The sequence below is a fragment of the Nocardia sp. NPDC041819 genome (assembly GCF_055590505.1).
Window position 1 is genome coordinate 224,204 of the sequence record NZ_JBVJAP010000001.1, and the last position, 56,600, is coordinate 280,803.

A 56,600-nucleotide genomic window follows, 5' to 3' on the forward strand; every position below is an offset into this window, starting at 1 on the left:
ACGCCGTTCGGCGGTTTCAAGCAGTCCGGGCTCGGGCGCGAACTCGGCCCGGACGCGGCGCTGGCCTTCACCGAGACCAAGAACGTGTTCCTCGCCACGCAGTGACACCCGCCCATCCGACAGGAGATACGTTGCAGCGCTTACAGGATCGAGTCGCCGTCGTCACCGGCGGCGGGAGCGGTATCGGTCTGGCCACGGTCCGTCGTTTCGCGGCGGAGGGCGCGAAGGTCGTGGTCGCGGATATCGACGCCGGGAGCGGCGAAGCGGCCGCCGAGGAGGTCGGCGGGCGGTACGTCCAGGTGGACGTCACCGAGGAAGCGCAGGTCGAGGCGCTGTTCCAGACCGCGGTCGACACCTACGGCGGGTTGGACATCGCGTTCAACAACGCGGGCATCTCCCCGCCGGAGGACGATTCGATCCTGACCACCGGCATCGACGCGTGGCGGCGCGTCCAGGAGGTCAACCTGACCTCCGTGTATCTGTGCAGCAAGTACGCCATCGGGCACATGCTCGAGCGCGGCAGGGGCTCGGTGATCAACACCGCCTCCTTCGTCGCGGTGATGGGCGCGGCGACCTCACAGATCTCCTACACCGCCTCCAAGGGCGGCGTGCTGGCGATGAGCCGGGAACTGGGAGTGCAGTTCGCCCGCAACGGCATCCGGGTGAACGCGCTGTGCCCGGGACCGGTGAACACCCCTCTTCTCCAGGAGTTGTTCGCCAAGGACCCCGAGCGCGCCGCACGGCGTCTGGTACACGTTCCGCTCGGCCGGTTCGCCGAACCGGAGGAGATCGCCGCCGCCGTCGCCTTCCTGGCCAGCGACGATTCCTCCTTCATCACCGCGTCGCAGTTCCTGGTCGACGGCGGCATCGCGGGCGCGTACGTGACGCCGCTGTAGGACCGGGGCCTATTTCGGCGCTCCCAAGCGCGCGCCGCCGTCGACGCGCAGCACGATTCCGGTGGTGAACGAATTCCCCACCAGGAATTCGATCGCCTGTGCCACGTCGTCGGCGGTGCCGACGCGCCCGACCGGTGTGGCCGCGGCGATCGAGTCGAAGACCTCGGCGCGCGCCCCGTCGGGCAGGAAGCTCCACCATTCGGTGTCGACCACGCCGGGGGAGACCGCGTTCACACGCAGGGGCGCCAGTTCGACGGCCAGCACCGGAACCATCGCTTCCACCGCCGAATTCACCGCGGCCAGCGCCGCTGTGGTCGGCATCGAGCCGCCCGCCGATGCCGCCGACACCAGCGTGACAGAACCGCGCTGCGCCAGATGGGGCAGCGCCGCCTGCACCACGGCGGTGTGCGCGAGGAGTTTGCCCTCGACGTGCCCGCGCAGATGGTCGAGTGCGAGTTCGCGGAACGGCGTCGTGCCCGACGGTCCGGTCACGGTGACCACCACATGGTCGATCGGCCCGAGTTCGGTGAAGAACCGGGCCAGTTCGGCCTCGTCACGCGCGTCGACGGTCCGGCCGGTGACGTTCTCGCCGAGTTCGGCGAGCGCGGCCTCGAGCCTGCCCGCCTCGCGACCCGCGATGACCACGTCGTGCCCTCCGGCCGCGAGCCTGCGCGCCGCGGCCAGGCCGATGCCCGACGTTCCGCCGACGATGACGACTCGGTTGCGCACAACATCCTCCTGAATTTCGAAGCTCTGTGTCTCGAAATATAATCGAGGCACGGTGTCTTGTAAAGTGTCGGCATGACCGGAACCCGCGGGCGTCCGCGCAGTGAGGACGCCAGGCGCGCGATCCTGCGTGCCGCCCTGGAACTGTGCGCACGCGACGGCTATCAGGACCTGACGATCAAGGCGATCGCCGACGCGGCGGGCGCGGGCAGGCAGACGGTGTATCGCTGGTGGCCGGACAAGGCCTCGGTACTCATGGAGGCGCTCGTCGGGCTCGCCGAGGAGAACCCGGCGTTGCTGGTGCGCGCCGAGTCCGCCGACGTGCTCGGGGAGGTCGAAAGTCTGCTCACCGCGACCTACGAACTCGCCCGCGAGCTGACGGGGCAGGCGCTGGTCGGTCTGATGGCCGATGCGCAGCGTGATCCCGTGCTCTCGAAGCGATTGCAGGAGGCCGTGATCGGGCCACGGCGTGCCACGCTGCGTACGCTGCTGCGAAGGGGTGTGGACAACGGGGAGTTCACCGAGGTGGTGCCGTTGGATCTTGTGGTGGATTTCGCGTTCGGAGCCATGTGGTATCGGCTGTTGAGCCGGCACGCTCCGGTCGACGGTGCGCTGGCGCGTGAAGTCGCGGGTGCTATCGCCGCCATGCTCGGCCGGGGGTGATTGCGCCGCTGATCGGTGGGCGGCCGGTGGGTCGGCCACGAGGCCGGGCCGATAGCCACGGGCGCTGCGAGTTACTGTGACCGACATCACAATTGGCGGCTTAGGCGCAGGTCAGCGCCACCGCTTCGGTGTGTTTCCCGGGTCCGGGACTGTTTGCCGGGGGTTGATCCTGGGTAACGGTCTGTTTCGTGCCACACCTTCGGTTCTCATAGCCCGAGGTGGAACGAACCGAGGTCCGTGGACGGACTGGAGAGGACGTGCACGTGACCGACCGGACATCGGAGAGTTTCCCGCTGCGGCGTTCCGTGGCGGCCTCCGCCATGGGCAATGCGACGGAATGGTTCGACTACGGCGTCTACGCTGCCACCGCGACCTACCTGACCGACGCCTTCTTCCCTGGGGAATTGGGCACGCTCGGCACCATGCTCGGCTTCGCCATCTCGTTCGTCCTGCGGCCGCTCGGCGGCATGGTGTGGGGACCGCTCGGTGACCGGATCGGCCGCAAAGCCGTGCTGGCCACCACGATCCTGCTCATGGCCGCCGCCACCGGAGCCATCGGCGTGCTGCCCACCCACGCGTCCGTCGGTGTGCTGGCCCCGGTTCTGCTCATCCTGCTGCGCGTGGTGCAGGGCTTCTCGACCGGTGGCGAATACGGTGGCGCCGCTACGTATCTCGCCGAATGCGCGACCGACCGCAAACGCGGTTTCCTCGGCAGTTTCCTCGAGTTCGGCACGCTGGCGGGCTTCGTCGGAGGTTCGGCGACCGTGCTGGCCTTCCAGCTCGCGCTCGGTTCGGACACCATGCACGAATGGGGCTGGCGCATCCCGTTCCTGATCGCCATCCCGCTCGGCCTGACCGGCTGGTACCTGCGTGCCAAGCTGGAGGAGAGCCCGGTGTTCACCGAAGTCGCCGAGCACCAGCATCCGGCCGGTGGCCTGCGCGAAGTGCTGACCACCTACCGGCGCGAGACGCTCACGCTGGGCGGATTGGTGGTCGCGCTGAACGTGGTGAACTACACGCTGCTCACCTACCAGCCCACCTATCTGCAGAACACGATCGGTATGGGGGAGTCGGCCACCACCGCGATGATGCTGCTCGGACAGGTGGTGATGATGGTGGTGCTGCCGTTCTTCGGCAGGCTGTCCGACAGTGTCGGCCGCCGCCCGATGTGGTTGTTCTCCCTGCTGGGTCTGGCCGTGCTCGCGGTGCCGATGTACTGGCTGATGGGGCAGGGCACCGCGTGGGCCATCATCGGCTTCATCGTGCTCGGACTGCTGTACGTGCCGCAGTTGTCCACCATCAGCTCCACCTTCCCCGCGATCTTCCCGACCCATGTCCGGTACGCGGGTTTCGCGCTGGCCTACAACGTCTCCACCGCGGTCTTCGGCGGCACCGCCCCACTGATCAACGAGGCCGTCATCGAGGCAACCGGCTGGACGCTGTTCCCCGCCCTCTACATGGTCGGCGCCTCCCTGATCGGCCTGGTCGCCTGGAACTATCTGCGTGAAACCGCGGGCACCTCACTACGCGGCACCGAGGTCCCCGACGCGGGCGAACCAACCCCCGACCCGGATCTCCCCGCCCAGCCCGCGTACTGAGCCACTTCCGCGGAACCGGCACGCCGACGAACGGCTACTGGGTGGCGGACCAGACGGTGACCGAGGCTGTGTAGGCGTGGACCGCGTTGTCGAGGGCCACTCCGGTGATGAAGGCGGTGCGGCCCGCGGCGGTTGTGACGCAGTAGGCGCTGTCCTTGGTGACCGGTAGTGTTTCCACACCCCGGGTGGAGATGAGCTCCGAGCACTGTTTCCGGGTGGGTTGGCCCGAGGTGGTCCACAGGGCGAGGGTGGGTTTCGTCGTGAAGAATCCGCCGCCGAGTCCGTAAAGGGTGGCGTCGGAGAATTTACCGACGGACTCCCAGTCGTAGCTGACCCAGGCGCTGGCGCCGCTGTTGCTCGACAGGACGCGAGGCGGGACGGAGTCCAGATCTAGGTAGGTCAGGTTGATCGTGCCGGACCAGCGGACCTCGTCGGCCGACGCGGTTGCCGAGGCCGCCGGTCCGGAGGAAGGGGGCGAGTGGTCCTTCGAGCTGTCACCGCGCGTGGTCTGCTGAGCCGAGGTCGAGGCTCGCGCGGCGGAATCCTTGTCTTCGCCCTCGTCGGTGAACTTCTCCACGGCCAGAACGATCAAACCGGAGACGATCGGGAACAGCAGCGTGGTGAGAATCGTCCCGGAGTGGCGACGGATCCAACTCTTGCGCTCGGTGGAGTCCTGCTGCCGAGGCGGGTCTGTCTCGCGCGCATTCTCGTCGGGATCGTCGTCCCCCATGGAGAAACCCGCCTCCTGTGGCTACTCGGTTCCGAATGCCTGACGCTTGCCCGGTGCAGGCCCGGGCCGCTGATCATGGTTGTCCGACCGGAATCAATTGTCAATGGGGACAATGGTTCCGGCTCGCGGACAGGCTGATGCGGCAGCGACTCGCGGCGCCCTGCCCCGGGTCGGGGAGCGGTACGGGATGCCGCCCGCACGGCAGGGACGACTCGGTCACGTGAATGACTCGTCGTCATCCGCGGGCCAGTCGTCCTCGATGACCAGGCGACCGTCTCGCAGCGCGGTCGCGTACTGGTCGGCCACCAGATCGGCCGGGTAGGTCGGCCAGTAGGAGACCGCGCCGGTGGGCTTGTCGATGACGCAGACCGAACCGCCGACGATCACCGGCGGGCTGGCCGGATCGGCCTGCGGCGCGCGGGGGAAGGTGGCGACGGCGACGAAGCAGGTGTCGAACTCGGTCAGGTGGTAGCTGATTCCGCGATCGGCATAGTCGCCGTTGGCCAAGTGGTGGTCGGCGATCCGGTGCGCTTCGGTCAGGTCCACCGGTGTGGTCGCCTCGGTCGGGTAGGCGTGGATGTCCATGTGTCGATGGCAGCTGGGAGTGGCCGCCTGCTCCTTCCGGGTCTCTGGATAGCACGGTGGCGGCTCGGCGCAAGCCGGTTTCCGGTCAGTCGAACCGGATAGTCGACAACATCTTGCGGGCCAGGGCCTCCGGATCGGAATCGGCGGCCAGTGATGAATTATGCAGTGCCCCTTCGCGCCACAGCGAAGCGAAGCCGTGCACCAGCGACCATGCGGCGAGTTGGGTCGCCTGCTGCCGGTCGTGACGGTGACCCGGTTGGAGGTCCGCGACGCCGGAGCGCAGCGGCAGCGCGGACCGTTCGCGCGCGGCGCGCAACGCCGCGTCCTCCGCGTGCAAGAGGCTGTGCCGGAACATCACGTCGAAGTGCCCGGGGTGCTCGCGCGCGAAGCGGATGTATGCCACCGCGACCTCGCGGAAGTCCTCGCCTGCTCGCGCGAGCTGTTCGGCCAGCAACTCGAAACCCTCGGTGGCCAACGCGGTGAGCAGACCGGCTCGATCGCCGAAGTGGTGGGCGGGCGCGGCGTGTGAGACGCCCGCGTGCCGGGCCAGGTTGCGCAGCGAGAGCGCGTCCACGCCGTCGGCGGCGATCCGCTCGGCGGCCGCGGTCAGCAGCGCCGCGCGAAGATCTCCGTGGTGGTAGCCGTCCTTCGCCATCCCTCGATGGTGACCGATCATCTAGACATTGACAAGTTTGCGGCGGCGAGCCTAATCTTTCCACTGTCAAGATTTGCTCTCGATGCACAGGAGATCCGATGGCCCCGCTGGTTGTCCTCGTCGCCGTCACCGCACTCGCCCGGCTCATCGGCAGGCTGACCGGCAACGGCTGGCTCGATTCGTGGGCGCACGCGACCGCGCTCGGCTTGGCCGCGATGCTCGTCCTCACGGCGAGCGCGCACTTCCTCCAGCCGCGCCGCGACGCCCTGATCGCCATGGTGCCGCCGAGGCTGCCGAACGCGCCCGCGCTGGTGACGCTGACCGGCATCCTGGAATTGGCGGGCGCGGTCGGCGTGCTGATCCCGGCCACCGCCGACCTGGCCGCGGCCTGCCTGATCGCCCTGCTGCTGGCCCTGTTCCCCGCGAACATCCGCGCCGCTCGCGCGGAACTGGGCATCAAGACCATGCCGCTGCCGCTGCGGGGTCTGGTTCAGGTGCTCTTCATCGCGGCCTGCGTGGTCGTCATCATCGGGTGAACATGGCGAAAGACCTGCTCACACATCCGGATTCGATGTGCGAGCGGGTCTCTCGCGTGGTGGGGGTTCAGTTGCCGCGCAGCGCCTTCGCGATGGTGCGGCGCATGAACGGCCGCGCCAGATCCTCGGGCAGGTTCGCCCAGGCCAGGAAGAACCGCGTCAAAGGGTCGAGGGCGATGTGGTGATGCCCGCGTTCCATTCCCCGCACCGCGGCCTCGGCGACCCGTTGGGCCGACATCGGCTCGATCGACCCGGTGATCGCCTTGGTCTCCACCGGCTTTCGCTGGTTCTCCATCGCCAGCCCCGGCGTGTCGGTGTCGGCCGGATAGATCACCGTGACGTCCACGCCCTTCGGCTCGACCTCGTAGCGCAGGCACAACGCCAGCTGCCGGATACTCGCCTTGGTGGGTCCATAACCGGTGTAGCCGGTGATCCCGAGAAACGCCGAAGTCGAGCTGACCAGCAGGATCTTCCCGCCGCCCCGCTGCACCATCCCCGGCAGCACCCGGCGCACCGCGTGCACCGCGCCGAGGTAGTTGGCCGACATCTGCACCTCGAACTCGCCGGCGTCCACTTCGAGGAATCGTCCGGGCAGTGTGAGTCCCGCGCAGCAGGCGATGACGTCGCATGGCCCGTTGCGCTGCTCCAATTCCGTGATGGCCGAATCGAGTTGGTCCGGACGGGTCACGTCCGCGGCGGCCCGGTCCGCACCCAAGCGTTTCGCGGTGTCGCGCAGCGGAAGCTTCCGGCGCGCGATGATCGAGACCTGCGCGCCACGCCGCGCGAAGACCTCCGCCACCGCGGCGCCGATCCCTTCCGATCCGCCGGTGACGATGACGTGCTTACCGACCCAGTCCCTGACCCGTGCCATCCCGTGACCCTCAGGCTCGGCTCGCGGTGACGATATCGGCGATCCGATCCCGCCACAGCAGGTAGGTGCCGGAGGTGCCGTCGTCGGGCAGGTCGTCGAGCGAACTCTCGATCAGCGCGTCGGTCTTCGCGACGCTGGTCCCGCAGAAGACCTGCGCCGCCGCCTCGCTGTGCTCGTTGACGCTGTTGGTCTGCTGCCGGATGCGCGCGACCATGGCCGAGCCCAGTGACAGCTGTGGCCGGAACTCACCGGCCACATCCCAGAGTTCCTCCATGGCAGCCGGTTGCACGCCGCCCGCGAACGTGACGGCGATGCCGACGCCGCTCCACAGATCGGCGTGCCGCTTCGGGTCGAACTCGCCGATCAGGCGCACCACACCGGCCGGATTGCCGCCGCCGATGAACCACAGCGCGCGGCCCATGCCCTGATCGGCGATGCGCTTCAGGTTGTCCCGGTCACCGAGCCAGCCGGGGTAGCGGGTCTCGACGTGCTTGTCCCGCACATAGCGCTGCATTTGAAAGAACGCCTTGTAGAAGCCGTACCCGTCGATGGCCAGCCAGCGGAACAGCGGGTGCTGCGGAAACAGCTTCTTCCAGCGGAGCTTCGGGATCTTCGCCATCGCGAGGCCGACACCCACGTACATGGTCAGGGCGTAATCAGCGGCCGGGCCGTCGATCAGATCGGCGGCGCGCCGACCGGGCGACAGCGAGTCGATCGCGGTGAGGCCGACCGCCGCGCCTTCGTAGGCGAACCCGCGGTACTTCGGCGGCACCTGGAGCAGCGCGGCGATCAGTTCGTCGTTGTCCGAGCTGCGGACCGCGGAATCGATGCCGCCGACCAGGTGCATGGTCACCTGCTCGAGTTCCAGCGCGGTGTGCTGGTCGGGCTGCTCGAATCCGCTGAGCACCATGCGGACACTGGCCGGACTGGGGACGAAGAGGGCCGCGCGCAGCGGACCCAACGGCGAGGGCATGGAGTTCTCCAATCGTCGGGGAGGAGTCTTGGGCCCGGTGCGGGAGCGCCGTGTGGGCGACGCACACCAGGGTCGGCGGGGGATTCGGCGAGACGGACGTGAACGCGTCGGCGGTCATGCCGTGCGGCCGTGGTGACCACGGTGACACCGATGGTGAAAGCGCCGAGCACGCGGCTCGGCGCTGCCGGTCATGAGCGGGCCGCCTCCTTCGCGGGCTCGGGTTCCCGGGCGATGTCGGCATCCAGGTCGTCGGCCACTACGGGCTGCTCCACGGCGGGCGTCGCGCCCCGCCCGCCCCACCACTCGGCGATGCCGCGCACCCACCAGTAGACGCCGCGAGCGCCGCAGACGACGACCAGCGCGATGAACAGGCCGTAGGAGATGTGCAGCGCCGTGACCACGCCGTACATGATGCCGACCGAGGCGCCGAACATGATCTGCTGCTTCTTGCCCGACGGCGTGGTACCCGGGTCGGTGACCATGTAATTGGTGAACAGCACGAACGCCAGGCCGGTCATCACGCTCAGACCGCCCAGGATCGAGATGTTCGGTTCGATGAGCCCGCGCACGATGGCCTGCAGCGCGAACGCGCCCACCCACGCCATGATCAGCGGCATCTTCAGCGTCAGCTTGGCGTTGAGCATGGTGCCGGTCATCAGCAGGCCGAGCACGATGAGCGCGTCCGCCGGCCCGGTGATGTACTCGGTGAAGTGGTACGGCGGCGCCACCGCGATCATCGGGAACACCAGGAAGCACACCACGACACCGAAGTTCGACGGGTTCATGAAGTGGCGCATCTTGCCGTTGATCTTGGCGCGCAACACCCACTTGGTACCGACCGCGACGACGATGCCGAAGATCACCGGCCACAGCTTGTCGTGCGCGAAGGTCAGGAAGTTGAACGCCAGACCGGTGATGTGCGCGGGCAGCAGGAACTCGAACAGCCCACGCGGCCCACGGCCCCGGAAGGCGGGCGGCCGCTTGTACGCCCATGCCGCGAGGACTTCCAGCCCGATCTCGGTGGAGTACGCGGTGGCCAGCGCGATGAACGGCCAGAGGAACGGTTGCTCGAAGCCGAGCAGCGGGAATCCGATCAGGTTGAAGATCGTGATCGAGATGGCGAAGTTGCGCAGTGCCAGGTAGCGGGGGTCTTTGGTCGCCGCGGGCTTCTCCACCCATTCCTTGGCGAACTCGGTGCCCGAGCGCTGCACGGCCGAGATGCGCTCGGCTGCCGTAACGCTGGTCCCGTTGCCGTTACCCGCCGTGGCGGCCGGATTGTTGCCCGCGGCGCCGCCGTTGCCGTCGGCCGCCGGGGTTTCGTGATGACCGTTCGACGCGGCTTTCGCCTCGCCCGGATCCTTCTTGTCGTTGTCGCTCATCGCTGCTTGACCTCCTGCGCGTCCGAGGCGAGGTTCACGGTGTGCCAGCCCGGCGCGAGCTGGAGGGTTTGGTCGTGCGGGGTGCCGTTGGTCTCCCGCCAGCGGAGCACGACGTTCAGCGGGGCGGCGGGGTCGACGTCGCCGAGGCCGATGTGCACCTCGGTGGCCCGCTTGCCGGTGTGCCCGCTGCCGCCGTCGAGGTGGCTGGTGAGCAACCGGCCGTCCGCCGTGCGGACCTCGACCTGGGCGTCCACCGCGGGAACGCCCTGCGTGGGAAGACCGGCGATGGTGTTCGTGGTCGCCGTGCCGTCCCAGGCCTGCTTGAACAGCTTCAGGCCGAGGAACCGGCCGTTGCCCGCCTTGTTGTTGTGGTAGAAGGTCGGATCACCCCATTGGCGCGCGACAGCGAAGCTCAGTGCGCCGTTGCCCGAGGTGTCGCCCACGGCGATGCCGCGGGAGGGGACGGGCGTGTCCATGCCGAGGGCATGGGTGAGGTTGGCGAATTTGCCGTCGTCGCCGCGGCTGAAGAAGCCGACCGGATTGCTGCCCGCCAGATCGGCGTCCGCGCCGATGATCGGCCAGGACCACGGGTACTTGGTCAGGTTGTCGTTCATGGTGCCGAGTTCCTGGATCTGCGGCCACCGGTTGGTGTCGCCCTTGATCATGCCGGTGGCCTGGACCACCTCGTTGCGACCGTCGTTGTCGAAGTCGTCGATCTTGGCGTCCCAGCCCCAGGTCTCCCAGGCCAGTCCGACGTCGGTGGCGCGATTCTTGAACGGTGCGATGCCCTCGGCGAGCTGACGCGCCGCGTCGGCGGTGTCCTTGGCGGTGTTGTAGAAGGCGAAGTGGCCCTCCATCAGCGCGAAGCGCACGGCGATGTTGCTGACGAACAGGTCCGGCATGCCGTCGCCGTTCAGGTCGCCGAAGTCCGCGGCCATGCCCTTGTCCGAATCATGGCCCATGACATACGACTTCGGCTCGGTGATGCCGCGCTCGCCCTCGGCGAAACCGAAGCGGATCCGACCCGGTGTCGACTGGTTGACGAACAGGCGGTCGCGCCCGAAGTCGTTGGCCACGTACAGCTCCGGCAGCTGATCGCCGTTCAGGTCGGAGGCGGCGGCGGCCAGCGCCCATCCGGTGTCCATTCCGATCGGGAACGGGTTGGCCACCTCGCGGTAGTCGGCGGTCGGTTCGTTGCCCGACGCGGCGGAGGTGAGCGTGAAGATCCGATCCTTGCCGCCGTTGCGCGCGTTGGACAGCGAGTCGGTCATCCACAGCGCGAGCTGGCCCTCCTCGGAGAGCACGTCCATGTCGTTGAAGTACTGACCCAGGTAGATGTCCGGCTTGCCGTCGCCGTCGAAGTCGGAGACCGACACCGCCGCGGTGATCCAGCGCTCGCCCTCGTAGTGCCCGTCCGGGGTGTTCGGGGAGGGGACGATGTCGATCGGGCGGAATGCCTTGGCGTCCAGTCGGGTCGCGTTGGCGCGTTGCAGGTACAGGATCGGCGTGCGGCCGTAGTACGACACCAGCGCGTCCATCCGGCCGTCACCGTTGAAGTCACCCGGGATGCAGCCCGACGGGACGGTGGAGGAGTCGACGGGCAACGGCTTGGGGTCGAGGACGAACGGTTCGTACCGGCCGGTGTTGCTGTCCGGCGTCGGCGTGAGGAAGGCCGTGTCCGAACGGGGGTCGACCACGCACAGATCGTCGGCCAGCCGGTTGCCGTCGAAGTCGTTCATCGCGATCGCCGCGCCGACCGAGGAGATCCAGGCCGACAGGTGCTTGTACGGCTCACGCAACTCGCGGATCTTGCGGTCGGTCGGCAGGCCCTTGGGCAGCGCGATCGGCATCGCGGTGAAGTCGAACTTGCTCGCGATCGGGCCGCCCGCCTCGTCGTAGGTGGGCAGCAGCGCCGACCGCGCGGGAATGAACAGCGAGCCCATCAGCAGCAGGGCCACCCCGGGGACCACCGCTTTTCGGAGGAGGGATCGGTTGATGGGAATTTTCACGAGTGCTGCTCCTCATGGGCGAGAGTGAATTGCTGTCCCGCGGTGTCCGCGAGTCCGTCGAGCACCTCGCGCAGCGTGGCCAGCGCTTGGTCCATGTGCTGCTCGGTGTGCCTGCAGTTGATGAAGAACCGCAGCCTTGCCTCCCCGGCCGGGACGACCGGGTGGGTGATGGCGTTCACGCTGAAGCCGCGTTGCAGCATGGCGAGTGCCGCCAGCACGGCCGGTTCGTCGGCGCCGGTCATCACGGGGATGATCGGGGAATCCTCCGACGTGCCGATGTCGAACCCGTGTTCCTTCGCACGGCGGTGGAAGTACTCGCTGTTGTGCCGCAGCCGCGCCACCCGTTCCGGCTCGTCGCGCAGTACCTCCAGCCCGGCCAGCGCGGCGCCGATGGCCGAGGGGGCGGGCGCGGCGGTGTACATGCTCAATCCACCCGCGACGTACTTGAATCCGTCGACCAGTTCCCGGTTGCCCGCGAGGTAACCGCCGACGCTGCCGAGCGCTTTGGACAGGGTGCCCATCCAGACGTCCACGGCGTCGCCGGGCAGGTCGAACAGCTCGCGCACGCCGTGCCCGGTGGCGCCGAGCGTGCCGAACGAGTGCGCTTCGTCGATCATGATCGAGCAGTCGTAGCGCCGGGCCACCTCGATGATCTCGGGCAGCCGGACCACGTCGCCGTCCATGCTGTAGAGGCCCTCGATGATCACCATGGCCCGGTCGAAGCTGCGCCGGGACATCTTGAGGATCGTCTCGAGCGACTCGGGATCGTTGTGCCGGAACGAGACCCGCTTGCAGCGCGACCACTCCGTGCCGGAGACCACGCTGTGGTGGATCAGCGCGTCGCAGACCGCGAGATCGCGCTTGCCGAGCAGGAATCCCACCGCCGCGGCATTGGTGAGGTAGCCGCTGGCGGTCACCAGGGCTGCCTCGGTGTCGTAGACGCGGGCGATCTCGGCTTCCAGCGAACGATAGATCGGCAGCTCGCCCGCCACGATCCGGACCGCGGCGGCGGAGGTGCCGTACTGATCGATCGCGTCCTTGGCGGCCTGCCGCACCCGAGGGTCGGCGGCCAGGTCCAGGTAGCCGAAGCTGCTGAAGTTCACCACATCCCGGTCGGCCATCCTGGTCACCGCACCGCTGACGCCCTCGTGCGGCAAGTAGTACGGGTTGACCAGACCGACCTGTTCGACCCAGGCGTCGAACCGCCCGAACCGCTGCCCGGCCTCGAGCACACCGGGGTGGTCACGGAAGGACGTGTGGGCGACTCCGCGCGGTGCGCTGTGGCCGTTGGCGGTGGTCGCGGTCGCGGATCCGTTCGTGGTCCGCGCGCCGTCGGTCGCGGGCGCGGCGGCGCCGCTCTCTCCGCTCGCGTGCCTGGCCAGCAATGCGCGGGCCAGCTCCCTCGGGTTGTTGTCGGTCATTCGTCCTCGCTCCTCGCCGCGCGCTCTTCTTCTTGGGCAATCTGCTCGGCAATCCGCGCGCCGAGCCCGCGCAACGTCAGTCCGATCACGGCGAGCACCGACAGCTGGGTGCCGAGCACCTGCACCACGCGGGCGCCGAACTCCATGCCCATCAGCGAGTCCATGCCGAGTTCGGGCAGCGGAGTGTTGAGGTCCACCGTCTCGGCGTCGACGCCCAGCACCGCGGCGAGCTGTTCGGCGAGCAGGTAGGCCACCACCTCGCCGCGCTGCTCCAGACCCAGCTGGAGGATTTCCGCCCGCAGCGCACCCGCGCCCGACGCGCCGCCGCCCGCGGCCGCCACCTGGTCGGCGAAACGCGGCGTGCGGGTGGACGGGCGATGCGCCAGTGCCCACTGGCTCCAGTCCACGTCGAACAGCACGATCTGCGGCAGGTCCAGCCGCAGGCACTCGCCGAGCAGCTCGGTGGCCACGTCCATGTCCACCGAGCGGTAGCCGGTCATCTCCGCATACCGGCTGACCGCCTCGTAGTCGGCCATGCCGCCGCCACCGCTCATGAAGCCCCAGTTCACCGCCAGCGCGGCGGCGCCACGGGCGCGGCGGGCGGCGGCGATCATGTCGAGCACGGAATTGGCTGCCGCGTAACCGAATTGGGGCGAGATGCCGACGATGCTGCTCGCCGAGGAGAACAGCACGAACATGTCGAGTTCGATGTCGGCGGCGGTGACCGCGGTGTCCAGGTTGACCGCACCCGCGACCTTGGGACCGAAGATCTCCGCCAGCGACTCGGCGGTGATCTGCGGCACCTCGAGGTTGTTCACCACACCGGCCGCGTGGAATACCCCGCGCAGCGGACGCCCGCTCGCCTGGATGCGCTCGACCAGCGCCGCGACGGCGTCGTAGTCGGACATGTCGAGGCGTTCCTCGACGACTTCCGCACCGGCGGCGCCGAATTCGGCGATCGCGGCGCGGGCCGCGTCCGTCGTGGCGCCGCTGCGCCCGGCCAGCACCAGCCGGCGCGCGCCGTTGCGGACCAGCCAGCGCGCGGTGGCAAGGCCGAATGCGCCGAAACCGCCGGTGACCAGGTAGCTGGCGTGCGCGTCGATCGGCAGACTCGGTCGTTTGGCCAGCACGGTCGGTTCCGGTTCGCGCAGATCGAGCACGACCCGGCCGATCTGCTTGGACCGCACCACGGTTTCGAACGCCTCGGCGGTCGACGCGAGCGGGAACGCGGTGTAGGGCAGGTAGTCGTAGGTGCCGTCGTTCAGGGCGTCCATCGCCCGGCGTGCCGCGCGGCGGACCAACTCGGGCCGCACGGCCAGGGCGCGGTCCATGTCCACGGCGAAGAACGACAGGTTCCGGTCGAACGGGCGCAGGTCGATCGCGCCGCCGCCGTAGATGTCGGCCTTGCCGATCTCGACGACCCGGCCGAACTCGGCGGCCACCCGCAGGTTCTGCTGGAGGATCTCACCGGGGGAGGAGTTGTAGACCACGTCGACGCCGCGTCCCCCGGTCAGCGCGAGCACGTCGTCGACGAAGCTGATCGACCGCGAGTTGACCACCTCGTGCGCACCCGCCGCCGTGGCCACCGCGCGGCGCTCGTCCGAGCCCGCCGTCGCGATCACCCGCGCGCCGAGGCGCACCGCCACCTGGACCGCGGCCATGCCCATGCCGCCCGCCGCGCCGTGGACCAGCACCGTCTCACCCGGTTGCAGGTGCGCGAGGTCGCCGAAGGCGAATTCGGCGGTGAGGAAGGGCAGCACCGAGCTGGAGTGGCACGGGTCGAGCACCGTGTCCGGGTAGTCGAGGGGCATCGTGGCGCCCTCGTCCGGCCGGAGGGTGACGTGCCGCCGGACCAGGTCCCTCGCGCACACCGACATCTGGTCACCGACGGCGACTTCGGTCACGCCGGGGCCGACCCGCTCGACCACGCCGAACCCGTCCATGCCCAGTTCGGTGCCGAAGTATGTACCGGCCAGCTCCTTTTCGGTGAGCACCCCGAGCGCCTTGAGCGCGTCCTTGTAGTTGAGGCCCACCGCGTCCATCCGGATCTCGACCTCGCCGGGGCCCGGCGCCACGCGGTCGACCGCGCGCCACGCCAGATCCGACAGCAGCCGCGAGCGCGAAATCTCCAAGCGGAACGAGCTTTCCGGATCGGTCAGCGGCGCGGCCTCGTCCCAGACCGCCAAGTGCTCGCGCAGGGATTTGCGCAGGTGCAGCGCCCAGCACGCGCCCGCGCGCAACGCGACCTCGTCGGCGCGTCCGTCGCCGAGCACCTGCTCGACGATGTCCGCGGCGCGTGTGGCCGGTTCGGTGTCGACCAACCGCCAGTGCACCGCGGGTTGCTCGTTGCGCAGTGTGCGCCGGGCGCCGGTGAGCGCGGCCTGCGCTGGATGCGCGAATGTGTCGATCGGCAGGCAGAACGCCTGTTCGGTGACCACCACCGCGCGCACTTCGGCCGCCGTGGCGTCGTCCTCCTCGCCGACCACCAGTTCGCCGACCGCCTTCGCGACGAGGGCGAGCCCGTAGGCGTTGGGCACCGCGTCCAGCTCGGCGCCGGACACCACGACGAGCCGGCCGCGGCTCACGCCGGGCCGCTGGTGAGCGGCGCGCAGGGCGGCGAGGACACGATCCGAGGCGTCGGCCTCCTCCGGTTCCAGCGTGAGGATTTCCGAGGAGGCGCGGGCGCTGGCGATTTCCTTCGCGCGCTGGGAGACGGTGCTGCCGAGGCTGACCACGAGCAGGAACTCCTCGCCGCCCACGGGTTCGTCGGCGGTCGCGGTGTCGTCGACGATGGACCACACGGGCTCGTAGAACAGGCCGTCGAGCTGCTCGTGCAGATCCGGCTCGGCCGCGAGACCGGTGAACCGCACCCCGGAAAGCGCCAGCGCGACAGCGCCTTCCGGTGCGGCGACGGTGATATCGGCGCACAGCGGATCACCGTCGACCCGGCGGACCAGCACCACGGCCTGCTCGGGCAGCGGCCCGGTCCAGCGGACCCCGGCGACCGAGGACGGCACCACCACGCTCGCGCCGCGCGCGGTCTGGGCGTACAGGGCGGCGAAGCACTGCAGCGCGGCGTCGACCGCGGCGGGATGAGCCAGGTGCGGCAGGCTCGGCGCGCCACCGGCCAGCGGCGTGAGATCGAGCCGGGCCAGCACGGAGTCGGCGCCGACGCGCGCGTCGGTGATCAGCCGGAAACTCGGCCCGTAGGCCAGGCCGTGCGCGGCGAGGCCGTCGTAGAGCGTCGCCGCGCTCACCTCCACCGCGTCCGCCGCCGGCGTGAGGTCGATGTCGCGCGCGTCGACGTCCGCTTCGATCAGCCTGCCGTGCGCGTTGACCGTCCAGGTGGTCGCGGTGGCGGCGCGCGAGCGCAGGGTGAACCGGTGGGTGGTCTCCTCCACGGTGAGACGCAATACCGGCACGTCGTGCTGCCCGATCACCAAGGGCGCGACGAACTGGACCGACTCCAGCCCGAAGGAGGTGCGACCGGTCCGCACCGCGACGGCGCTGAGCGCGGCGTCCAGATAGGCCGCGCCGGGCAGCACGACCGATCCGTCCACGACGTGATCGGGCAGCCATGGCAACGCGGCCACCGACAGCTCGACCTCCCATTCCGGAGCGGACGCCGCGGTGCGCTGGCCGAGCATGACGTAGCCGTCGACGGCGCCGACGCGGTCCGCCTCGATCGCCGGGTCCTCGGTCCACAGCGTGCGGCGCTGCCACGGATAACGGGGCAGGTCAAGATGCGCGGCAGGCGTTTCCGCCGCACCGGGCGCGTGCGTGGTGTCCAGCCCGCCCACCTGGTATAGCTCGCCCACGGCGCGCAGCAGGTTGTCGTGGTCGTCGGCGTTTCGCGAGAGGGTGCTGATCGCCGCGCCGTCGAGACCCCGGCGCACGAACGCCTCCTTGATATTGCCGCTGAGCACCGGGTGCGGCCCCACCTCCAGGAAGACCCGGTGGCCCGCGTCGAGCAGGCTGTCCACCGCCGCGCCGAACCGCACGGGCTCGCGCACGTTGCGGCACCAGTACTCGGCGTCCCACTCGGGCCCGGACAGTTCACCGCCGGTGACGGTGGACCAGATCGGCACCTGCGCCGGTCGCGGGGCGAGGCCGGCCAGCACCGTGGTGAGGTCGCCGAGAATGGGGTCCATCAGGTGGCTGTGGTAGGGCACCTCGACGCGCAGAGCCTTGGCGAAGACGCCTTCTTCGGTGAGTTCGGCTCGGATACGGTCCAATTCGGCCAGGTCGCCGGACAGCGTCGCCGCGGAGTGGCTGTTGATCGCCGCGACGCAGACGCCCGGCACGCCCGCGAGGCGCTCGCCCAGTTGCTCACCGGACAGGCCGACGGCCAGCATGCCGCCGGTGCCCGCGGTGGTGGCCTGCAACCGGGCGCGGTGATAGCTCACCAGCAGCGCGTCGCGCAGCGAAAGCGAGCCGGACGCGTAGGCCGAGGCGACTTCGCCGACGCTGTGGCCGACCACCGCGGCGGGGTGGATGCCGAGTTCGGCGAGTTCGGCCACCAGGGCGGCCTGGACCAGGAAGTTCGCCGGTTGCGCGTACGCGGTCCCGGTGATCCGCGACTCCGCTTCCGGGCGCAGGAGTTCTTCGACGATCGACCATCCCGCGATCTCGCGGAAGATCTCGTCGATCGCCCGCGCCGCGGCGGCGAAATGCCCGTCGGCCTCGAGCAGGCCACGGGCCATACCCCACCACTGCGGGCCCATGCCGCTGAACACGAACACCGGCTGGGTGGATCCGTCGGTCAGCGCGCGGGCGGGCGGCTTGCCCGCGCCCACGGCGAAATCGGCCAGCTGGGAACGCAGATCGTCGGTGTCGCGGAAGGTGAACGCGGCGCGCAGCGGGTGGTGCGCGCGCTGCACCCACGCCGCCTCGGTCACCGCGTCCACGGGGGCGGTCTCGGTCAGCTCGTGCAGCTGGGTGGCCATCGTGCGCAGCGCGGTCTCGTTGCGGGCCGACAGCGGCAGCACGGTGATCGGCCCGCGCGCGGACTGCCCTGCGGGCTCGGGCGCTTCGGGCGCGCGGGTGAGGATCGCATGGGCGTTGGTGCCGCCGTAGCCGAAGCTGTTGACCGCCACCGCGGCCCGGCCGTCGTCGTTCGGCAGCGGTTCGGTCTCCAGCGGAATGCGTACCCGCAGTTCGTCGAACGCGATCTCGGGGTTCGGGTTGTCCAGCCGCAGTTGCGGAGCGATGACGCCGTGATGCAGCGTCAGCGCGGCCTTGATGACGCCCGCGACGCCCGCGGCGGCCTCGGTGTGCCCGATGTTGTTCTTCACCGAACCGACCGGCAGCGGTTCGTCGCGGCCGTCGACCGCGCCGTACACCGCGCCCAAGGCGGCCAATTCGAGCGGGTCGCCGACCGGTGTGCCGGTGCCGTGCGCCTCCACATAGCGGATGTCGTGGGCGTCGATGCCCGCCAGCCGGCGCACCCGCCGGGCCAGGGCCTCCTGCGCGGCCGGGTTGGGCACCGGGATCGCCAACGTGCGGCCGTCCTGGTTGACGCCGCTGCCGCGCACCACCGCGTAGATCCGGTCGCGATCGCGCACCGCCGCCTCCAGCGACTTCAGCACCACGGCGCCTGCGCCCTCGCCGCGGCCGTAGCCGTCGGCCGCCGCGTCGAAGGACTTGCAGCGGCCGTCGACCGCGAGGAACCGGCCTTTGCACATGGAGATGAACGCCTCGGGCCGCAGCATCGCGTTGGCGCCGCCGACGATCGCCGTCTCGCATTCACCCGACTCCAGCGCCAGCATCGCCTGGTGCAGTGCGACCAGGGAGGAGGAGCAGGCGGTGTCGATGGTCATGGTCGGTCCGAGCAGATCCAGCAGGAACGCGATGCGGGCCGACAGCAGCGTGTGCGAGGAGCTGGTCGGGCTGTGGCTGTTGATCGAGGCCCGCGACACCGAACCGCTACGCACCAGCGCGTTGTCGTTCATGAAGCCGCCGACGAACACCCCGACCTCGCGACCGCCGACCCGGCCCGCCATCCCCGCGTCGTCGAGCGCCTCCCAAGCGACTTCGAGCAGGAGTCGCTGCTGCGGATCCATGATCGACGCCTCGCGCTGGGAGATGCCGAAGAACTCGGCGTCGAACTCCCACAGCGACTGGGTCAGGAATCCGCCGTGCCTGGTGTACATCCGGCCCGGCGCGTCCGGGTCCGGATCGTAGAATTTCGCGAGATTCCAGCGATCCGCCGGTACCTCCACGATCCCGTCGCCCTTGCGCACGACGAGATCCCAGAACGAGTCCGGCCCCTCGATGCCGCCCGGAAAACGGCAGCCGATACCGACAATTGCTACATTGGGCATGCAAAATCCCCTGGTGCTCAGGTATCCGAAATCGCAGGCGTATTCACGTCGGCGTCGTCGAATCAGCGTGGAGACAACCGGAATCGCGACGCCGGTATGCCTGTTCGGCCACGGTGTCGTCCGGAGGTGAAGTGGTTCCGCGGTAGGAGGTCAGTGTCCACCCATGGTAGGAGGCCCGATTCGCGAAGGTCAATAACTAATCGCGCGCTCATCGACCGAAAAGTATTGCGGGGTAGGTAATGACAACCCCATCATCAATGCAGTTCAGCGCGGGTATGACGATATTATTCTACTGTTATTACACAGTTATGAGCCGGCCGAACTCGGCAGAATTACACCGTTATTCCGGTGTTATTACACGGATTTCGGCCTCGTGTCTTCGGAGGGTGTTGAGCATGCCCTGTATTCGTGGCTACGATGGCTCGTCGAATACGCACCGGCGAAAGGCGATGGGCGTGGATCCGTACAACACCGGGCAGTTCCGTATCGAAGCGGAGGCCGAACCCATCGAGAGCCCGGCGTGGCTGCTCGAGTTCACCGAGCGATACATCGCCGGGTGGAACAGCGGGGACGGTGCCGCGGTCGCGAAGTGCGTCACCGAGGATACGATCTGGCACGACCCCTCGCTGGACGCGCCGGCGCACGGGCGGGCGGGTGTGGAGAAATTCGTCACCGACACGGTGCGCTCGTTCCCGGATGTCGCTTACACCAACCCTTTCCCGCCGACGCTCGCCGCGGACAACCGGATCGCCCTGGTGCCGTGGCGGATGACCGGCACCCATCTGGGCCCGATCGACCCGCCCGGTTTCGGCCCGACCGGCAAGCGAATCGACCTGCTGGTCATAGACGCGTGGCAGTTCCGCTCCGGGCTGATCTGGCGCAGCCAGGCCACCTGGGACCTGACCGAGATGCTGCTGCAACTGGGTCTGATGCCGCCGCGCGGAAGCGCCGCCGAGCGCGCGATGGCGCGCGCCCAGCGGTTCCGGTCCCGGCTGCCGTTCTGACCGGTACCCCGCTACGCGGGGTTCAGTCGCCGAACTTCTCGGCGAAGCGCTCCACCGCGAGTAGGACCGAGGAGCCGACGGTCTCCAGTTCGGCGCCCATACCGACGAGAAGATTCACGATCGCGGGCACCAGTACTTCGAGTAGGCCGTCATCGCCCAGGTGGCCGGCCATCTCCAGCTGCACGAAGCCGAACAGTCCCATCCACAGCTGTGCCGCGGCCGAACGGACGTCGGGAGTGTTGATCAGTCCCGCGTCCTGTGCGCGCTGCACCGCGCCGACCACGTGGTCGAACGTCTCCGCGTAGTGCTCGAACTCCGAATCGTGCCCGGCCACGAGCACATTGCCGCGGTTGATCTTCATGTCGATGCGCGTGCCGGTGCCGAACATCAGCTGGAACAGCTCCGGCCTGCGCTGGGCCTCGTCCCGGAACACCAGGCCGAGCACGAGCAGATCGGTGATCGGCTCCTCGCTCACCCCCGCCGCGTTCATCCGCTCGGCCAGCTGGGCGAATCCGGCGGAGCCCGCCGCCCGGATCAGCCCGGGCATGCCGCCGAAGTTGGAATACACCGCCATCGTGGAGACTCCGCACATGCGCGACACGCGGCGGACGGTGAGTGCGTGCAAACCCTCGGTCGACACCACCTCGACGGTCGCGTCGATCAGGCGATCGCGCAGCGCGGTGTTCATCGTGTCCGTCCCGGCCGGGCGCACGGCTAGTTCAGTTGTTCCGGCAGTTTGCTTGCTCATCGCTTCCGTTTCCCCAGCACGGTCACGCCGTGACGCATAGATCCGCTAGTGCGCTGTCTTCGGGAAGGCGGTACCGCCGCCCGACCGAGGGCGCCCCGGTCGCGGTCACCGTGCTGGCCCCCGGTCTCGGGGCGGTGGATCGCGGCCGGAATGGTCGGCCGTGTCTCGGCAGTGCCGCGGCGGCGATGTCTATTTCGATCGATGCACCATCGATTCGCTCGGTCCGGAAAGCTGATCGTGGTTCATCGCGCACAGAAATCTCCGTTCTTGCCGCACGAACGGGCGGGCAGAGCATGAGGGGGAGCCGCGTTCGCGGGCTACGAAGAGCAGGCGCACTCGCCGGGAGGTGCGTGTCGGAGGTGGGTGTCGTCACCGAAACTCTATGTGATACAGCGTAACATCCACAGGGGAACGGCCAAATGTTCTGCGTTGTTTCCCATTCGCTGCGCGGCGCTCGACTGTGGCATCCGGCGACCGAAGTGGCAAACTTCTGGACCCGGCGATAATGTCGCAAAGCGGACAAATGGGGCCGCTGCCGATTCTCGATCCGCACGGTCATGAACACGCGGCAACAGTATCGTTCAGCGGGGACAGTTTCGTGGGTGGGAGGGCCGGCCGATGTCGTCATCGATCTCGGGAATCGTCGCGTGGCCGGTCATCGGTTTCGTCGCCGCCGTGCTCGCGGGCCGGTGGTTGCTGGTACGCGACACCATCGTCGACAAACTGCTGAACCAGCTGTTCTTGTGGGGCTTGCTGAGTCTGCTGCTGTATCGCTGCACCATGACACCCGGCATCGCGAGCCTCGCCCATCAGCTCTCGCTCGGCTGCACGGTGATGGCGTCGATGTGCCTGCAAGGAATCGTCCGCATCTGGGCCTTCGATGTGGACCCGGCGGCGGTACGGCGCAGGCACCGCGTCTGCTGCGTGCTCGCGGCCGCGGCCACCGGCGCGATCCTGCTGGCGGGCACGGCGGCACGGCAGGAAGGCAGACTCGTCGACCTGACCCTGGATGCCGAGGGATTGGTGGTGTGGACCACCTTCGGTCTCCCGCTGCTGGTGAACGTCTCGCTGCTGGCCCGCATGTGCCTGCGTGAGCTGCGGGCGGGCGGCATCGGCCCGGCGGAGAAGCTGGTGTGCGCCCTGATGATCTGGGCGGCAACACTTTTCGGTGTGAACCTGGTGCTGTCGACGGTGCGGGCGGTCACCGGATGGCAGCGCTGGGGTACTCATCTGATCCGGATCGAAGCGACGGTCACCATCTGTCTGGCGATCGACGCGACGGTGATCGCCATTCCGCTGATCCGGTCGCTGCTGGCCACGGCGGAACTCGATCGAGTAGGACGATCGTGCCGCAGGTTGCGCCCGCTGTGGCGGGATCTCACCACCGCCGTCCCGGAGATCGTGCTGCGGCCGGCCGCGGGCGAGCAGGCCGAACCGGGGACCCAGCTGTTGCGGATGACGGTGGAGATCCAGGACGCGCTGCTGCATCTGGGCCGCTACGCCCCGGCGCATGGGGCATCGGCCGAGTCGGGATGTCCGATGACCTACTACGCGCAGCAATTGGCGTGCGCGGCGGTCGCGCGACAGGAGGGCTCGGCGCCGATCGGATCGACGTCGGCCCGGCTGCCGGTGCCCGCGGCGGATTTCGACGCCGAGCTGCGGCAACTGCTCGAACTGGCCCGCGTGTGGCCCGCGGCCCGCGCGGCGGCGGGCGAGCGGGTCCCGGTGGCCGTCGGCTAGAGCACCGCTTGGGTCTGGGTGACCTTCGCGACCAGCTTGTCCGCGTCGTCCCGGATCACCGTCTCCACCACGATGAACGAGCGTCCGGCATGCAACGGCGCCGCCGACGCGATGGCGTGCCCGGAGCGAACCGCGCGCAGGAAATTCGTCTTCGATTCCACCGTGGTGGTGCCCTGCTTGCCGTCCGGCAGGTTCAGGAACGCGCAGACCGCGCCGGTGGCGTCGGCGAGCGACATCAGCACCCCGCCGTGCAGCATGCCGCCCAGCGTGCACAGCGATTCGTCCCAGGCCAGGCGGCTGCGGACCAGCTCGGGGCCGTGGGCGAGCACCTCGATGCCGAGGCGTTCGGTGAACGGCATGGTCTGGTGGAAAAGCTTGGTGCCGGTCTCATCGATCATGGCCGTGATCTTGCCTGCCGCCGGTCGCGGAGTCGATTACTTCGCGGGTAGGCGCCGGACCGCCCCGTGGCCGGATGGGAGACCTGTACATCGGTTCCGTACCGGTCCGCGGTCGGCGAGACGCGGCGACGCCTGGCGGCCGGGTCAGCTCAGCCGCGCCACCATGGCGTCGGGCAGGTGGGGGAGCGCGAGATCGATCAGCCGCCAGGGCCACCCGGGCACACACGCTCGTCGTCGCTCCTTCTCGATGGCGGCCACCATCGATGCGACGCCTTTGTCCAGGGGCGCGACCATCCGCGCGTCACCCGCCTTGGCCGCCATGTCGGTGGCGATGAAACCCGGCAACAGCGTGGTCACGGCGATCGGCGACCGCGCCAATTCGGTGGCCAGTGCGGCGCCGAGCGCGGCGAGGCCCGCCTTGCTCGCCGAGTAGGCCGCCTTCTTGCCGGGAAGCCCGCGCACCGCGCTCATGGAGGCGACGAGCACCAGGTGGCCGGCCTGCTGCGCGCGGAAGATCTCCAGCGCCGCCTCCGCCTGCGCCAGCGCGCTGACGAAGTTCGTCGTCGCCGTCGCGAGGTTCGCGTCGGCCCGCCCGCTGCCGATCGGCGCACCCTTGCCGATACCGGCGTTGACGATCACGCGATCCAGGCCGCCGAGTTCGTCGCGCAGCTCGCCGAAGACGATCGGCACCGCGGCGTGGTCGTCCACGTCGAGGGCGCGTACGGCCACGGTGACTTCCGGGTGCGCGGCCACCAGCTCGTCGCGCAGCGCCGTGAGCGCGTCCAGCCTGCGGGCGCACAGCGCGAGATCGCGGCCCTTGCCCGCGAAGTCGCGCGCCATGGCGGCCCCGAGGCCCGCGCTCGCCCCGGTGATCAGAATCCTCTTCCGCGTCATGCGGCTGACCCTAGCCTCTGTTGAACACGAGTCAATACGCCGCCCGGCGGGAGGCGCCGCTCGGTCAGCCGCCGAACGAGCCGGTCGGCGGCGGTGTCGGCAGCAACCGCCACGGCCCGCAGTTCTCGGTCTTGAACCCCACGTCGGTCGGCTTGATCTGCACCCGGACCGGACCGAGCCGGGTGTAGTTGTTCGCGAGGATGTACTGCATGTTCGTGTTGTCGCCCTCCACCTTCCACAGCCTGCGCCAATCGCAGGCGTAGGCCGGGTCTGGGGTGCCGGGCGCCTCCCAGATTCCGGGCACGATGTCGACGCCGACCAAGTAGACGCCGTCGTGCGTCATGGTGTTCGCCGGCTCGGCCGCCGCCGTCCCCACGGCGAGCAGAGTCGCCGCGCAGCTCATGGCTCCCGCGAAGAGGAGTGCGTTTGCACGCATACCGGTTCTCCTTGACTTGTACTACCGCCGCGTCCACGGTCGTCGTGCTCCCCGCGGCCGCGGCCGACCCGGGAGATCCCCGCATCTCCGCGGCAAGGAATCCCAGAACCGACCGAGCGGTGTGCCCGGAATCTCGTAATCCGCGCGGAATGTCGTCTCGGACATCGCCCGGTCGCGGGGCGGTGGGGCGATGGTACGAACGGGTCGGGTCCCGTCACGCTTCGCCGACGGCTCGACCAACGATCTCCCCGGGGGTGCAGTTACCCGCTGTCCACCTCCGCTCTATCGCGCGGGGATTACCGAGCGGATCGAGCGTGACCATGACTCTCGGCAAGTCGCCGACGATTTCCGCGCGCCGTTCGGTGTGGCGCAGAGCCGGATGCATTACGCTCTGCTACCTCTGCGCAAACTGGCCGAGCGAGCCGGACGGCCGGGCGTCGCGCATGCTGTAACACTTCGATCACGCAACTTGCTTTGCTGATACACGCGTTGCCAGAGTTGACTACTGGGTTTGGTGTTACAAGTGGGAAGGGAGGGGTGCTCCGTCCCGGAGCACCGACCGCACTATGAAGCCAAGCATCATCAATGCAGGGATCTGTACCGCCGTCACGGCCGCGGTAACGGTGACGCTGTCCGGGTTGCTCCCGGTCACCGCACAGGCGGCGCCGTCGGCGCTGGACATGTCGCAAAAGCTCGCTGGCAAGACCGTTTTCCTCGACCCAGGACATCAGGGGTCGAACCATTCCCAAGATTTGGCAAGACAGGTCAGCGATGGCCGCGGTGGCACCAAGGACTGCCAGACCACCGGCATGACCACGATGAACGGCGTTCCCGAGCACACCATCACCTGGAACGTCGCCCAGGTCGTCAAGACGTCGCTGGAGACACTCGGCGCGCACGTCGTGCTGAGCCGCCAGGACGACATGAACTGGGGCGGCTGCGTCGACGACCGGGCCCGCGCGGCGAGCCAGTCCGGCGCGGACGTCGCCGTGAGCATCCACGCCGACAGCGCGCCCGCACAGGATCGCGGGTTCCATCTGATCGTCCCGGAGCTGCCGATCCCGAATCTGATCGTCGATCAGGTCCAGTCGGGAGCAGGCCTCGCCGCGTCGAAGTCGGTGCGCGACGCGTACCGCGACGCGGGCTTCCCGTCCGCCGACTACGGCGGCGTTGTGGACGGTCTGCAGACCCGCAGCGACATCGCCGGTCCCGCGCTGACCACCGTTCCGCTCGTCTTCCTCGAGATGGGCAACGGCGCCAATCCCGAGGACGCGGCGCTGCTGGAAACACCCGACGGGCAGCTCAAGCACGCCATCGCGCTGACCACCGGAGTGGTCGGTTACCTGCTCGGCGCACCGCAGCCGGGTATCTCACCGGATCAGCAGGCAAGCCAGACCACTCCGCAGGGCACGTCGCTCGACCGTCCCGCGGTGGCGCCGGGAACGCCGCAGGGCCAGACGAATCCGGGTACTCCCCAGGCGCAGACGAACCCGGTGGTGCCGCAGGCGCAGACGATTCCGGCGGTGCCGCAGAGTTGGACGACTCCCGGTGTGCCGCAGAGTCCGGCGGCCCCCGCGGTGCCGCAGGCGCAGTCCGTTCCGAGCACCTCGACGCCGAAGCCCGCGCCCGGCACCGCGACACCGCAGTCATCGGGCACGCCCGCGGCGCCGAATGCACCGGGCACCTCCGGCAGCCAGTCGCCGGGCACGCCGAACGCGCAGCAGTCACCCGGGACCGCGGGGGGCAACGCTTCGATCATGGAGTTGCTGATGCCGTTGGCGAAGATGCTGGGCCTGGACGACAACGCGATCACCACGGAGCTGATCAACCTCGGCTACAGCCTGGCGGGCATGCTGCTGGGCTCCTCGAAATAGTCCGCACACCGAACCCGCCGGACGCCATCCTCACCACCTCGAGGGTGGCGTCCGGTCTTTCCCGCGGCGCACTAGGGTGAGCGGAATGGCTGACCGGATTCCTGTTGTGCTCGTCGCGGGGTTTCTCGGTTCCGGAAAGACCACGCTGCTCAATCACTTGCTGCGGGACAACCGGGGAACGCGGATCGGGGTGGTGGTCAACGACTTCGGGGCGATCAACATCGATTCGATGCTGGTCGCCGGGCAGGTGGACGCCATGGTCTCGCTCGGCAACGGGTGCGTGTGCTGCGCGGTCGACGTCACCGAGCTGGACGAGCTGTTCACCCGGCTCACCCAGCCGAAGGCCGGAATCGACGTGATCGTCGTGGAAGCCAGCGGCTTGGCCGAGCCGCGCAGCCTCATCCGGATGGTGGTCGGCAGCGACAATCCCCGCCTGCGCTACGGCGGCCTGGTCGAGGTGGTCGACGCCGAAGAGTTCCCGCGCAGCAGTACCCGCCACCCGGAGCTGCGCACGCATCTGCGGCTGGCCGATCTGGTCGTGGTCAACAAGGCCGACCGGATCGCGCCCGAGCAACTCGCACGGCTGCGCGAGGACATCGCGGCGCTGGTCGGTTCGGTGCCGGTGTACGCGACCACCTACGGCCGCATCGATCCCGGGCTGCTGTTCGACCAACCGCACCGCACCCGCCCGATGGTGGCCGAGCAGCTGAGCTTCGACGAACTGCTCGTAGAGCACGACCACGACGATCACGCCGGGCACCGTCATCTGCACGACGACTACGCCAGCGTCTCGTTCACCAGTGAACGAGCGCTGGACCCGCGCAAGTTGATCGGCTTCCTGGAGGACCCGCCGCCGGGATTGTTCCGGGCCAAAGGGTTCGCCGCCTTCGGGGTGGCCGACGAACGCAGGAAGTTCGTCCTGCACATGGTCGGCCGCCACATCGTCTTCGAGCCGGGCGGCTGGTCGCGCGGCGAAGCGCGGGGCGCGCAGCTGGTGCTCATCGGGGCAGGCCTGCGCACCGACACGGCCTTGGCGCGGCTGCACGACACCGTGCACGACGGCGCCGAACCACTCGACGCGCAGAGCATGCTCGGCGTGTGGCGCTATACACCGCACTGAACGCGCCAGATTGGCGCGTTTGTTCGCGACATGTCGCGTTCGGTGCTGGTGACAGAGCAGTCTTTTCATGAGACTGAATGCGTGTCCGCCGGTCCGCGGGCACTGGGAGCGTACTGCCGCCCGCGGCGCCGCTCGGCAGCCCATCCGTGACCGACCGAATCGTTCTGCGACCGATGGGAGTTTCCCGTGTCAGATTCCATGGAGAGCGCCACCGCGTACGTCATCGAGGCGCTGGAGGCCAAGGGCACCGCCACCCGCGAGGACTTCGACGTTCCCGCGATCGTCGCCGAGACCCACGCGATCGCCAACAGCTGGGATTTCCGTGCGATCGAGGACGCGACGTTCTGGTCGATCGCCGCGCGTTTCATCAGGCCGTGAACGTCCGCTCCACCCACTCGGCGCGATACGCGGGGGTGGCCAGCGACCACCGCCGTGCCGCTCGCCGCATCGATCCCGGGTCGGAGTAGCCGAGAATCTCGGCCTGGCGTGACCGGCTCAACGGGCCGGTGGCCGTCGCGGCGATCAGCCGCGTGCCGCGTGCCCGATCCAGTTCCGCGCGCCACGTGGTGCCCGCCTCTCGCAACCGCCGCTGGAGCGTGCGGGGGCTGGTGGCCAGCCTGCGCGCCACCCGCTCGAGGGACGCGTCGCCCTCGTCCAGGCAGTCCGCCAGCGCGGCCGCGACGCGCTCCGGCCAGGCGGTGGCCAGCGGCGGCGGTGGCGGAAGGGCCGCGGCCAACGGCCGCAGGATGCCGGCCAGGACCGGATCACTGGTGGTCAGCGGCAGATCCATATCCGAGGCGCGAAAGGTCATGGCGTCCACCGGCGCGTCGAACTCGATCGCGGTGGTGCCGAATACCTCGACGAAGGTGTCGGTCTTGGCGGGTGCGCGCTGGCGCAGCGAGACCCGCAACGGGGCCAGCGGTTCGCGCACGACGCGCCGCGCGCGGCTGAGCACCGCGCACAGGCCCCACAGCTGAGTGAGATCCCGGCCCCGGCCTTCCCCGTCGATCATGTCGAGATACAAGGTGACTTCCTCGTCGTTCTCCGCGACCAGGTCGAACCGATGGTTGGTGGTCACCGCCGTGACGTACGGCCCACAGGTCGCCAATCCGGCGCCCAGCGTCGGGGCCGAGGAGAACAGGTAGTCGTAGAGACCCAGGCAGGTGAGTTCGTAGCGGCTCGCCACGTTCAGGGCGACGTCCGGATCGCCGAGTTCGTGCTCACCGATCTCCCACAGCCGGGAGAACGTCTGGCTGGGCAGGTGCACGTCGTCGCCCGCCATGGTCCACTCCGGCAACCCGGATTCCCGGAGCAGCCGGTCGCGGTCGACGCCGGCCGCGGTGAGCTGCGAGATGACGAACCGGTGGAGCAAGACCTGGTCGGTTCCCACGCCGACACGCTATCCCGGTCGTGTTGATTCCTCATGAGATTCATGTCACGGTCAGGTCACCCGCAGGCGTTCACCCATTCGGACAGGCCGTCGGCGAACAACTGGCGTTTCCAGATCGGGACTTCGTGCTTGATCCGATCCACCAGTTCCGAGCACGCCGCGAACGCCGCGCCCCGATGCGCCGCCGCCACCGCGACGACGATCGCGCGGTCACCGATGCCGAGTGAGCCGACGCGATGCACGGCCGCGACCGGCAAACCGTGCGCGGCGGCCAGTTCCGCGCAGACGGTGCGCAGGAAGCGTTCCGCCTGCGGGTGCGCGGAGTATTCCAGGGCCGAAACGGCCTGCCCGCCATCATGGTCGCGGACCTTCCCGGTGAACACCACGACCGCGCCGTAGTGCGGTCCGCGGACCGCCTCCTCGACCTCCGCCGGGTCGAGCGGCTGGTCGCTGATCCGGGCGAGCCGGACCTCGGCCTCAGCCGTTGTCATGACTTCCACCTCCGGCGACTTGTGCGAGCAGATGATCCAGCAGCGGTTCCAGCACCGCGATGCCGTCGCGAACGCCACCCGGCGATCCCGGCAGATTCACCACCACCGAGCGCCCGGCCAGCCCCGCCACGCCGCGACTCAGCGCCGCCAGCGGGAATTTCGCCGTGCCGCGCTGCCGGATCGCCTCCGCCACACCGGGGAGTTCGCGGTCGAGCAACGCGAGGGTGGCCTCCGGGGTCCCATCGGTGGGGGACGCACCCGTCCCGCCGGTGCTGATGACGAGCGCCGGTTCGAAGCGCAACGCGTCGGCCAGGCCGAATTCGATCTCGGCGTCGGCGTAGACCAGCGGGCCCCGCACCGAGAAGCCGAGTCCGGCCAGCCAGTCCGCGAGCACCGGACCGGTGGTGTCCTCGCGGGTCCCCGCCGCCACACCGGTCGACGCGACCAGCACCACGGCCGACTGCGGTTCCCCGTCGAGTTCCGGCTCGGCGTACTCCGAGATGTCCGGCTCGATATCCGCGTCCTCGGGGGACAGGTCTTCGTCGGCGGAAGACGGGATGGGGCCTTCGTCGGCCGGGCGCTCCCAATGTCCGCGTTTGCCGCCTTCTTTGGTGAGCAGCCGCACGTCGGTGAGCGTCGCCGCGGGGTCGACCGCCTTCACCATGTCGTGCAGGGTGAGCCCGGCGACCGCGACCGCGGTGAGCGCCTCCATCTCCACACCCGTGGGCCCCTTGGTCTTCGCGGTGGCCTCGATCGTGATGGCGGTGTCGGTGAAACCGAACTCCACTCGCACCGACGACAGCGCCAGCTGATGGCACAGCGGGATCAGTTCGGAGGTCTTCTTCGCCCCCGAGATGCCCGCGATGCGTGCGGTGGACAGCACATCCGCCTTCGGCAGGTCGTCGGCCCGCACCAGCGCGACCACCTCGGCCGTGGTGCGCAACTCGCCTGCCGCGACGGCGATCCGGGTGGTGTCGCTCTTCGCGCTCACATCCACCATGCGGGCGCGGCCTTCCTGGTCGACATGGGACAACTCGCTCATAAGGACCACACTCGCACAAGCGCTCCGGCGGGCAGCGCGGTGACCTCGGCGGGCACGTCGATCAGCACTTCGGCCCACGCCATGGCCGCCACGAGATGCGACCCGGGACCGGACACCACCTCGACCGCCCGGGGCTGCCGGTGCGCGGGCGATTCCCCCGGATGGGCGCGGATGAGTCTGCCGCGCAGGAATTGCCGTTTCCCCTCCGGCGAGCGCGGCACGGCGTCGGCCAGGGGAAGCTCGTAGGTGTCCACCTCGGGCAGACCGGCGAGACGCCGCAGGATCGGGCGGGCGAACACCTCGAACGACACCATCGTGCTGACCGGATTGCCGGGGAAGCTGAGCACCGGCACCCCGTCGACCACGGTCAGTCCCTGCGGGCCGCCCGGTTGCATCGCGACCGAGCCGAACCGCCCGCCCATCGGCTCCAGCACGTCCTTGACCACCTCGAAGTCGCCCTTGGACACGCCGCCGGAGGTGAACACCACATCGGCGTTCTCGGTCGCCGCCGACAGCAGCGCGCGGAAGCGCGCCGGATCGTCGGTGCTGTGCGCCACCGAGACGACACCGACGCCGTTCGCCGCGAGCGCCGCGGCGAGGGCGACGCCGTTGGAGTTGTAGATCTGCCCCGGACGCAGCGGCTTTCCGGCCGCGACCAGCTCGTCGCCGGTGGTGATCACGGCGGCGCGCACCGACCGGAAGACCGCCACCGCGGGCAGGCCGACGGCGGCGAGGGCGGCGACATGCCGGGGGGCGAGCATGGTTCCCGCCCGAACGAGCAGATCCCCGGTCCGGACGTCCGTCCCCGGTTCCCGCACGAATTCGCCTGCGCTGCGCCCGCGTTGGATGGTCACCGTGCCGTCGCCCACGCGGGTGTCCTCCACCGGCACGACGCAGTCCGCGCCGGGCGGGATCGGCGCACCGGTCATCACCTTCATCGCAGCGCCCCCCGGCAGCGGCGTGCGGCCCGCCGCGCCCGCCGCGACCACGCCGGTCAAGGGCAGGGTGACCGGTGCGACCAGCACCGATTCGGCGCGCACCGCGTAGCCGTCCATCGCGGAGTTCCGGAACACCGGCAGCTCGATCGGCGAGCGGACGTCCTCGGCCGACTGCCTGCCCAGCGCCCGCGGCACCGGGACGGACTCGACCGTGCGCGCGGCCAGTGGCCGCAGCAGCTGTTCGATGCTGTCGCGGTAGTCGTCGACGGGCCTGGCCGAGACGCCGGCGGGCCGAGGGTTCATGCGAGTCAGCCTAATGGGTGCGGTCGGACATAGTCCGTCCTCAGCCTGCGCATGGCCGGAGCGAAGGCGGAGGTACGCCTAGGCCCGATCCGGGCGGTTTTCCGCCTCCGTCGCCGCGCGCCGGCCCGTGCGCAGGTCGTCCGGCGTCGCGCTCGTCCCCGGCGCGGGCCTCACCGCCGATTCGCGGCCGTGGTGAGCCCGAGGTGAGCATTCCGCCCGCAGCCGAATCGGGACAGGCGGTCATAATGGACGTGTGACTCTGGTCGAGATCGGGATTCCCGCGGTGCGTTCCGGGCGTCCCTCGCTCGCCGGCCGTCCCGACACCCCCTACTTGCTGGATCGTTTCGGACGCGTCGCCCGCGACCTACGCGTATCCATCACCGAGAAGTGTTCGCTGCGCTGTACCTATTGCATGCCGGAGGAGGGGCTGCCGGAGATTCCCCGGCACGAACTGCTCACGGTGGACGAGATCGTGCGTCTGGTCCGCCTCGCGGTGCGCGAGCTGGGGGTGCGTGAGGTCCGCTTCACCGGGGGCGAGCCGCTGATGCGCCGCGAGCTGGAACAGATCATCGCGGGCTGTCATGCCGAGGTGCCGCACATCCCACTGGCCATGACGACGAACGGCGTCGGGCTCGAGCACCGCGCGTTCGGCCTCGCCGCCGCGGGACTGCACCGGGTGAACGTGTCGCTGGACACCGTGGACCGGGCCGGTTTCGCGCGGCTGACGCGCCGCGACCGCCTCGAGTCGGTGTTCGCGGGTGTTCGCGCCGCGCGTGCCGCCGGACTGACGCCGATCAAGGTCAACGCCGTCTTGATGCGCGAAACCCTCTCCGGTGCGTCGGATCTCCTGCGCTGGTGCTTGGACGAGGGTTGCGAACTGCGTTTCATCGAGGAGATGCCGCTCGACGCCGACCACGAGTGGGCCCGCGCCAACATGGTCACCGCCGCCGAGCTGCTCGATGTGCTCGGCGCCCGGTTCGGGCTCACCGAGGCCGGCCGCGCCGATCCGTCGGCCCCCGCGGAGAAGTGGCTGGTCGACGGCGGCCCCGGCACCGTAGGGATCATCGCCACCGTGACCCGCAAGTTCTGCGACACCTGCGACCGCACCCGCCTCACCGCGGACGGCATGCTGCGCTCCTGCCTGTTCAGCGACCAGGAATTCGACCTGCGCCAGGTGCTGCGCTCCGGCGCGGGCGACGACGAGGTCGCGACCCTTTGGCGCGGCGCGATGTGGAACAAGTGGGCAGGTCACGGCATCGACGCCGAGGGCTTCGTCCCCCCGGAGCGGACGATGGGAGCCATCGGTGGTTGAGATCCGCTATTTCGCCGCGATTGCCGACGCCGTCGGCAAGGACGGCGAAACCCTCGACCTCCCGGCCGGAGCGACGGTGGCCGACCTTCGCGCCGCCCTGTCCGCGACCTACGGCCCGGACCTGGACAAGATGCTGTCGGTGTGCGCCTATCTGATCGGTGATGAGCTCACCCGCGATCCCGCCGCCGCGCTGAGTCCGCGCGTCGACGTCCTGCCCCCCTTCGCCGGGGGATAGCCCGGCGACGCGTGCGCACCGGCGGGCACGCCGCCGCGGCCGATGGCTTCACAAGCGGCGGTTCCCGGCGCGCCGTCTCGCGCCGGGTGAGTCGGCCCAGGTGCTCAGCGCCACCAGGTGTCCAGCGGAGTCACCGGGACGGTGCGCTTGTGCCGGGTGTTGCGGAAGATGCCTTCCAGCCGCTCGGCGACCTCGGGGGTCACCTCCTTGCCTTCCAGGTAGTCGTCGATCTCGCTGTAGCGCAGACCGAGCGCCTCCTCGTCGGGCAGGGCGGGGCGGTCGTCCTCCAGGTCGGCGGTGGGCACCTTGGACCAGATGCTGGCGGGTGCGCCGAGCTCCTGGAGCAGGGCGGCGCCCTGGCGCTTGGTGAGACCGGTGAGCGGGGTCAAATCGACACCGCCGTCGCCGTACTTGGTGAAGAATCCGGTGACCGCCTCGGCCGCGTGGTCGGTGCCGATCACGAGCAGGTTCTCCTGCCCGGCCAGCGCGTACTGGAGCACCATGCGTTCGCGCGCTTTGATGTTGCCGCGCACGAAGTCCCGCAGCTGGTCCACCTGCAACGCGGACGCCGCCTCCGCGGCCGCGGCGCTCGCGCTGGGCCGGATGTTCACCACGACCTGCCGGTCGGGCCGGACGAAGGCCAGCGCCGTGAGCGCGTCGGCCTCGTCGGCCTGCACGCCGTGGGGCAGCCGGACGGCGAGGAAGGTCGCGTCCACGCCGTCGGCGCGCAATTCCTCGACCGCGAGCTGGCACAGCCTGCCCGCGAGAGCACTGTCCTGTCCACCGCTGATGCCGAGAACGAAACCACGTGCGGGAGTGGCGTTCAGATAATCCTTGAGGAAATCGACCCGGCGGCGGATCTCTTCCTTCGGTTCGATCGTGGGCTGGACGCCCAATTCACTGATGATCTGTTCGCGCAGGTTCCCCATGGCGCCCGAGTGTACTGGCGATTCAGCGGGTGACAACGCGACGGACGACGTCCTCCCAGTTGTCGCCGATCTGCTCGCGGGTATAGCCGAGCACGTGCATCTGGTGCATGACCAGCGCCGCGCCCAGCATCGCCAGCAGCCAGTCGGCGACGAGCGGGACCTCGCCGGGCACGTCGGCCTGCCGCAACAGCATTGCGACGTGAGCGCGCAGCAATCCGTAGGGCGCACCGGAATACCGGTCACCGGCCTCGCCGAGTTCGGCTGCGCGGTGCAGTTCGCCTTCCACTTCGATGTCGAGGAGCCTGGCCCGACCGAAGGCGACCAGTCGTTCCACCGGAGGTGCGCCCGGGCCGAGCGGCGGCGGGCCGAAGATGAACGACTCCTGATACTTCTGCTCGGAGTGGTCCAGCAGGGCGAGCATCAGGCCGGATCTGCTGCCGAACCGGCGGAACACCGTGCCTTTGCCGACCCCGGCGCGTTTCGCGAGCGCGTCCATGGTGAGACTGTCCACGCCGTGCTCACGCACCAGCTGCTGCGCCGCGTCCAGCAGCAGCCGGCGATTGCGTGCGGCGTCGGCGCGCTCGGCGGGCTCCGAGGTGCCGGGCAGCGGGGCGCCGACGTCGAGCAGCCGACGGGTGCCAGCGGAGGTCGAGTGGGGTGTGGGGTAGTTCACAGCGCTCACGCAGGCTCCGCGGGAAGTAATCGGACCATGGTCCGGTTAGTGTGTGGTGAACGTACGGACACCATCTAATTCAGTACACCAGGAGTGTTCATGAGCCAGACCCGCATTCTCGCACTCGTCGGCAGTCTGCGCGCCGCCTCGGTCAATCGGCGGCTGGCCGAGGCCGCGGCCCACACCGCGCCGGAGGGCGTCGAGGTCACCCTCTACGACGGACTCGCCGACATCCCGTTCTACAACGAGGACATCGACGTCTCCGGCTCGGTTCCGGCGGCGGCCCAGGCGCTGCGCGACGCGGTCGCCGAGGCCGACGGCCTGCTGGTGGTCACTCCGGAGTACAACGGCACGCTGTCGGCGGTGCTGAAGAACGCGATCGACTGGGCCTCTCGCCCGTACGGCGCCGGTGCCATCAAGGGCAAGCCCACCGCTGTGGTGAGTGCGTCGATCAGCCCGAACGCGGCGCAGTGGGCGCACGGCGACGTCGTCAAGGCGCTCGGCGTGGCGGGCGCGCGAGTGGTCGAGTCCGCGCACCTGCACTTCGGTGTCATCGGCGAGCGCTTCGGCGCCACGCATCCGCGCGACGACGCCGAGGCGCTCACTCAGCTGGCCGGCACCGTGCGCGAACTGGTCGAGGCCACGCGGGGCGAATTCGCGTCGGTGTAAGCTCCATCTCCGGTCTCGGACGAGGGTCATCGCTGCGGGCGCAGCGGTGGCCCTCTTCGTTTGCCAGTGAGTTTGCTGAAAGTGTGCTGACATGTCGAACAGTGATCTGCGCCACTGTTTGATCCCGGGGTGAATCGAGCGTCCTGGTACTTCTCTCGATGGAATTTCATCAATGTGACTCGCTACATGTCGTGTTGTAGGAATCTGTCGGCCACTAGGTGTAGTGTCTTCGCTACTGGAAGACGGTGAGAGGCCCCACCCGGTAGGAGTCGGTCACGAGTGGCTGATCAGGGGATTCGAGTCCGGCTCCAGAAGTTTGCGCAGCATACGTCGATCGTGTATTGCAACGGATCTCAGGCTGTGGATCAGGCACAAGGAGAGAGGGACATCAATGACCGTCACCGTGTACACCAAGCCCGCTTGCGTCCAGTGCAACGCCACCTACAAGGCCCTCGACAAGGCCGGGGTGGACTACGAGGTCATCGACATCTCGGAGAACGACGAGGCGCGTGACTACGTCATGGCCCTGGGCTACCTGCAGGCGCCGGTCGTGGTGGCCGGAGACGATCACTGGTCGGGCTTCCGGCCCGACCGCATCAAGTCGCTCGCGACCGTGGCGGCCTGACCCTCCACCGCATCCGAGGTGCGAGTGCCGGGCGGTCCGCCGCGGCACTCCCGAGAAGAGGAAGGCGACCATGCCGGAGACGACGGCGCTGGTCTACTTCTCCAGCGCTTCGGAGAACACGCATCGTTTCGTCGAGAAGCTGGGGCTCCCGGCGACTCGCATACCACTGCACACCGCCGACTCGCTGCGCGTAGACGAACCGTACGTGCTGATCGTCCCCACCTATGGGGGCGGTCGGCACGTGCTGGGGGGCGATCGTTCCGACAAGGATTTCGTGCCGCGGCAGGTCGCGAAGTTCCTCAACGATCCGCACAACCGGGCGCTGCTGCGCGGCGTCATCGCGGCGGGGAACACGAACTTCGGCGACACCTTCTGCTATGCGGGCGAACTGATCGCGCGCAAGTGCGGCGTGCCGTACCTGTATCGCTTCGAACTCATGGGAACCGCTGAGGACGTCGAACGCGTCCGAGAGGGATTGGGATTGTTTTGGCAACAGCAACGACAGCACCGGCCGGAAAAACAGCTCGCTTAGAGCAGCCCCCGGTCCGTGGCGGCGACGCGGGCGAGGTCCTCGACTACCACGCTCTCAACGCGATGCTGAACCTGTACGGTCCGAACGGGGAGATCCAGTTCGACAAGGACCGTGAGGCCGCCCACCAGTACTTCTTGCAGCACGTCAATCAGAACACCGTCTTCTTCCACAACCTGGACGAGAAGCTGGACTACCTGATCGACGAGAACTACTACGAGGCGGAGGTCCTGGAGCAGTACAGCCGCCCGTTCATCAAGAATCTGTTCAAACAGGCGTACGCCAAGAAGTTCCGGTTCCCCACCTTCCTCGGCGCCTTCAAGTACTACACCTCGTACACGCTGAAGACCTTCGACGGCAAGCGCTACCTGGAGCGGTTCGAGGACCGGGTGTGCATGGTCGCGCTCACCCTCGCCGCCGGTGACGAGGCGCTGGCGGGCCGGCTGGTCGACGAGATCATCGACGGCCGTTTCCAGCCGGCCACCCCGACCTTCCTGAACTCGGGCAAGAAGCAGCGCGGCGAGCCGGTTAGTTGTTTTCTCCTTCGCATCGAGGACAACATGGAGTCCATCGGGCGCTCGATCAACTCCGCGCTGCAGCTGTCCAAGCGCGGCGGCGGTGTCGCGCTGCTGCTGAGCAACATTCGCGAGCACGGCGCGCCGATCAAGAAGATCGAGAACCAGAGTTCGGGCGTCATCCCGATCATGAAGCTGCTCGAGGACTCGTTCTCCTACGCCAACCAGCTCGGCGCGCGCCAGGGCGCGGGCGCGGTCTACCTGCACGCCCATCACCCGGACATCTACCGGTTCCTGGACACCAAGCGGGAGAACGCGGACGAGAAGATCCGTATCAAGACGCTCTCGCTCGGCGTGGTCATCCCGGACATCACCTTCGAGCTGGCCAAGAAGAACGAGGACATGTACCTGTTCTCGCCCTATGACGTGGAGCGCATCTACGGCAAACCGTTCGCCGACATCGACGTCACCGAGAAGTACTACGAGATGGTCGACGACAAGCGCATCCGCAAGTCGAAGATCAAGGCGCGCGAGTTCTTCCAGACCATCGCCGAGCTGCAGTTCGAGTCGGGCTACCCGTACATCATGTTCGAGGACACGGTGAACCGGGCCAACCCGATCGCGGGCAAGATCACCCACTCCAATCTGTGCTCGGAGATCTTGCAGGTCTCCACGCCGTCGGAGTTCAACGACGACCTGTCCTACGCCAAGATCGGCAAGGACATCTCCTGCAACCTCGGGTCGCTGAACATCGCCAAGACGATGGACTCGCCCGACTTCGCGCAGACCATCGAGGTGTCCATCCGGGCGCTGACCGCCGTGTCGGACCAGACCCACATCTACTCGGTGCCGTCCATCGAGCAGGGCAACAACTCCTCGCACGCCATCGGCCTCGGGCAGATGAACCTGCACGGCTACCTGGCGCGCGAACGGATCCACTACGGGTCCGAAGAGGGCATCGACTTCACCAACATCTACTTCTACACCGTGGTCTACCACGCGATCCGGGCGTCGAACCGGATCGCGATCGAGCGCGGCTCGTACTTCGGCGGCTTCCCGGAATCGAAGTACGCCAGCGGCGAGTACTTCGACAAGTACACCGATCAGGTGTGGGAGCCGAAGACCGATCGCGTCCGGCAGTTGTTCGCCGACGCGGGCGTGCACATCCCGACCCAGGACGACTGGCGTGAGCTGAAGGCCTCGGTCATGGAGCACGGCATCTACAACCAGAACCTGCAGGCGGTCCCGCCGACCGGGTCGATCTCCTACATCAACCACTCCACCAGCTCCATCCACCCGGTGGCGTCGAAGATCGAGATCCGCAAGGAGGGCAAGATCGGGCGCGTCTACTACCCGGCGCCCTACATGACCAACGACAACCTCGAGTACTACGAGGACGCCTACGAGATCGGCTACGAGAAGATCATCGACACCTACGCCGCGGCCACCCAGCACGTGGACCAGGGCCTGTCGCTGACGCTGTTCTTCAAGGACTCCGCCACCACCCGCGATCTCAACCGCGCCCAGATCTACGCCTGGCGCAAGGGCATCAAGACCCTCTACTACATCCGGCTGCGCCAGATGGCACTGGAGGGAACCGAAGTCGAAGGTTGCGTCTCCTGCATGCTGTGATCCCGTAGCGAACAGGGTGGCTTCCCGCTGGGCGGCCACCCTGTTTCGCGTTCTCCGGCCACCGAGGTGTTCCCATGCCGGGCTTCGGTCGCGGTGCGATGCCCAGTCGGCGCCTGGAATATGCTGGCGCAGAGGCGATCCGGTAGTGATGGGAACGACGATGACCGATCTCGGCGGCAACGGTGAGCCGCTCCGTCCGATTCACGACGCGAGTGTGCCGAGCAGCGCGCGAATATACGACTACGTGCTGGGCGGCAAAGACCACTATCAGGTGGATCGGGACGCGGCCGAGAAGGTGATCGCGGCCTTTCCCACCACCCGGGTCGCGGCTCGGCAGAACCGGCTCTTCATGCACCGTGCGGTGAACGCGCTCACCGCGATGGGCGTGACCCAGTTCCTCGACATCGGCACCGGCATCCCCACCGAGCCGAACCTGCACCAGGTGGCGCAGGCGCCGACGCCGGAAGCGCGGGTGGTCTACGTGGACAACGACCCGATCGTGTTGTCCCACGCCCGCGCCTTGCTCACCGGTACGCCCGAGGGTCGCACCGCCTACGTCGACGCCGACCTGAAAGATCCCGCGGCGATCCTGTCCGCCCCAGAACTCCTCGACACCCTGGACCTGAAGCGTCCGGTGGCGCTGAGCCTGGTCGCCGTGCTGCACTTCCTGTCCGACGAGCAGGACCCCTACGGAATAGTCCAGACGCTGCTGGGCGCCCTCGCGCCGGGTTCGTTCCTCGTGGTCTCGCACATCACCGCCGACCTCGAACCGGAGATGATGACCGAGGCCCTGAACGTGTACAGGCAGAGCGGGGTCTATGCCCAGACACGCACGCGAGACGAATTCGCCCGATTCTTCACCGGGCTGGAACTGATGGACCCGGGCATCGTCGTCTCCAACCAATGGCGCACCCACGGTGAGTCACCGTCCTGGCTCGACTCCCAAGTGAACTGCTGGAGCGCGGTCGGCCGGAAGTTGTAGTGCTGTGTTTGTTGGCCGCGCCTGCGGCGCGGCGTGTTCGCGGCCCTTCATGTCTCGCGACCGAGCGACCGAGACTCGCGCCTACGGCGCATGCGCTTCGGTCGCTCGGTCGCGAGACGGCCGCGAACGGTCGCTCGTAAGACTCGCTCCGTTGTGGGCGGGTGAGTGGGGATGCCAACTATTGCGGGCAGGGGCAGGGGCAGGGGCAGGGGCAGGGGCAGGGGCAGGGGGTACTTGGTTGTTGGGGCTCAACCCAGGCGCTGAGGTCGCTCGGCTGCGGGTGGACCTGCCTAAGCGCACTCAGCTCAGCGCGGGGAGTACTTCGCGTTCGAAGAGTTCGATGCCGGAGGTGTCGTAGGCGGATTCGGGGAAGTTGAAGATGGCGTAGCCGAGGCCGAGGTCGGCGACTCGGCGCAGGTTCTCGATGATCTGCTCGGGAGTGCCGGTGGCGGCGCCGCTGTTGTACAGCTGTTCGAAGTAGGACTTCGCCGCGTCTTCGCCGATGACGGGTGTGAGGCGGGCTTTCAGTGCCGCGAGGCGATCCTCCACTTCGGCCTGGTTCGAGCCGATGACGACGTTGAAGTTTGAACTGCGGACGATCGCGTCGAAGTCGGTGCCGACGTCGGCGCAGTGGGCGCGCAGCACCTCGGATTTGTGGGTGAATTCCTCGGGGTTACCGCTGAAGTTGGTGTATTGCGCGTACTTCGCGGCGATGCGCAGTGTCTTCTTCTCGCCGCCGCCCGCGATCCACAGCGGAATACCGTTCTCCTGCAACGGGAGCGGACGGACGATGGCGCCGTCGACCTGGTAGTACTTGCCGTCGAGGGTGGCCGAACCCGTGGTCCAGGCCTGCCGGAAGATCTGCACCCCCTCGTCCAGGCGGCCCAGCCTTTCGCCCGCGGACGGGAAACCGTAGCCGTAGGCGCGCCACTCGTGTTCGTACCAGCCACCGCCGATGCCCATCTCGACGCGGCCGCCCGAGATCAGGTCGACCGTCGCGGCCACCTTGGCCAGGTAGGCCGGGTTGCGGTAGCTGATCGCGGTACACATCTGGCCGAGGCGGACGCGCGAGGTGGTGGCGGCGAACGCCGACATCAGCGTCCATGCCTCGTGCGTCGCCTCCTCGGTGGGGACCGGGACGGTGTGGAAGTGGTCGTACACCCACAGCGATTCCCACGCCGGGTTCGCATCGGCGCGCTGGGCGAGGTCTCGCATCACCCCCCACTGGTCCGCCGGGTCGATGCCCACCAGATCGAGCCGCCAACCCTGCGGAATGAAGATGCCGAAGCGCACGAATATCTCCTTCGTGTGTACCCGAAACGGCCGTGGCGAGCGCTGCGGCCTTCCTCACTGTTACCAGTCCACCGCGCGCTGGCAACCGTTCGGCGCTCGACGCTCCGAATTCCCGCCTGGCGTCCCCGCCGCCGGGACTCGAGCGCTCTACAACCAGGTCCGTAGCGAGCCAGGTCGCCACCGCGGCAAGTGCGAGTAGCGCCGCGTTCAGCCCGATCACCTCGATTTCACCCCGGCTGAGGTGCAGCGCGATCCCACCGACCTGGATCAGCGCGAGCCCGATCGCCGCCGCAAGAGCGAGGACGGGTGCGATGCCGGTGAGCGGCGGCAGTATCACTCCGACGGCTCCGAGTACCTCCAGTACGCCGATGACGCGCACGAAACCGAGCGGCACGGTATCGATCCATCCATGGATCGGAATCGGAGGGCTCACATACGTCACATCCCTGTGCGTTGCTCTCCGTGAGGTGCCTTTGCCCGACCATCCAGACATCTGTGCGATCAGAGGTGACCAAGGCCGCGCTGTCCGTGCGCTCCTCGATCGCATCGCGGACAAGTGGTGGGACGACGTGGAGCGCGCTGTGCTGGAGACGACGGATCCACCGCCGGTGTGATCACCGGCCGGGGCGAGGACGCGATCACCGCCCACCCGCTGACCGATTGGTCACTCTGTGCACCGTCGATAGTGGCCGCGGGAGACGGCGACCCCGATACCGGCTGACTTGCTCGAATACTGCGGAGAGATCGGCCGACTGCTTGCCGGCAGCCGGCCGACCTCGCGTGTCCGGACCCTAGGCGCCGGTGAACTTCTCTCCCGCGATGGCCTTGGACGGCGCACCGTCGACGCCGACGGGGATGTCACCCTCGAGTGTGGTGCGGTACAACACGCGGGTGACATCGAGGTGGTCGAGGTCGCTCGGTGCGAGGTGCGCGGTGGCGCGGTTGTCCCAGAACGCGAGGCTGCCCTTCGCCCAGCGGAAGCGGACGGTGTAGGCCGGGTTGGTCACCTCGTCGAACAGCAGCTTCAGCAGTGCGTCGCTCTGGTTCGGCCGGAGCCCGACGATGCGGGTGGTGAAGCCGGGGTTCACGAACAGCGCCCGCTCGCCGGTCACCGGATGCACCCGGACGACCGGATGTTCGGTGATCAGCGGCGCGGCCGCGACCTTCTTCGCGTAGTCGCTGTCGGAGTCCCAGGCCGGCCTGCTGCCGCCGAAGCGGTGCTCGGCGCGCAGCCCTTCGACGAATCGCTTGAGCGACTCGGGCAGGTTCTCGTAGGCGGCGACGAGGTTGGTCCAGCCGGTGTCGCCACCCTGCGCCGGGGCGATGTCGGCGCGCAGGATCGAGGCGGCGGGCGGGTTGATCAGCGCGGAGACATCGGTGTGCCAGTGGTTGGTGTAGCTGAATTTCCGCACACCGAACCGCTTCTCGTACAACCGGCTGTCGACCGCGAGGATCTCCGGGTGCTCCGTCGGCGCGTCGTCGTCGTACGGGTGTGACGGCGTGACCGCGCCGAACCGGCGGGAGAAGGCGATCTGCTGCGCGTGATCGATGTGCTGATCGCGGAAGAACAGCACCTTGTAGGTGTGCAGCGCGTCGGTGATGGCCGCGACCTGCTGGTCGGTCAGCGGCTCGCGGAGATCGACGCCGGAGACGTCGGCGCCGATGTAACCGGCGACGGGCGCGACGTGCACGGGGTTGTCGGTGACGGTCGAGAGGGGGGTTTCGTGGACAGCGGTCATCGGAAGAACTCGTTTCGGGTCAGAGGATCGGGCCGGTGGCAACCGGAGGTGCGGGACGTGCGGCAAGGCGACAAGCGCTGCCGCACACCCGCATGAAGTCCACGACGCGCCGTTTGGTCAGCGCCCGCACGGCGACTGCCTTCCGGATATGAGACGAGCGGCCATGGTTCAGGCGTTCGCCGGAGCGCGCCACCGTGACAGGCGGCGTTCCAGGGCGACCAGCACGCCGTTGAAGCCGAGGCCCAGCAGCGAGATGGCGAGGATACCCGCATACATGTTCGGGATCGCGAAGTTCTGCTGCGCGGCGGTGATCAGATAGCCGAGCCCGGCCCTTGCCCCGAACATCTCGGCGGCCAGCAGCACGAGGATCGAACTGGCGGCGGCCATCCGCAGACCCGTGAAGATGGACGGCAGCGCCGCGGGCAGGATCACCTTCTGGAACAGACGCAACGGCGAGAAGCCCAGGGAGGCAGCGGATTTGACCAGCAGCGGGTCGACGGTGCGCACGCCGGTGATGGTGTTCAGCAGAATCGGGAAGAAGCTCGCGTAGACGACGATGGCCACCTTCGAGGTTTCGCCGATCCCCAGGATCAGCAAGAAGACGGGGAGCAACGCCAGCGCCGCGGTGTTGCGGAACAGTTCGAGGATCGGATTCAGGAAGTCCGCCACCGGCTTGTACCAGGCGATCGCGATGCCCACCGGTATACCCGCGACCAACGCGAGGGAATACCCGGCCAGGGAACGATTCAGGCTCGCGGAGATGTGCGTCCACATCTCTCCGCTCGCCACCAAGTCGGCGAACGCCTGGGCCACCACCGAGAACGGCGGCAGGAACACCTCGTCCACCAGCCCGAGCGTCGGGGCGAGTTGCCACAGCAGCAAGAACAGCCCGATCACGACCGTTGGTTTGAATACCCGCCAGGCGAACCGGCCCACCGCCCGCAGGGCCTGCGTCACGGCGGTGGGCGCCGGCTCGGCCCGCTGCACCGGGGCGGGCCGGGTGGGCTGGACCGCACGGTCCCGTACCGGCCGCTCGCTCAGCTGAATGGCACTAGACATGAGCCGTCCTCTCGGTGGTGGATTCGATATCGGCCGGGTCGGAAAGGGATTTCAGCTCCAGGCTCGCGGCCCGTTGGACTTCGCTGTGCAGCAGCGTCCAGATCTCGTGGCGGTAGTCCCGGAAGCGCTGGGAGGAGCGGATGTCGTCGTCGGTGTCGCGGTCGAGCTCGACGTCGACGATGGCCTTGATCCGGCCGGGCCGTGAGGTCAGCACGGCCACCCGCTGGCCGAGATATACCGCCTCATCGATGCCGTGGGTGATGAACAGGACGGTCTTGCCGGTGGCGCGCCAGATGCGCAAAAGCTCGTCCTGCAACGATTCCCTGGTCTGCGCGTCGAGCGCGGCGAACGGCTCGTCCATCAGCAGCACCTCGGGATCGAACGCGAGACTGCGCGCGATCGCGACGCGCTGTTTCATGCCGCCGGACAGTTCGTGCGGGTAGCGGTCGCCGAAACCGGAGAGCCCGACCAGTTCCAAGTAGTGGTCGGCGAGCTCGCGCCGCGTCCTGCGGCGCAAACCCTTGGCCTCCAAGCCGAATTCGATGTTGGACCGGGCCGTGCGCCAGGGCAGCAGGGCGTACTGCTGGAAGACGATGCCGCGGTCCAGGCCCGGGCCGGTGATCGGCTTCCCGTCGAGCAGGATCTCACCGGAGGTGGGTTTGCTCAGCCCGCCGAGCAGGTCCAGCAGCGTCGACTTGCCCGAGCCGCTCGGCCCGACCAGGACCAGGAACTCGCCTTCACGCAGTTCCAGCGAGATGTCCTCGAGTGCGGTGAACCGCTCCTGGGAGCCGCGCACCGCGAACTGCTTGCGCACTCCGGTGAGCGCTAGTTTCGTAGCCGTGGTCATTTCGCGGCCACCACCTCTCCGGTCGGTCCCGCCTCCGGCGTGAATTTGCCGTTGGCGTACGGGTTGAACTTGTTGGTGAACAGGTCAGCGGCCTTCAACTTGCCGCTGGGCAGTTCGCCGTTGCGCACCAGCCAATCGATCCAGATCTGCAGTTCCTTGTCGGCGACCACCGCGCCGGGCACCGGGATCCCGGAACTGAGCCAGTACGGCACCAGGCCGGTGTTCTCGTTGCGGCCGCGCTTGCCGATGATCTGGACGAACCGCTCGCGCACCTGATCGCGCGGAGTCACCTGCAGCCAGCGCACAGCGCGCGCGGTGCCTTGCACGAAGTCCTCCACGGCTTCGGGATTCTTGGCGATGTAGTCGTTGCGGAAGACGTAGGTGCCGTAGTCGAACGTGCCGAAGATGGCCTTGTCGGTGTACAGCGGGTGGATACCGCCGCGCTGGAGGGCGGTGTCGCGGAAGACGCTGCCCAGGGCGCCGACGTCGACCTGTCCTTTACGCAGCGCGTCCTCGGTGTTGGCAGGCGGTACGACGACCAACTGCACCTGCTTGATCTCGTCGTCGGTCAAACCTTGCTGATGCAGCCACTCCCTGGTGATGAATTCGTGGTGCGCGCCGAGCGTGTTGACCGCGACCTTCTTGCCGATCAGATCGCGTGCCGAGGTTATGCCGGAGTCGTCGCGCACGTAGTAACCGGTGAACGACTGCTCGTCCGCGCCATAGGAACTGAGCACCGAGGTGACCTTCGCCCCGCCCGCGATCAGTTTCACCACCGCGCCGTTGAACGCGCTGCCGAACTCGACCTGGTTCGTCGCCGCCGCCTGGATATTGGCCGGCCCGCTGGTGGTGTCGCCTTCCCAGTGCAGGCTGATCTTCGTGAAGTAGCCGAGATCGTCGGCCAGTTCGAAGGGGGTCACCTGCCCGGTGGCGCCTTGATAGCGCAGCACGGTCTTGCCGTCGGCGGTTTTGGCGGGGGTGGACTCGCCGCATCCGGTGAGCACGGATAGACCGGTGAGCACCGCCACGGCGGCTGCGAGAGCGCGGGCGACACGCCGGGAGGAGGGAGAGAGAAGCATTGTTGATCTTTCGAAGAGAAGACGCCGTGCAGTTCGATGCCAGGCGTCCGGCGACACCACAGCGGAGCGATGCGGCGGTGGACGACCGCGCGGGATTCGGCCGGGAACCGATGCCGCGCTACTTCAGTGGCGACAGATTCCGTGCGGAACGCGCATGAAGTCGACCGCGCGACGGCGGATCAATGCTGTTGCTGTCGACACTTCGAGACTTCCGTGATCTGTATATCGGTGCGGGACAGGCGCGGTGACTTCCGACGCCCGCTTGGGAAATACTGTTCCGGTTCCCAAGCATGGGAGCAACAGTTCGACGCCCCCTGCGTATAACCCTGTCGTCCAGCGGACGAGCGTTCCGGAGACCGGGTGACACGGTCGCCGGCTAGTAGCGGTGTGCGCCGCACGATGAACCGCGCGGTCGCGCAACCCGAAGCGATGACGACCCGAGCGGTGCCGCGCGCTCGGATCCGGTCGTTCCTGCGGCTGCCGGAGCCCGACCGCGACCGGTCGACGCGCGACCGCGGTCGGTCGACCGCCATCGCGGTCGGCGCGCCGGTACCCATGCCGACATCCGCGGGCGAACGACGCCCGATTCCGACCGGCGTGGAGCGGCTTCCGTCACAGCGCGCCGTCGTAAGGTGATCATCGTCCCCGAAGCCATGTAAGCTGCACGAGGACGTTTCCTGTCCGCGAGATGTTGATCCGAATGGTGCGGATATCCGAGATCCGCGGCTACGACGAGAGGGAGGTGGGGTAGCGATGCGCAGCGAACCTCCCAGTCGAAGGCCGCGCGGCGCCGCCCCTTCGCATTCCTGATCAGGTCGCGACGGCAGGGGCCGGCGCCCGCGGTGTGAATTTCGCGCTCTCCGTTCACTCACGCATGTGCTGAGGTCCTCTCATGTCGCAGACCGACATCATCGAAGTACGTCCGACGCTGTCCGAATCCCTCCAGGACATCGTCGATACCCGTCGCGTGGACGCCGCGCTGGACTGGCTCGGCAACCATCCGCCGCACGTCATCGCCGATCAGCTCGCCCGCATGGACGCGGTGCGGGCCGGGATGGCGTTCCGCCTGCTCGACAAAGACCTGGCGCTGGCCGTGTTCGAGGAACTCGAGCCGGTGGACCAGCAGCAGATCCTGCAAGGACTGCGTGATCAGAGCTTCCGTGACCTGGTCGAGGGCATGGCGCCCGACGACCGCGCCCGCATGCTGCGCGAGGCGCCCGCCAAGGTGGCCAAGAAGGCGCTGGCCGGCCTGAGCCCGCGGGAGCGGCGGATGACCGCGAGCCTGCTCGGCTACCCGGAGGGCTCCGCCGGTCAGTTCATGACGCCGGAGGTGGTGGCATTGCCGCGTGACCTCACGGTGGCGGAAGCGCTCGGCATGGTGCGCGCCAAGGGCGGCAACGCCGAGACGGTGTACACGCTGCCGGTGGTCGATACGGGCAGGCGGCTGACCGGCATCGTCGAACTGCGCGAACTGGTGCTCAGCAAGCCCGAGACCATGGTGTCGGAGCTGGTCGTCACCGAACCGGCCTTCGCGCGCGCCACCGATTCCGCGGAGAAGGCCGCCCGCCTGATGCGCGAGACCAACGACATCAATCTGCCGGTGGTGGACAGCGAAAACCGGCTGGTCGGGCTGCTCACCATCGACGACGCGGTCGAGGTGATCGAGGCCGCCGACAGCGAGGACGTGGCGTTGCAGGCGGGATCGGCGCCGTGGGAGGGCCACTACATGGCCGCCGGGGTGTTCCAGCTGGCCCGCTATCGCGCGCTGTGGCTGCTGCTGTTGCTCTTCGCCGCGACACTGACGGTGAGCGTGACCGACTTCTTCGAGGGCACCTTGCAGCAGGCGGCGCACCTGGCGCTGTTCATCCCGCTGCTGATCGGCGCGGGCGGGAACGCGGGCGCGCAGGCCGCCACCGCCTGCGTGCGCGCGGTAGCGGTCGGCGAGGTCAAGGCGTCGGACCTGTTGAAGGTGATCTGGCGGGAATGCCGAGTCGGCCTGGTGCTCGGCTCGCTGCTGGCCTCGGTGGGCTTGGCGATCGGCGCCCTGTTCGTGGGTCCGCGCATCGCCCTGGTCGTCGGCATCACCCTGGTCCTGATCTGCGGCTGGGCCGCCACCATCGGCGGCACCATGCCGCTGCTGGCCAAGAAACTGCGCATCGACCCCGCGGTCGTCTCCGCGCCGATGGTCACCACCCTGGTGGACGCCACCGGCCTGATCATCTACTTCACGACGGCCAAGCTGGTCCTGGGGATCTGAGGACGTCCTCGATGCTCGCGGCCGGTCGATCGAGCGAAGTGTGATCGACCGGCCGCTTACGGGAACAGCGCCAGGACTTGGCGCGCGACCTCTTCGAGGGCCGCGTCATCTTTTACGGTCAGGGAGATGGCCGGTAAGCGCGGCCCGGCCAGGCTGCGGCTGCCGGTCTCGAGCGGCTGTCCCACCGCGACGTTGTAGAACCGCAATTCGTCCTGGGCATCTCGGTAGACGGTGCGGTTACCGACGGTGAACGCCGGACTGCCCGCGGTGACCAGCGACTCCGCGCTGTATTCGTACGCGAGGCGGATCTCGTCGCCGCGATGGACGAACGTGCAGCTGGAGACTCGTTGCTGCGCAGGGTCGGCCTTGACGCCGAGTTTCGGCAGGACCGCGCAGGGGTCGGCGCCGGTCAGCACCGTGGCCATCGTTTCCGCCACGCTGCCTTGGCGTGGTTCCTTCTTCCATTCGGACACCGCCGTGCTGATCAGTGACTCGGCGATGGGACACGGCTCGACCGCCAGCGGGGTGTTCACCGACAGGCCGATCGCTGCGGACGAAGGGAACCGTGCCATGGCCGAACAGGAGCGCTGGACGAGTTGCCCGGCTTGCTCGGCGCTCAGCATGTCCTTGTCCGCCAGCAAGTTGACGGTCACGTCGCCGAGTCGTTCGGTCGTACCCCGCTGGTTCTGCACTTCGGGCGCGGGTCCGGCCATGGTCCAGCGGACGGTCTTCCCCGTGGAGCGTTCCGAGCTGTCGAGTTCGGCCTTACACGAGTTCAGCCCGTCGGTGCCGACGGTGAGCACCTGGCCGACCCGGGTCAATTCGGCTCGCGGCAGCAGCGCGCAAGTGTCCATCGCACGCATGCGGCGCAGCACTTCCCAACGCTGGTCGTCGGTATGCGGCACGGTGGACCAGAACGAGCCGTCACCGGTCTGCGGAACCGCCGCCGGACTGTCGTCCTGACATGCGGCAGCGGTCAACAGCACCGCCGCGATCAGAGCCAGCCGTCGGTACATCGAAAGCCCCCCTCGTCGGATTGGAATGCTCTACAGCACAGAGTCTTTCACGCCGGGTCGGCGAACGAAGACGGGGCCGGTGCCCGGCATGGCTGCCGGGCCCCGGTGCGCTTCGCCTCAACCGACGGCTCAGAACTCCCAGTCTTCGTCCTCGGTGTTGACCGCCTTGCCGATGACGTAGCTCGAGCCCGAACCGGAGAAGAAGTCGTGGTTCTCGTCGGCGTTGGGGGACAGGGCCGAGAGGATGGCGGGGTTGACCTCGGTTTCGTCCTTGGGGAACAGGCCCTCGTAGCCGAGGTTCATCAGCGCCTTGTTGGCGTTGTAGCGCAGGAACTTCTTGACGTCCTCGGTGAGGCCGACCTCGTCGTAGAGGTCCTGGGTGTAGTCGACCTCGTTGTCGTAGAGCTCGAACAGCAGCTCGAAGGTGTAGTTCTTGAGTTCGTCCCGCTCGGCCTGGGTGACCAGCTCCAAGCCCTTCTGGTACTTGTAGCCGATGTAGTAGCCGTGGACCGCTTCATCCCGGATGATCAGGCGGATCATGTCGGCGGTGTTGGTGAGCTTGGCCCGCGACGACCAGTGCATCGGCAGGTAGAAACCGGAGTAGAACAGGAAGCTCTCCAGCAGCGTGGAGGCGACCTTGCGCTTGAGCGGATCGTCGCCGTTGTAGTACGACAGCACGATCTCGGCCTTGCGCTGGAGGTTGCGGTTCTCCTCCGACCAGCGGAACGCCTCATCGATCTCGCGGGTGGAGCACAGCGTGGAGAAGATCGAGCTGTAGCTCTTGGCGTGCACCGACTCCATGAACGCGATGTTGGTCAGCACCGCCTCTTCGTGCGGGGTCAGCGCGTCCGGGATGAGGCTCACCGCGCCGACGGTGCCCTGGATGGTGTCCAGCAGCGTCAGGCCGGTGAAGACCCGCATGGTCAGCTGCTTCTCGTCGGCGGTCAGGGTGTTCCACGACGGGATGTCGTTGGAGACCGGCACCTTCTCCGGCAGCCAGAAGTTGCCGGTCAGCCGGTCCCAGACCTCGGCATCCTTTTCGTCGGGCACCCGATTCCAGTTGATGGCCGACACCCGATCGATCAGTTTCATCCTGCCTCCACGCCTTTCCCGAGCACGCTGCCGTCACGGAATGTCTACCCTCGGAACACTACTCCTAGTGGCTGACATGACCGCGTAGCACAACACCTTGTGTCGCCGCGACACGCGTCCTACGTGCGGAAGAACGCCAGGGCGCGCCGCGCGCGGCCCCCTATTGTGCGGTACGCGCCCCCGGATCACTGCATCGGCACCGGCGGCCCGCATCGATCGCCGAATATTTGCCAACTGATCTCCATGGAGTGGGGCAGATCTGCCGACGGCGCGGTACACAGGCGGGGGCACCCACCTCTGCCCGGCCGCGAAAGCGTTGCCGGGCCCGCCGATCTATTGTCTCCCCGGCGCGCCGGGACGCGGGTAGTGCCGGAAGTCACGGCCGTCCGAGGACCATGCCGCGATAGGGCCGCTCCGGCGCGCGGCCGACCCGCCATTTCGGGCGGCGATCACCTAAAAGACTTATCGCGCTGTCGTGGATCGGTGCCAGAAACCGATATGCCAGTCGGAATCTCCTCGTGTCGCGCTACCCGTTCGGGGTATCGGTGCTGATCGCCGCTGAGCCTTCTGGTCACACCGGGCCGGGGAAACTCGCGGCCGAGTACGGCCGCTGCCGAAAGGTTCTGCCCGCACCCTCGCGGACCCGCGCGGGAACCGCCTGCTATCGCGGCGGACGCCCGCCGGGTGCCCCGCCGGCGGGCGGCTGTCCGCCGGGTTGTGCTCCGGAATTGTTGCCCGACTGCGTGTTCTGCGATTTCTCCGCGACGCCCACGGTGAGCGCGACCCGCAGCCCGGAGGACGGCGTGCCCGTCACGGTGGCCAGTTCCGCGTCCCAGCCGTCGCCGAAGACATTGTCGGAGGCGAGGCTGGTCTGCTGGAGGTTGGTGATGCTGCGCGCGTAACCCGAGTCGTAGGCGAACACCGCCTCGCAGGTGTCCTGGGGCAGCGCGATCTGCGAGGTCAGCCGTGCGTTCTGGCCCGCGACCGCGGTCTCCAGCGAGTCGTAGACCTCGAAATGGATGTGCGGCCACCGGCCCGAGTAGCAGGCCGGGAAGATCGACGTGAAGCTCACCTTGCCGTCGGCGCCGGCGACCTGCACGCCGCGCAGGTAGTTCTGCTCGGTGATACCGCTGCCGTAGAGCGAGTAGTTGCCGTCCCGGTCGCAGTGCCACACGTACACCGCCATGCCCGCCCCCGCGGCGCCGCTCTTCGCCAGGTCGCGCAGCGTGAGTTCGAGCGTCATCGGAACGCCTTGCGCGACACCGGAATACGCGCCGAACGAGCCGGTGATGTCGCTGCGCACCACGCCGGACTCGACGAGGACGTTGGGGCCATTGGACCCGTCGCCCGGGTACGGCCCCGCAGTCTCCTGCGGGGCGGCGGTGGTGCCCCCCGATTGCGTGGTGGTCGCGGAGGCGCTTCCGGCCGTCGTTGCCGTCGTGTCGTTCGATCCCGAGGCGCAGCCTGCCGCGACCGCCGCGGCACCCGCGCTCGCTCCGAGGAAGAACAGTGCGCGGCGCCGGGACACCATCACCTTCATATCGTGTGTGAGGCCGAGATCGTGTTCGTGCACCTCATCGCGTCGTTCGCCCACTGTTTGCCCTTTCATTCGCCGACATCGTTGTGCACGACGTTAGGAACGGGCGCTCGGGCCCGGCTGGGTTCGTGCTGGGAGTTCGCTGTGAGCCGGGATCAGCGTCTGCTCGCCCGGCGGTAGCCGATGGTCGCGGGCACCGCGAACAGGACGATCGCGCCGATCGACCACACGACGGTGAGGGTGAGCGGGCGTGCGAGCGGTCCGCCGAAGGCGAGCGCGCGCATGGCGTCGACCCCCACCGACAGGGGTTGGTTGCGCACCACCGGCTGCACCCACTTGGGGAAGGCGGCCAGCGGAACGAAGCCGGTGCTGAAGAACATCATCAGGGATGTGAGGATCGTGATGCCCTCCACCAGCGTCGATTTCGCGGTGAACACGGCGACCGAGGTGACGACGGTGGCGAAGGCCAGGCCGAAGAGCACCGGGACGAACAGGAAGACGATCGCCGCGGCGACGCCCTGGTGGAAGCGGAACCCGAGCACCGAGCCCACCAGTACGACGGCGAGAGTGCAGACGAAGATGCGGCAGCCCTCGGCGAGCACCCGCGAGGCCAGGCCGGAGGCGCGGTGCACGGGCAGCACCCAGAAGCGCGCGAGCAGGCCCGCGTCGCGTTCGCGGCCGAGCAGCACGCCCCCCGCCACCGCCCCGGACAGCGCGCCCACCAGGGCGACCATGGGCACCGAGCCGTACAGCGCGCTCTCGCCGGTGAACTTCCGGATCTGCCCGCCGATCACGGTGTTGAGCATGATCAGCAGCAGGCACGGGATGATCAGCGTCTCCAGCAGGGTGACCGGATTGCGTGCCCAGCGCAGCAGCAGGCGCTGAGTCTGGATCAGTGTGTGCGCCATCAGCGCGGACACCGACACTTCCGAGCCGGTCCACGACTCGTGCCTGTGATCGGCCAGCAGTGCCATCACGCCCTCCTCGAGCTCAGCCGCAGCGACAGCGGGACGCAGATGATCAGGATGGCGAGCGCCCACGCCACCGGCGGTCCCAGCAGCGACAAGCTCACCTGGCCTGCGTTCGGTCCGCTGTCACCGGCGAACGCCCGCAGACCGATGGCCCACTGCGACACCGGCTGGTTGCGCACGAACGGCTGCACCCATGCCGGGAACTGGTCGGCGGGCGCGATGCCGGTGGACAGCATGCCGAAGATCAACGGCGGCAGCACCAGTGCCTGCGCGGTCGCCTCCGGGTTGCGCGACACGGTGCCGATCACGTCTCCGGCCCAGATCAGCGCGAGCCCGATGAGCAACGAGAACAGCACGAACCCGATCGTGTGCGCGGCGCCGAGGTAGAAGCGGAAGCCGATGACGTGGCCGCAGATCAACGCGGTGATCAACGCGATGACCAAGCGGAAGATATTGCTGGACAGGCGCGCCGCGACCGGCACCAGCGGGCCGATCGGCATCGCGCCGAACCGCCGGTTGAGCCCGGCGACCGAATCGGTGGCGGCGCGGAAGGCCGCCGAGACGGCGGTGAACGCGGCGGCTTGCAGGATCACCAGCGGCATCATGTACTGCGCGTAACTGCTGAAGCCGGTGCCGATCACGGTCATGATGATCTTCAGCGGAATGTAGAAGCTGGCGGTGAACGTCGCGGGCGCCAGCACCGAGGTGAGCACCTCGCCGCTGCGTACCGAGGGCACGACCAGCCGGCTGGTCAGCACCCACCACTGCTGCGGCCGCAGCGGCGCGGCGCGGGTCTGGCTGAGCCAGGTCGCCGCCGTCACGACACGACCTCCCGTTGCGCGATCTCCGCCGTCGTCGCCAGATGCCCGGTCAGCTGGAGGAACACGTCGTCGAGCGAGGGGCGGCGCAGTGCGACGTCCACGAGGTCGACCCCGGCGCTGTCCAGTCGGCGCAGCGCCTCCAGCAGTGTCTTCGCGCCGTCGGGCGCGGGTATGGCGATCCGATCGGAATCCGGGCCCAGCGCGTCCCGATTCTCCTGCGGCAGCAGCGGACCCAGGGCCGCGGCGATGGCGGGCAGGTCGCGCAGGTTCAGCGGCACGACCTCGCAGTAGCTGCCGCCGGTGCGCGACTTCAGCTCGTCGGCGGTGCCCTGGGCGATCACCACACCGTGATCGATGACGATGATCCGGTCGCTGAGCGCGTCGGCTTCTTCCAGGTACTGGGTGGTGAGCAGGGTGGTGATGCCCGCCTTCTTGAAGCCGGAGACCAGATCCCACACGCCTTGCCTGCTGCGCGGATCCAGCCCGGTGGTCGGCTCGTCCAGGAACACCACATCGGGCCGGACGACCAGACCGCAGGCGATGTCGATGCGCCTGCGCATACCGCCGGAGTAGGTGCCCACCCGGCGGCCCGCCGCGCGTTCGAGATCGAACTCGGCCAGCAGTTCGTCCGCGCGAGCGCGGGCGGCCCGCTTGCGCAAGCCCATCAGCCTGCCGAACATCACCAGGTTCTCGTAGCCGCTGAGCATGTCGTCCAGCGCGGCGTACTGCCCGGTCAGCATGATGCTGCGGCGCACAGCCGCGGGATCGTCCACCACGTCGTACCCGGCGACCGTGGCCCGGCCGCGGTCCGGCCGGATCAGTGTCGAGAGGATGTTCACCGTGGTGGTCTTGCCCGCGCCGTTCGGTCCGAGGATGCCGAGCACCTCGCCCGGCTCGGCCGCGAAATCGACTCCCCGCAATGCCTTGACCGCGCCGAAGGATTTCTCGATCCCCTCGACGACGACGCCTTGATCGGAATTCATCCTCGGCCTCCCAGATGCGCATCGAGCACGCGCGCGATGACCGGCAGCACCTGCGGCGCCGTCAGTTCGTCGTGGGTGACCTCGATGTCGTGATTGATGATGTCGCCGGTCACGTACGGCCGCCAGCCGTCGGGACCGAAGATGTCGGAGGTGTCGACGGTCGCGCTGAAGTACACGATGTCGCCGTCGTACACGGGTCGGCGGTATCCGGTTCTGGTCCGGGCGGCGGCGTTGTAGGACCCGGCCATCCGCTCCAGCGTGGCGGCGTCGATCAGCGAGACCCCGCCGAGTTGTTCGCGGATCAGCTCCGCCGCCTGCTGCGCGGTGGCGTCCGCCGGCACGTCGTGGATGCCGAACACCGCGCCGAAGCTGTTCACGAACGAGCCCGCGGTGAGGCGCTCGATGCTGTCGCCGTCGATGTCGGCGGTGTCGGCGTCCAGTAGCGCGACCACGCCGACCTCGGCTCCCGCGGCCTTCAGCCGCACGGCCGCCGCGTGGGCGATCAGGCCGCCGAACGACCAGCCGAGCAGGTGGTATGGCCCTTCGGGTTGCAGGGTACGGATCTCCCGCACGTAGCGATCGGCGAAGTCCTCGATCGAGCGCGCGGGCGGTTCCTGGCCGCCGAGGTCGGGCGCTTGCAGCCCGTAGATCGGGCGGCCGGGCGCGAGCGCGTCGGCGAATCCCAGGTAGGTCCACGACATTCCGGACGACGGGTGGATGCAGAACAGCGCGGGTTGCTCCCCGCCGAGCCGGATCGGCAGCACCACGTCCAGACCGAGCCCGCCCGCCGCCGGGACGGCCGGAACGGCCGGCGCCGCCGTGGCCGCCGCTTCCTCCTCGGCGGCGGTCCGTGCCGCCGGGGTCTGGGCGAATCGAGCCGCCGCGCGCAATGCGCCGATCCACAGATCGGCCAGCTCGGCGACGTCGTCCTGGTCGAGCAGGGTGGACGGGAAGCCGAAGCTCGCCCGCAGCCGGTCTCCGATGACGACGGCGTTGACGTCGATCGCCGATTGCAGGGGCACGCCGGGATCTTCGGCCACGTGCACGTCGCCGAGTTCGTCGGTCGGCAGCCAGCCCAGCCCCTCGAGTCCGGCCGGGATATCGCCGGTGGAGTATCGGCCGAGATAGTTGAAGCCGACCCGCCCCGGCAGGCGTTCCGGGAGCTGCCGCGCGGTCTCGGCGTTGAGATAGCGCAGCAAGCCGAAACCGATGCCTTTGTCCGGCACCGCCAGCAGTTGGTGCTTGACGGCGCGGATCGCCGCGCCCAGCGCCGGGCCGCCGGCCAGCGCGTCATCGATGTCGATTCCGGCCAGGTCCAAGCGCACCGGGTAGATGCTGGTGAACCAGCCGATGGTGCGGGAGAGGTCGGCGCCGGGCACCACTTCCTCCTGACGGCCGTGACCTTCCAGGCGCACCAGCGCCGATGGGTCGCAGGCCCGCCAGCGCACCAGCGCCAGCGCCAAGGTGGCCAGCAGCGCGTCGTTGACGCTGCCCTGGAACAAGCCGGGCAGGGTGGTGAGCAGCGCGTTGGTGACTTCCGCTGACACCTCCCGCTCGACCATGCGCAGTGCGGCGGTCCGGTCCACGGCGGGATCGAGTTCCCGGCCGCCGATCACCGGGTCGGGTGCGGCGAGCACGTCGCGCCAGTAGGCCAGTTCGGCGATCCGCCGCGGTGAGCGCGCCTCGTCGGCCAGCGCGTGGGCCCACCGGCGCATCGAGGTACCGGTCTCCGCGAGCACGGGGGTGTTCCCGGCCGACACCTGGGCCCACGCGGCCACCAGGTCCGGCACCAGGATGCGCCAGGACACGCCGTCGATCGCCAAGTGGTGCGCCAGCACGATCAGCCGGCCCGATCCGGTGCGCGCGCCCGCGTCGCCCACCGGGTCCAGCCAGATGAATTGCAGCACCGTGCCCTCGGCGGGATCGAGCCGGTCGGCGGCGGCGTCGAGTTCGGTCATGGCGAACTCGTGCAGTTCGATCGGGTCGAGGGCGGTGAACTCGATGCGGTGCAGCAGCGCGTCCACGTCGACCGATCCGGGCGGGCCGACCAGCAGGCGCGGCC

The 56,600-nt window shown here is 68.6% G+C and carries 50 protein-coding genes and 1 pseudogene (2 of these 51 running past the window's edge); 18 read left to right on the forward strand and 33 right to left on the reverse strand.

Annotation, left to right across the window (positions count from 1 at the left end; all coding sequences use genetic code 11):
- On the forward strand, positions 1–105 hold the 3' end of the coding sequence (locus ACZ6DL_RS01090; protein WP_466048190.1) for an aldehyde dehydrogenase family protein. 1,257 nt of this gene lie to the left of the window's left edge; 105 of the gene's 1,362 nt are visible here — the last part of the coding sequence; its start codon lies beyond the left edge, outside the window; it ends in the stop codon at positions 103–105.
- Complete coding sequence (locus ACZ6DL_RS01095; protein WP_466048192.1) at positions 102–896, forward strand: 3-oxoacyl-ACP reductase; 795 nt, start codon at positions 102–104, stop codon at positions 894–896. The genes ACZ6DL_RS01090 and ACZ6DL_RS01095 overlap by 4 nt, the downstream gene beginning before the upstream one ends.
- A 9-nt stretch (positions 897–905) precedes the next feature.
- Here the strand turns inward: ACZ6DL_RS01095 and ACZ6DL_RS01100 are convergent, their stop codons facing one another.
- On the reverse strand, positions 906–1,625 hold the full coding sequence (locus ACZ6DL_RS01100) for an SDR family oxidoreductase (RefSeq protein WP_466048194.1): 720 nt from the start codon (positions 1,623–1,625) through the stop codon (positions 906–908).
- Positions 1,626–1,697: 72 nt separating this feature from the next.
- Between ACZ6DL_RS01100 and ACZ6DL_RS01105 the strand changes: the two genes are divergently transcribed.
- Together ACZ6DL_RS01105 and ACZ6DL_RS01110 are read left to right on the forward strand one after the other, a co-directional pair.
- Complete coding sequence (locus tag ACZ6DL_RS01105; RefSeq protein WP_466048196.1) at positions 1,698–2,285, forward strand: TetR/AcrR family transcriptional regulator; 588 nt, start codon at positions 1,698–1,700, stop codon at positions 2,283–2,285.
- 320 nt (positions 2,286–2,605) lie between these two features.
- Positions 2,606–3,883: an MFS transporter gene (locus ACZ6DL_RS01110; RefSeq protein WP_466049501.1), complete on the forward strand. Its 1,278-nt coding sequence runs from the start codon at positions 2,606–2,608 to the stop codon at positions 3,881–3,883.
- Between the two features lie 34 nt (positions 3,884–3,917).
- On the opposite strand, the gene ACZ6DL_RS01115 is transcribed toward ACZ6DL_RS01110, so the two are convergent.
- The 3 genes from ACZ6DL_RS01115 to ACZ6DL_RS01125 form a co-directional block, all read right to left on the reverse strand.
- Entirely contained in the window at positions 3,918–4,613 is a 696-nt protein-coding gene (locus tag ACZ6DL_RS01115; protein ID WP_466048198.1) for a hypothetical protein, read from the reverse strand.
- 216 nt (positions 4,614–4,829) lie between these two features.
- The gene (locus ACZ6DL_RS01120; RefSeq protein ID WP_466048200.1) at positions 4,830–5,198 is read right to left on the reverse strand and encodes a hypothetical protein; all 369 of its coding nucleotides are present in this window, start codon (positions 5,196–5,198) and stop codon (positions 4,830–4,832) included.
- Between the two features lie 85 nt (positions 5,199–5,283).
- Positions 5,284–5,853, reverse strand: coding sequence for a TetR/AcrR family transcriptional regulator (locus ACZ6DL_RS01125; RefSeq protein WP_396979785.1), 570 nt, complete (start codon positions 5,851–5,853; stop codon positions 5,284–5,286).
- 98 nt (positions 5,854–5,951) lie between these two features.
- Between ACZ6DL_RS01125 and ACZ6DL_RS01130 the strand changes: the two genes are divergently transcribed.
- The gene (locus ACZ6DL_RS01130; RefSeq protein WP_466048202.1) at positions 5,952–6,389 is read left to right on the forward strand and encodes a DoxX family protein; all 438 of its coding nucleotides are present in this window, start codon (positions 5,952–5,954) and stop codon (positions 6,387–6,389) included.
- 67 nt (positions 6,390–6,456) lie between these two features.
- On the opposite strand, the gene ACZ6DL_RS01135 is transcribed toward ACZ6DL_RS01130, so the two are convergent.
- The 6 genes from ACZ6DL_RS01135 to ACZ6DL_RS01160 form a co-directional block, all read right to left on the reverse strand.
- Positions 6,457–7,260, reverse strand: coding sequence for an SDR family oxidoreductase (locus ACZ6DL_RS01135; RefSeq protein ID WP_466048204.1), 804 nt, complete (start codon positions 7,258–7,260; stop codon positions 6,457–6,459).
- 10 nt (positions 7,261–7,270) lie between these two features.
- Positions 7,271–8,233 (reverse strand): DUF1702 family protein, encoded by a 963-nt coding sequence (locus tag ACZ6DL_RS01140; RefSeq protein ID WP_466048206.1) that lies wholly within the window; start codon positions 8,231–8,233, stop codon positions 7,271–7,273.
- A gap of 188 nt (positions 8,234–8,421) precedes the next feature.
- Positions 8,422–9,612, reverse strand: a complete 1,191-nt coding sequence (locus ACZ6DL_RS01145) for an enediyne biosynthesis protein (RefSeq protein ID WP_466048208.1) — start codon at positions 9,610–9,612, stop codon at positions 8,422–8,424.
- A complete protein-coding gene (locus ACZ6DL_RS01150) occupies positions 9,609–11,621 on the reverse strand; it encodes a CRTAC1 family protein (RefSeq protein ID WP_466048210.1) in 2,013 nt (670 codons plus the stop codon). The genes ACZ6DL_RS01145 and ACZ6DL_RS01150 overlap by 4 nt, the downstream gene beginning before the upstream one ends.
- On the reverse strand, positions 11,618–13,042 hold the full coding sequence (locus ACZ6DL_RS01155) for an aminotransferase class I/II-fold pyridoxal phosphate-dependent enzyme (protein ID WP_466048212.1): 1,425 nt from the start codon (positions 13,040–13,042) through the stop codon (positions 11,618–11,620). The genes ACZ6DL_RS01150 and ACZ6DL_RS01155 overlap by 4 nt, the downstream gene beginning before the upstream one ends.
- On the reverse strand, positions 13,039–19,365 hold the full coding sequence (locus ACZ6DL_RS01160) for a type I polyketide synthase (RefSeq protein ID WP_466048214.1): 6,327 nt from the start codon (positions 19,363–19,365) through the stop codon (positions 13,039–13,041). Before ACZ6DL_RS01160 ends, ACZ6DL_RS01155 begins: the two co-directional genes overlap by 4 nt.
- A 455-nt stretch (positions 19,366–19,820) precedes the next feature.
- On the opposite strand from ACZ6DL_RS01160, the gene ACZ6DL_RS01165 reads away from it, so the two are divergent.
- Positions 19,821–20,369: an ester cyclase gene (locus ACZ6DL_RS01165; RefSeq protein WP_466048216.1), complete on the forward strand. Its 549-nt coding sequence runs from the start codon at positions 19,821–19,823 to the stop codon at positions 20,367–20,369.
- Between the two features lie 22 nt (positions 20,370–20,391).
- Here the strand turns inward: ACZ6DL_RS01165 and ACZ6DL_RS01170 are convergent, their stop codons facing one another.
- Entirely contained in the window at positions 20,392–21,117 is a 726-nt protein-coding gene (locus tag ACZ6DL_RS01170) for a TetR/AcrR family transcriptional regulator (protein WP_466048218.1), read from the reverse strand.
- Positions 21,118–21,735: 618 nt separating this feature from the next.
- Between ACZ6DL_RS01170 and ACZ6DL_RS01175 the strand changes: the two genes are divergently transcribed.
- Positions 21,736–22,857, forward strand: a complete 1,122-nt coding sequence (locus ACZ6DL_RS01175; RefSeq protein WP_466048220.1) for an MAB_1171c family putative transporter — start codon at positions 21,736–21,738, stop codon at positions 22,855–22,857.
- Here the strand turns inward: ACZ6DL_RS01175 and ACZ6DL_RS01180 are convergent.
- The 3 genes from ACZ6DL_RS01180 to ACZ6DL_RS01190 form a co-directional block, all read right to left on the reverse strand.
- Positions 22,854–23,255, reverse strand: a complete 402-nt coding sequence (locus tag ACZ6DL_RS01180; protein WP_466048222.1) for a PaaI family thioesterase — start codon at positions 23,253–23,255, stop codon at positions 22,854–22,856. The two genes, ACZ6DL_RS01175 and ACZ6DL_RS01180, sit on opposite strands and share 4 nt — an antisense overlap.
- A 144-nt stretch (positions 23,256–23,399) precedes the next feature.
- On the reverse strand, positions 23,400–24,149 hold the full coding sequence (locus tag ACZ6DL_RS01185) for an SDR family oxidoreductase (protein WP_466048224.1): 750 nt from the start codon (positions 24,147–24,149) through the stop codon (positions 23,400–23,402).
- A 64-nt stretch (positions 24,150–24,213) separates the two neighbouring features.
- On the reverse strand, positions 24,214–24,585 hold the full coding sequence (locus tag ACZ6DL_RS01190; protein WP_466048226.1) for a hypothetical protein: 372 nt from the start codon (positions 24,583–24,585) through the stop codon (positions 24,214–24,216).
- 566 nt (positions 24,586–25,151) lie between these two features.
- Between ACZ6DL_RS01190 and ACZ6DL_RS01195 the strand changes: the two genes are divergently transcribed.
- The 3 genes from ACZ6DL_RS01195 (at position 25,152) to ACZ6DL_RS01205 (ending at position 27,957) form a co-directional block, all read left to right on the forward strand.
- Positions 25,152–26,459 (forward strand): N-acetylmuramoyl-L-alanine amidase, encoded by a 1,308-nt coding sequence (locus ACZ6DL_RS01195; protein ID WP_466048228.1) that lies wholly within the window; start codon positions 25,152–25,154, stop codon positions 26,457–26,459.
- A gap of 85 nt (positions 26,460–26,544) precedes the next feature.
- The gene (locus tag ACZ6DL_RS01200) at positions 26,545–27,579 is read left to right on the forward strand and encodes a CobW family GTP-binding protein (protein ID WP_466048230.1); all 1,035 of its coding nucleotides are present in this window, start codon (positions 26,545–26,547) and stop codon (positions 27,577–27,579) included.
- Positions 27,580–27,765: 186 nt separating this feature from the next.
- On the forward strand, positions 27,766–27,957 hold the full coding sequence (locus ACZ6DL_RS01205; protein ID WP_040868744.1) for a hypothetical protein: 192 nt from the start codon (positions 27,766–27,768) through the stop codon (positions 27,955–27,957).
- On the opposite strand, the gene ACZ6DL_RS01210 is transcribed toward ACZ6DL_RS01205, so the two are convergent.
- From ACZ6DL_RS01210 to ACZ6DL_RS01225, 4 genes are read right to left on the reverse strand one after another with little or no spacing between them, the layout of a single operon-like run.
- A complete protein-coding gene (locus ACZ6DL_RS01210; RefSeq protein ID WP_466048232.1) occupies positions 27,947–28,969 on the reverse strand; it encodes an AraC family transcriptional regulator in 1,023 nt (340 codons plus the stop codon). The genes ACZ6DL_RS01205 and ACZ6DL_RS01210 overlap by 11 nt on opposite strands.
- A gap of 56 nt (positions 28,970–29,025) precedes the next feature.
- The gene (locus ACZ6DL_RS01215) at positions 29,026–29,460 is read right to left on the reverse strand and encodes a molybdenum cofactor biosynthesis protein MoaE (protein ID WP_466048234.1); all 435 of its coding nucleotides are present in this window, start codon (positions 29,458–29,460) and stop codon (positions 29,026–29,028) included.
- A complete protein-coding gene (gene moaCB, locus ACZ6DL_RS01220) occupies positions 29,447–30,502 on the reverse strand; it encodes a bifunctional molybdenum cofactor biosynthesis protein MoaC/MoaB (protein ID WP_466048236.1) in 1,056 nt (351 codons plus the stop codon). Before moaCB ends, ACZ6DL_RS01215 begins: the two co-directional genes overlap by 14 nt.
- Positions 30,499–31,743 (reverse strand): molybdopterin molybdotransferase MoeA, encoded by a 1,245-nt coding sequence (locus ACZ6DL_RS01225; protein ID WP_466048238.1) that lies wholly within the window; start codon positions 31,741–31,743, stop codon positions 30,499–30,501. Before ACZ6DL_RS01225 ends, moaCB begins: the two co-directional genes overlap by 4 nt.
- 253 nt (positions 31,744–31,996) lie before the next feature.
- Between ACZ6DL_RS01225 and moaA the strand changes: the two genes are divergently transcribed.
- Together moaA and ACZ6DL_RS01235 are read left to right on the forward strand one after the other, a co-directional pair.
- A complete protein-coding gene (moaA, locus tag ACZ6DL_RS01230; protein ID WP_466048240.1) occupies positions 31,997–33,055 on the forward strand; it encodes a GTP 3',8-cyclase MoaA in 1,059 nt (352 codons plus the stop codon).
- Positions 33,048–33,290, forward strand: coding sequence for a MoaD/ThiS family protein (locus tag ACZ6DL_RS01235; protein WP_357033414.1), 243 nt, complete (start codon positions 33,048–33,050; stop codon positions 33,288–33,290). Before moaA ends, ACZ6DL_RS01235 begins: the two co-directional genes overlap by 8 nt.
- Before the next feature lie 104 nt (positions 33,291–33,394).
- Here the strand turns inward: ACZ6DL_RS01235 and nadE are convergent, their stop codons facing one another.
- Both nadE and ACZ6DL_RS01245 read right to left on the reverse strand, forming a co-directional pair.
- Entirely contained in the window at positions 33,395–34,219 is an 825-nt protein-coding gene (gene nadE / locus ACZ6DL_RS01240) for an ammonia-dependent NAD(+) synthetase (protein ID WP_466048242.1), read from the reverse strand.
- A 22-nt stretch (positions 34,220–34,241) separates the two neighbouring features.
- Positions 34,242–34,847, reverse strand: coding sequence for a TetR/AcrR family transcriptional regulator (locus tag ACZ6DL_RS01245; protein WP_062969540.1), 606 nt, complete (start codon positions 34,845–34,847; stop codon positions 34,242–34,244).
- A gap of 144 nt (positions 34,848–34,991) precedes the next feature.
- Between ACZ6DL_RS01245 and ACZ6DL_RS01250 the strand changes: the two genes are divergently transcribed.
- The 5 genes from ACZ6DL_RS01250 (at position 34,992) to ACZ6DL_RS01270 (ending at position 39,844) form a co-directional block, all read left to right on the forward strand.
- On the forward strand, positions 34,992–35,561 hold the full coding sequence (locus ACZ6DL_RS01250) for an NAD(P)H-dependent oxidoreductase (RefSeq protein WP_466048244.1): 570 nt from the start codon (positions 34,992–34,994) through the stop codon (positions 35,559–35,561).
- 391 nt (positions 35,562–35,952) lie between these two features.
- On the forward strand, positions 35,953–36,186 hold the full coding sequence (locus ACZ6DL_RS01255; RefSeq protein WP_039799742.1) for a redoxin NrdH: 234 nt from the start codon (positions 35,953–35,955) through the stop codon (positions 36,184–36,186).
- A gap of 70 nt (positions 36,187–36,256) precedes the next feature.
- On the forward strand, positions 36,257–36,718 hold the full coding sequence (nrdI, locus tag ACZ6DL_RS01260; protein ID WP_040868730.1) for a class Ib ribonucleoside-diphosphate reductase assembly flavoprotein NrdI: 462 nt from the start codon (positions 36,257–36,259) through the stop codon (positions 36,716–36,718).
- Between the two features lie 62 nt (positions 36,719–36,780).
- The gene (gene nrdE / locus ACZ6DL_RS01265) at positions 36,781–38,862 is read left to right on the forward strand and encodes a class 1b ribonucleoside-diphosphate reductase subunit alpha (RefSeq protein WP_396979743.1); all 2,082 of its coding nucleotides are present in this window, start codon (positions 36,781–36,783) and stop codon (positions 38,860–38,862) included.
- A 160-nt stretch (positions 38,863–39,022) separates the two neighbouring features.
- A complete protein-coding gene (locus ACZ6DL_RS01270) occupies positions 39,023–39,844 on the forward strand; it encodes an SAM-dependent methyltransferase (protein ID WP_466048247.1) in 822 nt (273 codons plus the stop codon).
- A 300-nt stretch (positions 39,845–40,144) separates the two neighbouring features.
- Here ACZ6DL_RS01270 and ACZ6DL_RS01275 read toward each other — a convergent pair whose 3' ends face one another.
- From ACZ6DL_RS01275 to ACZ6DL_RS01300, 6 genes and pseudogenes are all read right to left on the reverse strand, one after another.
- Positions 40,145–41,137: an LLM class F420-dependent oxidoreductase gene (locus ACZ6DL_RS01275; protein WP_466048249.1), complete on the reverse strand. Its 993-nt coding sequence runs from the start codon at positions 41,135–41,137 to the stop codon at positions 40,145–40,147.
- A 190-nt stretch (positions 41,138–41,327) separates the two neighbouring features.
- Positions 41,328–41,684: pseudogene (locus ACZ6DL_RS01280) on the reverse strand (DoxX family protein); the annotation flags it as partial.
- A 244-nt stretch (positions 41,685–41,928) separates the two neighbouring features.
- Positions 41,929–42,876 (reverse strand): TauD/TfdA dioxygenase family protein, encoded by a 948-nt coding sequence (locus tag ACZ6DL_RS01285; protein ID WP_466048251.1) that lies wholly within the window; start codon positions 42,874–42,876, stop codon positions 41,929–41,931.
- Between the two features lie 168 nt (positions 42,877–43,044).
- Complete coding sequence (locus ACZ6DL_RS01290) at positions 43,045–43,935, reverse strand: ABC transporter permease (protein WP_466048253.1); 891 nt, start codon at positions 43,933–43,935, stop codon at positions 43,045–43,047.
- Positions 43,928–44,782: an ABC transporter ATP-binding protein gene (locus tag ACZ6DL_RS01295; protein WP_466048255.1), complete on the reverse strand. Its 855-nt coding sequence runs from the start codon at positions 44,780–44,782 to the stop codon at positions 43,928–43,930. The genes ACZ6DL_RS01290 and ACZ6DL_RS01295 overlap by 8 nt, the downstream gene beginning before the upstream one ends.
- Complete coding sequence (locus ACZ6DL_RS01300) at positions 44,779–45,861, reverse strand: ABC transporter substrate-binding protein (RefSeq protein ID WP_466048257.1); 1,083 nt, start codon at positions 45,859–45,861, stop codon at positions 44,779–44,781. Before ACZ6DL_RS01300 ends, ACZ6DL_RS01295 begins: the two co-directional genes overlap by 4 nt.
- An 892-nt stretch (positions 45,862–46,753) precedes the next feature.
- Between ACZ6DL_RS01300 and mgtE the strand changes: the two genes are divergently transcribed.
- On the forward strand, positions 46,754–48,118 hold the full coding sequence (gene mgtE / locus ACZ6DL_RS01305) for a magnesium transporter (RefSeq protein WP_466048258.1): 1,365 nt from the start codon (positions 46,754–46,756) through the stop codon (positions 48,116–48,118).
- A 56-nt stretch (positions 48,119–48,174) separates the two neighbouring features.
- Here mgtE and ACZ6DL_RS01310 read toward each other — a convergent pair whose 3' ends face one another.
- The 7 genes from ACZ6DL_RS01310 to ACZ6DL_RS01340 form a co-directional block, all read right to left on the reverse strand.
- Positions 48,175–49,134: a hypothetical protein gene (locus ACZ6DL_RS01310; RefSeq protein WP_466048260.1), complete on the reverse strand. Its 960-nt coding sequence runs from the start codon at positions 49,132–49,134 to the stop codon at positions 48,175–48,177.
- A 129-nt stretch (positions 49,135–49,263) separates the two neighbouring features.
- Complete coding sequence (gene nrdF, locus ACZ6DL_RS01315) at positions 49,264–50,226, reverse strand: class 1b ribonucleoside-diphosphate reductase subunit beta (protein WP_062969550.1); 963 nt, start codon at positions 50,224–50,226, stop codon at positions 49,264–49,266.
- Between the two features lie 661 nt (positions 50,227–50,887).
- Positions 50,888–51,835 carry a dioxygenase family protein gene (locus ACZ6DL_RS01320; protein ID WP_466048262.1) on the reverse strand — a complete coding sequence of 316 codons (948 nt, stop codon included), beginning with the start codon at positions 51,833–51,835 and terminating at the stop codon, positions 50,888–50,890.
- A gap of 83 nt (positions 51,836–51,918) precedes the next feature.
- The gene (locus tag ACZ6DL_RS01325) at positions 51,919–52,737 is read right to left on the reverse strand and encodes an ABC transporter permease (RefSeq protein WP_466048264.1); all 819 of its coding nucleotides are present in this window, start codon (positions 52,735–52,737) and stop codon (positions 51,919–51,921) included.
- On the reverse strand, positions 52,737–53,555 hold the full coding sequence (locus tag ACZ6DL_RS01330) for an ABC-2 transporter permease (protein WP_466048265.1): 819 nt from the start codon (positions 53,553–53,555) through the stop codon (positions 52,737–52,739). Before ACZ6DL_RS01330 ends, ACZ6DL_RS01325 begins: the two co-directional genes overlap by 1 nt.
- Positions 53,552–54,538 (reverse strand): daunorubicin/doxorubicin resistance ABC transporter ATP-binding protein DrrA, encoded by a 987-nt coding sequence (locus tag ACZ6DL_RS01335; RefSeq protein WP_062969554.1) that lies wholly within the window; start codon positions 54,536–54,538, stop codon positions 53,552–53,554. Before ACZ6DL_RS01335 ends, ACZ6DL_RS01330 begins: the two co-directional genes overlap by 4 nt.
- Positions 54,535–56,600: the end of an amino acid adenylation domain-containing protein gene (locus ACZ6DL_RS01340; RefSeq protein ID WP_466048267.1), read on the reverse strand. It continues 11,245 nt past the right edge of the window; 2,066 of the gene's 13,311 nt are visible here — the last part of the coding sequence; its start codon lies off the right edge, out of view; the stop codon is at positions 54,535–54,537. The genes ACZ6DL_RS01335 and ACZ6DL_RS01340 overlap by 4 nt, the downstream gene beginning before the upstream one ends.

Bases quoted from the DNA above. Each gene is read 5' to 3' on its own strand.
- ACZ6DL_RS01200 (WP_466048230.1), top strand. From the start codon at position 26,545: ATGGCTGACCGGATTCCTGTTGTGCTCGTCGCGGGGTTTCTCGGTTCC.
- ACZ6DL_RS01105 (WP_466048196.1), top strand. From the start codon at position 1,698: ATGACCGGAACCCGCGGGCGTCCGCGCAGTGAGGACGCCAGGCGCGCG.
- ACZ6DL_RS01140 (WP_466048206.1), bottom strand. From the start codon at position 8,233: ATGCCCTCGCCGTTGGGTCCGCTGCGCGCGGCCCTCTTCGTCCCCAGT.
- ACZ6DL_RS01270 (WP_466048247.1), top strand. From the start codon at position 39,023: ATGACCGATCTCGGCGGCAACGGTGAGCCGCTCCGTCCGATTCACGAC.
- ACZ6DL_RS01135 (WP_466048204.1), bottom strand. From the start codon at position 7,260: ATGGCACGGGTCAGGGACTGGGTCGGTAAGCACGTCATCGTCACCGGC.
- ACZ6DL_RS01285 (WP_466048251.1), bottom strand. From the start codon at position 42,876: ATGACCGCTGTCCACGAAACCCCCCTCTCGACCGTCACCGACAACCCC.
- ACZ6DL_RS01185 (WP_466048224.1), bottom strand. From the start codon at position 24,149: ATGACGCGGAAGAGGATTCTGATCACCGGGGCGAGCGCGGGCCTCGGG.
- ACZ6DL_RS01125 (WP_396979785.1), bottom strand. From the start codon at position 5,853: ATGGCGAAGGACGGCTACCACCACGGAGATCTTCGCGCGGCGCTGCTG.
- nadE (WP_466048242.1), bottom strand. From the start codon at position 34,219: ATGGGGAACCTGCGCGAACAGATCATCAGTGAATTGGGCGTCCAGCCC.
- ACZ6DL_RS01155 (WP_466048212.1), bottom strand. From the start codon at position 13,042: ATGACCGACAACAACCCGAGGGAGCTGGCCCGCGCATTGCTGGCCAGG.
- ACZ6DL_RS01190 (WP_466048226.1), bottom strand. From the start codon at position 24,585: ATGCGTGCAAACGCACTCCTCTTCGCGGGAGCCATGAGCTGCGCGGCG.
- ACZ6DL_RS01290 (WP_466048253.1), bottom strand. From the start codon at position 43,935: ATGTCTAGTGCCATTCAGCTGAGCGAGCGGCCGGTACGGGACCGTGCG.
- ACZ6DL_RS01325 (WP_466048264.1), bottom strand. From the start codon at position 52,737: ATGGCACTGCTGGCCGATCACAGGCACGAGTCGTGGACCGGCTCGGAA.
- mgtE (WP_466048258.1), top strand. From the start codon at position 46,754: ATGTCGCAGACCGACATCATCGAAGTACGTCCGACGCTGTCCGAATCC.
- ACZ6DL_RS01300 (WP_466048257.1), bottom strand. From the start codon at position 45,861: ATGCTTCTCTCTCCCTCCTCCCGGCGTGTCGCCCGCGCTCTCGCAGCC.
- ACZ6DL_RS01120 (WP_466048200.1), bottom strand. From the start codon at position 5,198: ATGGACATCCACGCCTACCCGACCGAGGCGACCACACCGGTGGACCTG.
- nrdE (WP_396979743.1), top strand. From the start codon at position 36,781: ATGCTGAACCTGTACGGTCCGAACGGGGAGATCCAGTTCGACAAGGAC.
- ACZ6DL_RS01225 (WP_466048238.1), bottom strand. From the start codon at position 31,743: ATGAACCCTCGGCCCGCCGGCGTCTCGGCCAGGCCCGTCGACGACTAC.
- ACZ6DL_RS01170 (WP_466048218.1), bottom strand. From the start codon at position 21,117: ATGAGCAAGCAAACTGCCGGAACAACTGAACTAGCCGTGCGCCCGGCC.
- ACZ6DL_RS01180 (WP_466048222.1), bottom strand. From the start codon at position 23,255: ATGATCGATGAGACCGGCACCAAGCTTTTCCACCAGACCATGCCGTTC.
- ACZ6DL_RS01110 (WP_466049501.1), top strand. From the start codon at position 2,606: ATGGGCAATGCGACGGAATGGTTCGACTACGGCGTCTACGCTGCCACC.
- ACZ6DL_RS01215 (WP_466048234.1), bottom strand. From the start codon at position 29,460: ATGACAACGGCTGAGGCCGAGGTCCGGCTCGCCCGGATCAGCGACCAG.
- nrdF (WP_062969550.1), bottom strand. From the start codon at position 50,226: ATGAAACTGATCGATCGGGTGTCGGCCATCAACTGGAATCGGGTGCCC.
- ACZ6DL_RS01335 (WP_062969554.1), bottom strand. From the start codon at position 54,538: ATGAATTCCGATCAAGGCGTCGTCGTCGAGGGGATCGAGAAATCCTTC.
- ACZ6DL_RS01175 (WP_466048220.1), top strand. From the start codon at position 21,736: ATGTCGTCATCGATCTCGGGAATCGTCGCGTGGCCGGTCATCGGTTTC.
- ACZ6DL_RS01310 (WP_466048260.1), bottom strand. From the start codon at position 49,134: ATGTACCGACGGCTGGCTCTGATCGCGGCGGTGCTGTTGACCGCTGCC.
- nrdI (WP_040868730.1), top strand. From the start codon at position 36,257: ATGCCGGAGACGACGGCGCTGGTCTACTTCTCCAGCGCTTCGGAGAAC.
- ACZ6DL_RS01255 (WP_039799742.1), top strand. From the start codon at position 35,953: ATGACCGTCACCGTGTACACCAAGCCCGCTTGCGTCCAGTGCAACGCC.
- ACZ6DL_RS01160 (WP_466048214.1), bottom strand. From the start codon at position 19,365: ATGCCCAATGTAGCAATTGTCGGTATCGGCTGCCGTTTTCCGGGCGGC.
- ACZ6DL_RS01320 (WP_466048262.1), bottom strand. From the start codon at position 51,835: ATGAAAGGGCAAACAGTGGGCGAACGACGCGATGAGGTGCACGAACAC.
- ACZ6DL_RS01295 (WP_466048255.1), bottom strand. From the start codon at position 44,782: ATGACCACGGCTACGAAACTAGCGCTCACCGGAGTGCGCAAGCAGTTC.
- ACZ6DL_RS01145 (WP_466048208.1), bottom strand. From the start codon at position 9,612: ATGAGCGACAACGACAAGAAGGATCCGGGCGAGGCGAAAGCCGCGTCG.
- ACZ6DL_RS01195 (WP_466048228.1), top strand. From the start codon at position 25,152: ATGAAGCCAAGCATCATCAATGCAGGGATCTGTACCGCCGTCACGGCC.
- ACZ6DL_RS01115 (WP_466048198.1), bottom strand. From the start codon at position 4,613: ATGGGGGACGACGATCCCGACGAGAATGCGCGCGAGACAGACCCGCCT.
- ACZ6DL_RS01130 (WP_466048202.1), top strand. From the start codon at position 5,952: ATGGCCCCGCTGGTTGTCCTCGTCGCCGTCACCGCACTCGCCCGGCTC.
- ACZ6DL_RS01250 (WP_466048244.1), top strand. From the start codon at position 34,992: ATGAGCCAGACCCGCATTCTCGCACTCGTCGGCAGTCTGCGCGCCGCC.
- moaCB (WP_466048236.1), bottom strand. From the start codon at position 30,502: ATGAGCGAGTTGTCCCATGTCGACCAGGAAGGCCGCGCCCGCATGGTG.